Below are 56,304 nucleotides of genomic sequence, written 5' to 3'. Positions count from 1 at the left end.
GCGCGTCGCCATCGCCAGAGCACTGGCAATGGAGCCGCACGTCATGCTGTTCGATGAGCCCACGTCGGCGCTCGATCCGGAAATGGTCGGAGAAGTGCTTGACGTCATGCGCGAGCTGGCGGCCGAAGGCATGACGATGATGATCGTGACCCACGAGATGGGCTTTGCGAGAGAGGTTGCCAATCGCGTCGTCTTTGTCGACCAGGGGAAGATCCTCGAACAGGGGGCACCTGAACAGATCTTCGACTCGCCCAAGGAGGAACGCACTCGCCTGTTCCTCTCCAGGGTACTCAAGCATTGAACGAACACACCCCGCAGACGAACTCCCCAAGGGCTGAGATCGTCATCAAATGATTATGTACGTTTCAGGAATGAACCCAATGGCTGCGACAATTGTCGGCGACCAAAAGTCGACCGAACTCTGGCACATATTGACCGAGCAGGCCAAGACTTTGTCAATAGCGTGCCCGAGCCTTGCCGAGACACTGTCGGAATCTATCCTCCGGCATCCGTCCTTCGCGAGCGCCCTTGGCGCAATGCTCGCACAGTCACTCGCCAACGTTACGCCGCCGGCGCTGCGCTTGGGTCCTCTTTTCGAGCAAGTGCTCCAGTTGCATCCGGAGATCGAGGTGTCGGCTGCATTGGATCTTGAGAAGCTGGAGGCGGTGAACCCAGCTTGCCCAGATCTTCTTACGGGCTTTCTTAGCTTCCGAGGTTTCCAAGGCCTGCAGTTATACCGGCTCAACCATGCCTTGCAGGGCGATGATCAGGGTGAGTTGGCCGTTCTCCTTCAGAATTGGGGTGCCATCCACTACGCCATGGACATCCATCCGGCCGCGCGCATTGGCGATGGCGTCTTTTTTGATCATGGCATGGGTATCGTGATCGGCTCGACTGCCGTCATCGAGGACGGCGTGAACATGTGGCACGGCGTTACCCTCGGCAGTACCCTGACCCAGGGCGGGGACCGCCATCCAAAAGTCCGCCGAAACGCAGCCGTCTGCGCGGGTGCCACGGTGCTTGGCAACATCGAGATTGGCGAAGGAGCCATTGTCGCCGCCGGCAGTGTGGTGTTGAAGCCTGTTGCCCCAGGCCGCGTGGTTGCCGGTGTTCCGGCCAGGGAGGTGGGAAGGGTGCCGGAGCGGCTCGATGCGATTGACGAGACCGTGAAACGCGCAACGACTGTCCAGGAGCTTTGAGATGGCTAACGTCAGATTTGGTATCGATCATCCGGTCGTTACGGTTCGCGACTTTGATCGCGTGCGCGAGCAGTTCAAGAACCTCGGATTCACGCCCAATCCGGTCGGGTATCACCCGTGGGGCACAACGCTGTCGCTGTTGATGTTCAAGGACAACTTCATCGAGATCATCGCCGTCAACGATCCCTCGAAGTTCGGAACGAATTCGGTCAATGGCTTCTGCTATGGACGCAACGTCGGGAAATTCACCGACCGTGTCGAAGGGCTGGGGCTGGTGGCGTTGCACAGCAAGGATTCCCGTGCCGACCATGCAGCGCTTGTCGAAAGCGGCTTGCAATCGCAAGGCCTGATCGACTTCCGGCGCAACATGACAAAGCCGGACGGCACGCCGGACGTCGCCGTCGTCTCGTTAGGCCTCTTTCTGAACGAGGAGCAGCGCGACGTGTCGAATTTCATCTGCCACCAGCATCGGCCCGAGCTGATCTGGGTGCCGGCATGGCAGGACCATCCCAACGGCGTGGTTGCCGTGACGGCCGTTACCTATCTGGCTGAGCGGCCGCTGGATCTGGCCCGCCGCTACATCGCCTTCTACGGCGAGGCGCGCGTTGCCCAGTCCGAGGACATCGTCGAAGCCGACACCGGCTGCGGCCTGATCCGTATCCTGTCACCGCGCGCGGCTGCAGACTACTACGGCGCCATACCCATGCCGGATTGGAAGGGTGATACGCAACCGCATGGCATCGGCCTAACTGTCAAAAGCCAGGCCCCAGCGGTACTGGAGAGCCTTTGGCAGTCAAATGGCGTTGACGTCCTGCGAAGTGCACGCGACACCTGGCTCATATCGCCGGAACAATGCGGCAATGTGATCATGGAATTCAGCGCGTAGTGACGAGCGGCAAACCGTCTCGACCCTCAATGCCGCACCTGGCAACCGTCACCACATCTCGCAATGAGAGGGATCGGAGTGTTGTCTTGCGGTCAACGGAAATTCACTTCCGATGCCGTTGCTTGGTAACGACCGCTAGTTCATCCTTCAGACACGCTAGGTACTAATCAACGCATCGGAGAGCAATTCGTGGCAGTCAGTGTATTCGACCTTTTCAAGATCGGCATCGGGCCATCGAGTTCGCACACCGTGGGGCCCATGCGCGCCGCCCGGATGTTCGCGCAGGTCCTGGGTGGAGAGGCGGGCAGCAGCGATGTTTGCCGTATCCGCGCCGAAATGTTTGGCTCGCTCGGGGCCACCGGCAAGGGACACGGCACCGACAAGGCCGTGCTGCTGGGCCTCGCTGGCCACGAACCTGACACGATCGACGTTGAACGGATACCCGGCTATCTCGACGACATCCGTGAGAGCGAATCGATCTTCTTGGAGGGGGACATGCGTCTCACATTCAAGGAAAAAGAAGACCTGATTTTCTATCGGCGTGAGACGCTGCCATTCCACGCCAACGGCATGCGCTTTACGGCGCTGTCTGGGGCCGGGGACACAATTCTGGAGCGGATCTACTACTCTGTGGGCGGAGGCTTCATCGTTAGCGAACAGGTGGCCGTGGACGGAAGCAGGCAGAAGAGAATCGCACCGGACGTGACTGTGCTGCCGGTCCCATTCCGCTCAGGACAGGAACTGCTGGCGCAGGCGACTCACCTCGGCTGCAGTATCGCAGAGGTTATGCGGCGCAACGAGCGGCACTGGCGATCAGATGCGGAGACACGAACCAGATTGCTGCACATATGGGCTGTCATGCGCGGTTGCATCGATCGTGGTTGCCGAACCGAGGGTGTGCTTCCGGGCGGGTTCAAGGTTCGGCGACGGGCGGCGGCCCTGGCCAAGCGCCTTGAATCCGACGTTGGGCGCACCGACGATCCATTGGTGGTGATGGACTGGGTTAACATGTTCGCCTTGGCAGTGAACGAGGAGAACGCTGCTGGCGGCCGCGTTGTAACTGCGCCCACCAATGGTGCGGCCGGTATTATCCCTGCAGTGCTCAAGTACTACGCGCAGTTCGTGCCTGGCGCTTCCGACGACGGCATAGTTGACTTTCTTCTAACTGCGGCAGCGATCGGAATTCTGTATAAGGAGAATGCATCGATTTCGGGAGCTGAGGTCGGCTGCCAAGGAGAAGTGGGCGTGGCCTGTTCGATGGCGGCAGGTGCATTGTGCGCCGTGCTCGGCGGTAATCCCGAGCAGGTCGAGAATGCAGCCGAGATTGGCATGGAGCATCATCTTGGTCTGACGTGCGATCCGGTTGGTGGCCTGGTGCAGATACCGTGCATCGAGAGGAATGCCGTAGCCTCCGTTAAGGCGATCAACGCTGCCCGCATGGCGATGCACGGAGATGGCGCGCATCACGTGAGTCTGGACAAGGTCATCAAGACAATGCGCGAGACGGGCGCCGACATGCTGACCAAATACAAAGAGACTTCGCGTGGCGGCCTGGCAGTCAATATTGTCGAATGCTGACGGGCGAGATCGTTGAGGAGGTTGTTTCCGGTTCCTCGCGTTACCGGAAGATGCAAGGCTCCTTCACGGCAACTCGCCAAGTCACTGGGAAGGCGACCAGTTGTGTGGTAGCGGCAGCAGCCAGATCGTGACCCTTGTCGAACGCCAGACTCGCTACCTTATGCTGGTGAAGATTGCCAGCAAGGATAGCGAGACGGTCGTCAATGCACTCATCAAGCATGCGTGTAATTGCCGCAGGAACTCTACAAATCGCTTACCTGGGATCGGAGATCCGAGACGGCGGAGCACAAGCGTTTCACCGTGGCCACGGACATCAAGGTCTACTTCTGCGATCCTCAGCATCCGTGGCAACGCGGCTCGAACGAAAACACGAACGGCCTTCTGAGACAGTACTTCCCCAAAGGGACCGATCTCTCTGTCTATTCGCAAGCCAAGCTACGATGCCGTAGCGAGGCGGCTCGATGAGCGCCCCCGAAAAACACTAGACTTCGATACACCGGCTGAACGATTCCATCAATCCGTTGCGTTGACCGGTTGAATCCTCAGCTGAGAAGCTGCCCTTTGGAATCGCTGCGACGACCACGGGCACGCTTCGAGCACGTCGGAAACTGAACGTTCGACGATGGCGAGCGATGTAGCGCCCCATCGTTCGGGTTGGCTGCCTGCCGGCCAGAAGTTTACCCGCCGCGCACCGCAGGGTGCCAGAAGACGACACGCCGATGGATCCCACGTACGGCTTCCACGCCGATCAGGCCAGTGATCGCCAGCAGCAGCACGCCTGCGAACATTGTGGCAAGACTCATGCTGACCGACGACGACGCGATCAGGAAGCCGAGTCCCCGCTGCGCCGACAGGAATTCGCCTACTACGGCGCCGATCAGCGCCAGCGATACGCCGATCTGCAAGCCCGAGAAGATGTCGCCCAGCGCCGCCGGCAACTTGACGTGCCACAGCAGGAAGCCGCGCGACGCGCTGAAGGCACGGCACGCCTCCAGCAGTTCGGGGTCGGTGCGCCGGATCCCGTTGATAGTGTTGACGAACAGCGGAAAGAAGCAGACCAGGGCCACAAGCACGATCTTCGACGCCGCGCCAAAGCCGAACCAGACCAGCAGGATGGGCCCCAGCGCCACCTTCGGCGTGGCCTGCAGGCCCACCAGCAGCGGGTAGACAAAGCGTTCGAAGGTCTCGGATTCCGCCAGCAGCGCGCCGAGGGCCACGGCCAGCACGCTGCCCACCGCAAAGCCGGCCACCGTGTTGAGCAGCGTGGCGCCGATATGCGGCCACAGCGTGCCGGTGAGAAAGCCATCCGCGAGCGAACGGAACACCGCCTCTGGCGGCGGCAGCAGGTAGTCGGGAATCTGCAGCCATCGCACGGCCTGATCCCAGGCGAGCAGCAGCAGGCCGACGCTGATGGCCGGATAGAGCGGCGCGGGCAGGCGCCGGGCCATGGTGTCAGTGGGCATTGAAGTGTCTCCGCAAGTGCTGGGTCAGCGCGGTGAATTCGGGATGATCGAACGTGTCGACGCTGCGCGGGCGGGCCAGCGGGTTTGGCAGCGACTCCACAATGCGGCCCGGGCGCGGTGACATGACCAAAATCCGGTCGGCCAAAAACACGGCCTCGGGAATGCTGTGCGTGATGAACAGCACGGACTTGCGCTGCACGCTCCAGATGTCCTGCAAGGCGAATGTCAGGGTCTCGCGCGACAGCGCGTCCAGCGCCGCAAAGGGTTCGTCCATCAGCAACAGTGTGGGGTCTGGCAGCAGCATGCGCGCGATACCGACGCGCTGCTGCATGCCGCCAGACAGCTCGAACGGATAGTTGCCGGCAAACGCGGTCAGTCCGACCAGTTCGAGCAACCGGTCCGCCCGGGCCTTTGCGCGGGCAAGGTCCAGGCCCTGTGTGCGCGCCGGCAGCAGTACGTTTTCGCGCACGGTCTTCCAGGGCAGCAGGCTCGGCTTCTGAAACACCACGCCGGTGCTGCGGCTGGGCCCTTTAATCGGATTGCCATTCAGTGCGATGTCTCCGCGCGTCGGGGCGAGCAGGCCGGCGGCTAGGCGCAGCAGCGTGGATTTTCCGCAGCCGGAAGGGCCGAGCAGGGCGACAAACTCGCCTTCGCCGATTTCCACCGCGACGTCGGCCAGGGCCTCGGTCCGGCCGGAACGCGTGGGATAGGTCAGGCCGACGCCGCGTATCGACAGTGCGGCGCTCATGACGCGGTAGCCCCTGCGTCATGGCGGCTTGCCGACCGCTGCACGGCATCGGCCAGGAAATCGACCACACGGGCCCACGAGGCGGCGCTGGCCCTGGCGTTGGCCTGCGCAGTGCCGCCGCCATCGAGCAGCAGGCCGGCCACCGGGTGTGGCTTGGCGATCAGCGTTGCAGGCAACTGCGGCAGGCCGATTGCATGCCCGGCGCCTTCGCCGCGCAAGTGCTCGACGGGCGCCCCGTTCTTGCGCCGACGCAGCACGTCGGCCATCTGGTCGCTGTAGAGCGTGGACGGCCAGAAGCCGTCATCGGTGCCCGAGATCAGCAGCAGCGGCCCCTCGATGCTTTCCACGGGGATGCGGGCGCGTGCCACGGCCTGGGCGTTGCGCAGTGGCGTATGGAAAGCGGCCGCCTGACGTACCGGCTGTCCGGCGCCGGGCGGATGATCGAAAGCGTGCCAGTCGGCGTCGAGGTTGTCGCGCCAGACATTGGGCAGCGGCTCGCCCCGCCATGTCCAGGCAGTGGCATCGCGCGGCTTTTCCGGATGGCCCGCGCGCAGCGTGCCATGCACCACGGAGCTGGGCACGTATGCCACGACGGCCGATACCAGCGCAGGAAAGCGCGACGCCAGCAACAGCACCAGTTCACCGCCGCGCGACACGCCCGATGCCGCGACGAACCCGTGCTGTGGTGCCAGGCGATCATGCATCCAGCGCAGCGCGGTTTCGAAGTATTCGAGCGGTGTGTCGTTGATATGGTTGGGCCGGCCTGGCGCCTTGAAGTAGCCAAGGGCCAGTGCCGAGTAGCCGTGCGCCGCATATAGTGCAGCGCGTTGTTCGTGCATGCCGCCGCCCGAACCCGCCAGCACCAGTACTGCCGGGTGCGGACCGGCACCAGCCGGGGTGTACAGGGTGCCGCTGAGCCCCGACTCGCGGACCGGGCGATGCGTGACGCCGGGCGCCAGGAAACGCAATGTGTATTGCGCCCGTGCCTGTGCGCCACATTGGCCCGTGGCGGTCAGCGCGATGTCCAGCGGTGCGATGCCGTCGCTCCATGTCGGGCGCGTCGGGGTGCGCAGGCGCCGCATGGCCCAGACCGGTGCGGTGGCGTCGGCAACGATCCAGTCGCCGCTGGCGGGAGCCGTGGCGCCGACCGGAACCGTGCCGTCGGCATCCGCTGTCAGCACCGCGTGGCTTTCCCATTGGCTGCCGTCCGGATGATGCAAGGTGGCGGTCAGGGTCACGCGTTCGCCACTGTTGAATCCGCGCAGCGTGATCTCGCGCGGCACATCGACCAGCGCGTCAGTCGGCGCGATATCGATCCGTGCGTGCTGGGGCCGGGTCATTGGGCTGCCTTTGCGCGACGCACCAGCGCGGCGCGATCGAAGTCGCTGAACGCCGAGACAAATTCGTTCGAGAAGATCTTTTGCAGCGGTACATCCGCGCTGGGATACTCCCCGGCCTTGGCCATGGCTTCGATGCCGCGCTGGATGGCGGGCAGATCATATTGCCCCGGCACGCGTGGCGCGCCGGAAGGCGTGTACAGCACGCGCTTCAGACGGCGCGTCAGCAGCTCGGAGGCTTCGGCAAGTTGTTTGGCTTCGCCGCCCGCCGGCCTGGATTCGGGGTGCTGCCGCCAGAACGCCTTGATGCAGAACGCTGGATTCGCCTCGCAAACGATCTGGGCCTGGGTGTAGGCGCGGCCAAAGCGGCGCACCAGGTCGGGCTGGTCGCGCAGGGTGTCGACGTGGGCGATAAAGCCGTTGCCGGCCGTCTCCTGGAACACCGCCGGATAGGCGATGCGCCGGATCCGGGTGCCGGAGAATTCAAGCAGGTCGTCCCAACTGCTGTTGAAGTTCAGCGCATCGACGCGATGGGTACGCAGCGCCTGAAACCCGGCGCCGAGCGCCCCGACGGCCACGTACTCGACGGTCTTGCCCGGCTCCAGCCCTGCGATACGCAGCGCCGCGCGGCCGCCCGGAATCGTGCCCCATGTCAGCGCGCCCACGCCAATCTGCTTGCCCTTGAGGTCGCCCAGGGTGCGGATCGGGGAGTCGGCCAGCACGGCGAATTCCATCGTGTTGCCCGGCACCCCGTTATAAAAATAGCGCAGTGGCAGCGGATCCTTGCCCGAAAAGTAGCTCGCGATAACCGGTTCCGAAGTCGGGTAGCCGAACGTCACGCGCTTGGCCGCCACCTGGGGCAGCAGGGCACCGGCGCCCTGGAAGACGATGGTCTTGACGCTGAGGTTGGCTTCCTTGAACAGGCCCAGGGCCTCGGCGGCGGCGTAAGGCGCCCCATCGTGGACGGCGGGCGGAATGGCCAGGGCCACCGTGACTTCATCGAGCGCCTGGGCCGAGGCGGCGAACAGCGTGGTGGTGCCGAGCGCGGCGAGAATGGCGCCGGCGCTCGCCGGCTTGCGGAACAACATCATTGACTCCTGCGGATTGCAATCGGGTGGGTCTTTAGGGAACCAGCAGGCGCACGGCTTCGTCGGCCAGCGCGCGGCGATCGATCTTCTGCGTGGCGGCCAGTGGCAGCGCATCGACATACCAGATCCGGCGCGGATGCTGATAGGCGGCCAGCTGCGTCAGCGACCATTCGCGCAGCGCGTGCTCAGTGGGCGGCGCGATGCCCGGACGCAGCACTACGAAGGCCACTGGCTTGGTGCCCTTGATCTCGTCAGGCACCGGCACGACGCTGGCCTGCTGCACGGCTTCGTGCCGCTCCAGCGCTTTCTCGATCTCGCCCGGGTAGAGGTTCTCGCCGCCGCTCACGAACATGTCGTCGCGCCGGCCCACGAAGGCGTAGAAGCCCTCGGCGTCGCGGCGGAACACGTCGCCGGTGATGTAGTAGCCGTCAGCGGTGAATGGCCGCAACTCCGCGCGCCCGTGGTAGCCAAGCATCAGCCCGGGGCTGCGCAGCTCGAGCACGCCTTCGTCGGATGCCTGACCCTGCTCGTCGATCAGCCGCACCGCCACGGCGGGATGCGGATAGCCGACCGATTGCGCTGGCGTGGGCAGTCCATCCGGATGCGGGCCGAAAACGACTGGGCCGCCCTCGGTGGTGCCATAGGCGTTGATGACGCGCGCATTGGGCAACAGCTGATGGATCTGCGCCCTCAGCGCGGGGCTGACCGGAGCGGACCCCATCCGCACCGCCCGCACGCTGCTCAGGTCGGTGCGCGCCAGCAATGCATGCTCGCGAAGCATCATCGCAATCATCGGCGGTACGGCCGTCAACCACGTGCACTGGTAGCGTCCGATGGCGTCGATGTAGGCCGCGGCCTGGAACTGGGGCAGCAGCACCGATGGCGCGTGGCAGGCCAACGCCAGCAGGATCAGCGCCAGCGCGTTCATGTGGTACAGCGGCGCGGCAATCAGCACGCGCTCGTTGGCAAGCGGCGTGCTGGCCTGGCGTGCCTGCACCACCCAGAGGTGGCTGGCGTGGCTCAGGCGTACACCCTTGGGGCGCCCCGTGGAGCCGGACGTATAGAGCAGCAGCGCCAGGTCGTCATCGGCGGGCGCGTACGGCGTGAAGGGAGTGGTATCGTCATCCGGCGCACACGGGGCGTCGTGATCGGGCGACCCGAACACGATGGCCGGCACGCCGGCGGGCACCTGCGCATGGTGCGCCTTGTCGCACAGCACAAGCCTTGCGCCGCTGTCGGCGACGATATAGTCGACCAGTGCCTGTGGCAGCTTGAAGTTCACCGGCACTGCGACCAGCCCGGCGCGCATGATGCCGAGCAGCGACTCCACGTAGTCGACCGAATTCACGCCAAGCAGCGCGATGCGGTCGCCCTGCGCCAGGCCTCGCCGGAGCAGGCCCCGCGCAACGGCGTCGGCGGCGACGTCGATGTCGCCAAACGTACGCCGGGAGGCCGCGCCGTTGGCACCGATGCCGACGATGGCCAGCGCGGCGGGATCGGCGTCGCGAGCAATCACGCTGCCGAGGTTGCGGCCTAGATTGCGGTCAAAAGCCGCGTGCGCTTCAGTTGCCATGATGCTTCAGGCCTGCGCAGGGGTGGCGTAGACGCCGCGGCCGCTGGCTACCAGGCGGTCTTCGGCATCGTAGACGTTGGCCTCGGCCACGCTCACCAGGCGGCCGATCTTGATGACGGTGCCCACGACCTTCAGATCGCCGCGCGCCGGGCGATGGTAGTCAACGCGCAGGTCCACTGTCGGCACACCCTTGCCGGTGTGCGATACCAGCGCCCAGTCGGCGCCAAGGTCGACCAGCGCGGCCAGGATGCCGCCATGAATGTAGCCGCCGTCCGGGTTGACGATCCATTCGTCGCGGAACTTCGCGGTCAGCGTGATCTCGCCTTCGGCGACCGATGCGACCTGCAGGCCGAGCCATTGGTGATAGGGGCCGCGCAGCAGTCGTGCCTGCACGTCGGCGGCGGAGGGGAGGGTGGTGGTCTGTGTCATGTTCTGGTCCGGATGTCGGTGAGTAGAAGTGTGCGAGGCCCGCGTGCGGGCCGACGCCTTACGGCGTCACCACGACCTTGCCCAGCACGGCGCGGTCGCGGATCAGCGCCAGCCCCCTGGCGGCCTGGTCGAGCGGTAGCACGCTGTCGATCACCGGATCGAGCTTGCCTTCGGCAACCAGTGCCAGCAGGGCCTTGAGGTTGTCGTCGTAGAAGCTGTTCGACCCCTTGATGTTCAGCTCGAAGCTCCAGACGTAGCGCAGGTCTTCCTTGGGGTCATGGCCGGCCGTGGCGCCGCACACGAGCAGCGTGCCGCCGCGCTTCAGGCTCTTGATCGACGGCAGCCACGTATCGCCGCCGGTGAAATTGACGATGACATCCACGCCGCCCTCGAAGGTGCGTCGCTGCGGCTTGCCGTAACGCTCGATGACCCACTTTCCGAAGTCGACTTCGCGATAGTTGATGATGTGGTCAGCGCCCAGTGCCTTGAGGCGCTCGCCCTTCTCGTCGGAGCCCGCCGCGGCAATGACTTCGGCGCCTAGCATCTTTGCGAGCAGCACCGTGGCGGTTCCCACGCCGCCGCTGGCGCCAAGCACAAGCACCTTGTCGCCGGCCTTGACGGTCTGGTGGGTGATCAGCATCCGATGTGCCGTGCCATAGGCCACCGGCAGCGCGGCGGCCTGGGCGAACGTGACGTTGTCGGGCAGGGCGATCAGCTGGCGCGCGTCCACCCGCGCAAACTCGGCCATGCCACCATCGGCCATTTCGCCCATCAGGCCCACGCCGGGCTTGAGCGGGTTCACCAGCACGCGGTCGCCGACCTTCCACCCGGTGACGCCGGCGCCCAGTTCGGCGATCGTGCCGGCCAGGTCCAGGCCGATCACGACCGGAAACGGCACCTTGATGCCGGGCATGCCGTGTACGGTGAACACGTCGTGATAGTTGAAGGACGACGCTCCCACCCGGATCACGACGTGGCCTTCGTCGGCCATCGGCACGGGCTTGTTGGCGACGACGTGCAGCTGTTCTTTGATGGTGCCGTGTGCGTCGAGCACCAGCGCTTGCATGGATTGGGTCACGATGGATTCCTTGGGGGAAGGGAAACGAAAGGAAAATAGGCTGGAGATCGGGCGGGCGGGTTTACTTGAGCGCCTTGGCCTGCTCGTAGGGCTTGCGGGCAAACAGGTCGTCCTTGAGTTCGCCCTTGACCAGGCCGGACTCGACGAACACGGCATGCTGGCGGCGCAGCGTGGCGATGTCCGCCGGCTCGAAGGCCACGCGGTTCATGTCGTTCCAGTGGTTGACATAGACCTTGGCATCGTCGGCCGGCAGGTTGGCCTTTTTTTGCAGGATCTGGACGACTTCATCGCGATTGGCGTTGCCCCAGGCCAGCGTGTCGCGCAATGCGGCAATTACGCGGGCCACGATCTCGGGATGGTTGTCGACCAGGTCCGAGCGGGCGGCGCCCACGCCGATGTAGGGCACGGCGTCGGACTGGGTCAGCGTCTTCCACTCGGTGGCGAACGTGCCCAGCTTGCGCACCGGCAGTTCGTCGCCGAGCTGCTCCACGGTGACCGAGCGCAGCGCGGCCGCATCCACCTGCTTCTGCACCAGGAATTGCGCCAGGCGCGATTCGTTGCCACCGACCAGCGCGAAATCGCTGCTCTTGATCTGATAGTTGCCGGCCAGCACGGCGCCGGCAATCACCGCGACCGAGGAGCCAGCGGGCGACATGCCCACCTTCTTGCCCTTGAGTTCACGGATCGACTGGATCGGTGAATCCTTCGGCACGACGAACTGCACATCGGCGGGTTGCGTCGCGGAAAAGATGCGGATGGGGACGCCCGATGCGGCGATGCCGAACACGCCGGCTACGGGTGCGCCGAATGCGAGATCGATCGATCCGGAAGCCAACGCCCGCAGTGGCGCGTTGACGTCGGGAAAGTGAACGAACTCGGCGCGCACGCCACGCTTGGCGAGAAAATCCCTGGCTTCCAGAACCGAGCCGTAGCCAAGGCTCACACCGCTGGTCCAGTAGCCAATCTTGACGACGGGAGCCGGCTCGGCGGCACTGGCCGTGGCCGGGGTGATCGCGGCGTAGGACAGCGCAATGAATACGGAATAGGCGGAAAACGCGGCGGCGGCCGCTGACAGTAACTTGCGCACGATAAAGTCCTCAGACTTGAAAGGAAACGGAGGGGGTGGACGGTTGCCGCGCAGACGCTTTCCAGCGGAACAGCCAGCGCTCGGCGGGCTTGAGCAGGCCGCCTTCGAGCAGCAGCATCAGGCCGACCAGCAGGACGGTCCACGCGAAAACCTGATCGGTCTGCACCAGGTCGGCGGCTTGCCGCAGCCGATACCCGATGCCGCTGGACGATCCGATCGTTTCGGCCACCAGCGATACCCGCCAGCCGAAACCGAACGCCAGTCGCGCACCGGCAAAGAAATGGGGCAGGATCGTCGGCACGTAGATCTTGCGCAGCACATGCAGGCGTGACATGCGGAAGCTGCGCGCCAGGTCGACATAGTGCGGATCGACGGTCTTGGTGCCTTCCCAGACATTGGTCAGGATCAGTGGCATGGCTGTCATGAACACGACAAAGACCGTCGTGGCATCGGAAATGCCGAACCAGATGATCGCGAAGATCGCCCAGATGGCCGACGACACGGTGTTGAAGACCGTCAGTACGGGCTCGAAGAAACGGGCCAGGACGCGGCTGGCGCCGAGCGTCAGCCCCAGGCCGCTGCCAACGATGGTGGCCAGCACGAAACCCGACAGCACCCGTCGGCACGTGGCGGCCACGTCGGCGGTGAAGGTGTCGCTGTGCCACAGCGACATCAGGGCCAGGCCGACTTTCTCAGGGTCAGGCAGCACGAACGATGGCACGCGTGTGGCGCCCCACCACCAGAGCCCAAGCAGCAGGGCAACCAGCAGCAGGCGCTGCAGCACCAGCGTGGCGAAATGACGGGCGACGGTCGTGGTCACGGCGGCGCTCCTCATGCCGCGGCGCGCAGTACGCGGACCTGTTCTGCCACGACGGGCTCGGTGGGCACGCGCGGCCGGACCAGTTCCGCCAGGTTGACAACGTCGGCCACGCGCCCCGGCCAGGCTGCGAGCCGGACTACACGGTCGGCCAGCACCACGGCTTCTTCCATATCGTGCGTCACGAACACCACGGTCATGCCATTGCCCGCCTGGATGCGCAGCAGTTCCTCGTGCATCTGGCTGCGCGTCTGGGGATCGAGCTTCGAGAAGGGCTCGTCCATCAGCAGGACTTCGGGTTGGACGGCCAGGCTGCGGGCCAGCGCCACGCGGCTGCGCATGCCACCCGACAGCTCGTGTGGCCACGCATCGCCACGCGCGTGCAGGCCAACGAGTTCCAGCATGTCGTCTGCGCGACGGCGGCGATCGGCCCGCGGCAGGCCGCTGGCCTCAAGGCCGAACGCGACGTTGTCGTGCACGGTGCGCCACGGTAGCAGCCGGTCCTCCTGGAACATGTAGGCGATGCGACGCCAGTCGGATACCTGCGTCGCGGGCACGCCGTCCACCGCGAGCTGGCCGGCGTCCGGGGTCAACAGCCCGGACAGGATGTTGAGCAGCGTGCTCTTGCCGCAGCCAGACGGACCTACCAGTGCCAGTACCTCGCCGCGACGCACGGTCACGTCGATCCGGTCGAGGATCGTGGTGGTGCCAAAGCGCTTGACGATGCCCTGTGCAGACAGAACGGGCGGATTCATGCGACACCCCCCGCCACACGCATCGGCAGGTAGGTCCCAGCCTGCGACAGACTGGCGTAGACCTTCTCCATGGTTTGGGCGCGGAATGCCTCGATGTGGCGGCGCGCAATTGTTTCGGCGGCCTTTTCGTCGTGATCCTCGAACGCCTTGATCAGCGAGTTGTGGTCATGGCGGATCTCGGGACGCACGCGCTGGACGTTGAAGCCCAGCGCGACGAGCCGCGACATCTCGTCCATCAGCGACGACAGCGTGCGCGTCAGCCGCTCGTTGCCGCTGGCGTGGACGATGGCCAGGTGGAACTGCTTGTTCGCATCCATGAACTTGTCGATGCGGCGCGGCGCCGGAATCGCGTACTCATCGCGGCACGCCGCCTCCAGCCCGTGCAGCAGTGCCGTATCGACGCGGCCGATGGCCAGCCGGGCGGCCATTGGTTCCAGCTGCACGCGCAGGGCGAATACTTCCTCGACGTCCTTGAGCGTGATGGGTGCCACCTGATAGCCACGGCGTGGCCGGGCGAAGATCAGGCGGTCGTGCGCCAGCCGCGTGAGCGCGATGCGACAGCTGTTCTTGCCGAAGCCGTAGGTGGTCATCAGCTCGCCTTCGGTGACCAGCGCGCCGGGCACCAGCTTGCAGGACAGGATGTCGCGGCGCAGCGCCGCGTAGGCAGCCAGGCCCAGGCTGGTGTCCTGGGCGTCCTCTGCAATTCCGGCCTGCACGATCATCGTCCGTTGCTCCTTCTCAGTCGTCGGGCGGCATTCGTGTCCGCCTTGCAATACATGGACGTAGCTTAGGGCCGTGCCGTTGGGAAGCAAACGAACGGTTTTACGGAAGCATATGAAGACGCTGCTGTGGCTGGGCAGCCCAGCTTGGTGAGCAGCTCACAGGACCTAAGTGGTCTTCCTGTGGCGCGCACAGGGGCATGCACGAGAACGTGTGAGACATGTCAAGGCGGGGGGCGTACTGGGTGGTGCAGCGGAATGGGGAAAGGCTGCGCCCCCGTGCCGTGATCCGGACGGGGGTGAGAGAGGAGGGCTGAAGCGTGGTCAGTCCAGCAGGTCGGGCTCGGCCTCCACCAGCCCCGCATAGAGGCCTTCGAGGGCGTGCAGCGATCCTTCGTTGCCGCCCACCTGTCCGTGCGTATGGCGGGCGGTCGCTTTGTCGATAGGCTGCGGCGTACCGGTGGCCTCGGCCAGCAACTGGGTATGGGCGGCGTTTTCGAGGGCGATATGCCACCAGGCCGTGGCTTCGACGGTTGGGCCGGCGGCCAGGATGCCGTGGTTCTTCAGGATCGCGCCCTTGTGGGTCTGGCCATTGCCCTTGTCCAGCGCCTGGTCTATCCGGTGGTCTTCGGAGGTCATCCCCGTGAAATCGTCGAGCGGCACGTGGTCTTCAAGAAGCGAGCATGCGTCCTGCGGCAGCGGATCGAGCTGGCGTCCGAGCGTGGACCACGCCTTGCCGTAGTTGGAATGGGTATGCGCCGCCGCGACGATATGGGGATGCGCTTCGTGAATCGCCGCGTGGACCGAGCTGGCGCACGCGATGATGCCGGGGATGTCATCCGCGCTCGACCACGTTCGCCAGGCGGTGGGCCAGTCGGTCGCCTTCGACCCCGCCGCACCTGCCGGGCGCAGCTTTACCATCGCAGCCACCGATTACGCTGCCATCGTCCTGCTGCCGTATGTCATCAGTCGGCTGAGGCGACAGGCACCGGACATCGGTCTGCGCATCATGGCGCTGGACCGGGCGGCCATCTACGAGCAGCTCGACCAGGGCGTGGTCGATGTTGCGATTGGCGGGCACCTGTCCGCGCCGAAGCTCATGGTGCAAACGAAGCTGTACGAGGAGGACTTTGTCTGCATCGCCAGCCGTTCGCATCCACAGCTCGGCACGCGCGGCCGGCGGCGCAGCATTGACCTTGCGACCTATCTGCAACTGCCTCATGCAGCTGTTTGGCCCCGGCGACAGTGGATCGCGGCGCGGGGTCGTCGACGGCAGGCTGGACAAGCTCGGCGGGCAACGGCGTGTCGCGGCGACGTTCTCGCACATCGCGGCATTGCCGCTGGCGGTGGCGTACAGCGACCTGGTGGCGTCCGTTGCCAGGCGGGTGGCGCACCGGCTGGCCTCCCCCGACGTCCAGATCCTTGAAGTCCCGGAAGAACTGGCCGATACCGCCTTCGACATCGAACTGATTCGCAACCGGCGCACGCAGGCCGATGCCGCAGCCGTGTGGCTCAGACAGGAGATTCAGTCCGCGGTCGGCGAAATGCGTTGAGGCCGGGGTTGCCCGCGCGATACGTCTCCCGCCGCGCGTGTGTCAGGCCAGGTGGCAGCGCACCCAGTGATCGGCGCCGTGAAGCCGCAAGGCTGGCTCGGACGACCGGCAGAGGTCTGTCGCCTGGGCGCATCGGGTGTGGAAGCGGCACCCGGACGGCGGGTCGAGCGGGCTGGGCAGTTCGCCTTCCATGACAACCCTTGGCAGGCGCCGGTTTGCCGGGCGGGCCGAGGGCGCCGCCGCCATCAGCGCACGGGTATACGGATGCAGCGTGTGGTGCCAGACCGCATCGCGCGGACCCAGTTCTACGACTTGGCCGAGGTACATGACGGCGATGCGGTCCGACATATGCCGCACCACCGCCAGGTCGTGCGAGATGAACAGGTAGGCTATGCCGAGCGTTTCGCGCAGGTCCAGCAGCAGATTCAGTACCTGCGCGCGTACCGAAACGTCGAGTGCCGACACCGCCTCGTCGCAGACGATCAGCGCGGGATCCAGCATCAGCGCACGGGCGATGGCCACGCGCTGCCGCTGTCCGCCGGATAGTTCGTGGGGATGGCGGTTGGCCATATCGGGATGCAGGCCGACGCCGCGCAGCATGTTCGCGACCCTGGATTGCCGATCCCCGGCGTTGCCACGCCGATGCACGATGAGCGGAGCCTCAAGGGTCTGTCCGATGGTTGCGCGTGGATTGAGTGATGCGGCCGGATCTTGGAACACCATTTGCACGCGCGGACGTACCGCTTGCAGCGCGCGGCCGTGCGCCGTGGCGATGTCTTCGCCGTCGAGCCGAACCTCGCCTTCGTCGACGTCCGTGAGCCGCATGGCAACGCGTGCAACCGTGGATTTGCCACAGCCGCTTTCTCCCACTAGGCCCAGCGTCTCGCCGGGAGCGATGTCGAGCGAAACACGGTCGAGCGCGCGAACGACGCCGGCCTGCGTGTGATAGTGGCGAGATACCTCGTGGAGCGCCAGCAGCGGGGCGTTCATGCGACGGCCTCCTCTTGCGGTACCGGGCGGCGGACGACGTGGACCAGTGGCGCGTGGCACGCCACATGGCTGTTGCCGGCGGACCGAAGCGAGGGCGTTGCTGCACGGCAGCTATCTTGCGCGTGGGCACAGCGCGGCGCAAAGGCGCAGCCGGGCGGCATGGCCGTCAGCGGCGGCACGGTGCCCGGAATTTCGGGCAGGCGGGCGCCAGGCGGCAGTGTCTCGATGGCCAGCGAGGCCAGCAGTCCCGCCGTGTAGGGGTGTGCGGGGTGGGTCAGCAGCGCGTCGACCGGACCCTGTTCGACGATCCGGCCGGCGTACATGACCGCCGCGCGGTCTGCCGTCTCGGCGACCACGCCCAGGTCGTGGGTGATCAGCAACATGGCCATGCCCGTTTCGGCCTGCAGGCGCTTGAGCAGATTCAGGATCTGAGCCTGCGTGGTGACGTCCAGCGCCGTCGTCGGTTCATCGGCAATCAGCAGTTCGGGCTCGCCGGCCAGTGCAATGGCGATCATCGCGCGCTGGCGCATGCCGCCCGACATCTGGTGCGGATAGTCGTTGGCGCGCTCGCGTGGCGATGGCATCCGCACCTGTTCAAGCAGGGCAATTGCGCGCTGTGCGGCTTCCGCACGGCTAACGCGGCGATGCAGGCGGATGGTCTCGGCGATCTGGTCGCCGATTCGCATCACGGGATTCAGGGCCGACATCGGCTCCTGGAAGATCATGGCAATGCGGTCGCCACGGATGGCCTGCATGGCGCTGTCACCCAGCGAAAGCAGATCGGTGCCATCCAGCAACGCCTGGCCACTGGTACGCGCCACGCGACGCGGCAGCAGCCGCAGCAGCGCGCACGCGGTGACCGATTTGCCGGAGCCGCTTTCGCCAACCAGGGCCAGGGTCTCGCCACGGTTGATGGTCAGCGAGACGTCGTGCAGCGCCGCGACCGGTCCGTCAGGCGTGTCGAAGCTGGCGCGCAGGGCGCGTACATCGAGCAGCGTCATGGGTCAGCTCCGTCGTTGGCGTAGATGGGGATTCAGCGCGTCGTTCAGCCCGTCACCGATCAGGTTGAACGCGAGCACCGTCAGGACGATGGCAAAGCCGGGCAGGCCGCAGATGTACCAGGCATCGGCCACCTGCTCGCGGCCGCCGCCGATGATGGTGCCCCAGCTCATCACGTTGGGGTCGCCCAGGCCCAGAAACGCCAGCGAGGCTTCTGTCTGGATGGCGGTGGCCACGGTCAGCGTGGCCATGGCGATCACCGGCGGCAGCGCATTGGGCAGGATCTGGGTGATGATGATGCGCAGATGGCTCATGCCGATGCTTTCGGCTGCCAGTACGAACTCGCGCCCTCGCAGCGACAAGAACTCGGCGCGGACCAGCCGGGCCGTCGCGGGCCATGACACGACGCCGATAGCCACCACCACGGTGGTCACCGATGGCTTGAAGATCGCAACGAGGACCACCGCCAGTACGAACTTTGGCACGGTCTGGAAGACCTCGGTCAGGCGCATCAGCGTCGTGTCGACGCGTCCACCAAAATAGCCGCCGAGTGCGCCCACGGTGATGCCAAGCGACGCTGCCAAGACCGTGCTGACGAGCCCGATCAGCAGCGACACGCGCGCCCCCGCCGCCACGCCGGTGGCCAGGTCCCGTCCCATGAAATCGGTGCCGAGCGGATACGCGGGATCGTCGCCGGGCCACAGCATCGGCGGGCCAGCCATGTCCCACGGGTCGCCGGGAAAGACGAGGGGCCCGGCAATGGCGACGAGCGCCACCGCCAGCATCAGCAGGGCACCAAGCGTGATCGACGGATGCGCACTCGCGGCACGCCAGAGCGCGCGCGGCACGGTACGCGTGGGTATCCACCGGCGCCGAAGCGCAGCCGGCGCGTTCATGCGCGGCTCCCGGAGCCCGCTACCGAAACGCGCGGGTCGATGGCTGCGTAGAGCAGGTCCACAAGGATATTCACAACGGTAACCAGCAGCGAACTCAGCAGCAGGATGCCCAGCAGCAGGTTGAAATCGCGTGCCAGCACCGATTCGAAAGCCAGCCTGCCCAGGCCCGGCCAGCTGAACACTGACTCCACCAGCACCGCACCGCTCAGCAGCGACGCCACCTGATAGCCGGCCATCGTGACCAGCGGCAGCAAGGCGTTGCGCAGTGCATGTACCACGGTCACGCGGATTTCGCCTGCCCCCTTGGCGCGCGCCGTGCGCACGAAGTCGGCACCGTCAAGCTCCAGCATCGCGGTGCGTACCAGCCGGGTGTACACGGCCAGGTAGAACGTGGCCAGCGTGCAGGCGGGCAGGATGGCGTGCAGCGCCACGTCGCGCAGCCAGGCCAGTCCCGTGTACGCGGCGCTGACATCGGTCATGCCCCCCGACGGCAGCCAATGCAGCCGTGCCGAGAACAGGACGATGGCCATCAGGCCAAGCCAGAACGTGGGCATGGCATAGGCGACGAGCGTGCCTAGCGACACCAGCCAATCTGGCCAGCGACGCACGCGCACGGCGGACAGCACACCCAGGCCCACCCCGAGCACCAGTGCAATCGCCATGGCCATTGCCATCAGCACCAGCGTGGCCGGCAGGCGGCTCATGATCAGGTCGAACACCGGCATGTTCTGCCGGTACGAGAAGCCGAGGTCGAGGGTGGCGATCTGCCCGAGGTAGCGCACGAGCTGCAGCCACAGCGGTTGATCGAGGCCGAAGCTGGCGCGCAGCTGGGCCATGGTCTCGGGTGTCGCGGCACCGGCCTCGCCAGCCAGCACGTCGACCACATCCCCGGGTGCCAGCTGCAGGATAACGAAGTTCATCAAGGCGATGCCCACCACCACGGGCACCACCTGCAGCAGGCGCTGGCGCAGGAAGGCAAGGGCGATATGGCGGCGCATCGCTCAGGCCCGGGGTGTCAGCCATGCATCGGCATACGATGCGAACAGGCCGTCGCCCTGCGCGGTGGCCTTGCGGAAGCGGGCCGTGGAGACCGTGACCCATGTCTGCTCCACGAGATCGAGTACCGGCACGTCGTCCTGCACGATCTGCTGCCATTGCTTGATCAGCGCCTTGCGCTTGCCCTCGTCGGCCTCGCGCCCGGCGGCCTCCATGAGGCGGTCAAGCTCCGGATTCGAGTAGCCCGAGCCGTTGGTCCACGGCGCGCCCTTGATGATGTTCTTCGTCCAGAACAACCGCTGCACGCCGAGCGTGGGATCCGGCAGCCGGTGCAGGCTGGAGATCATCAGGTCGTAGTCCTGGTCGGTGAATACGCGACGCAGGTACGTGGCAGTGTCCCCAGCGCGAAGTTCCACGTCGATGCCCACGCGTGCCAGTGATTGCTTGATGAACTCCGCCGGCCGGCTAGCAGTGACCCCGCCGCCGCCATCGTAGTCCAGCGTGATGCGCAGCCGCTTGCCGTCCTTGCCTGGCTTGTAGCCGGCTTCGTCCAGCAGCGCGGCGGCCTTCTTGACGTCGAACGGATACTGGCGCGTATCGGGTGAGTAGTAGTTGACCACCGAAGACGGTACGGGCCCCGTGGCAGGCTTACCGTAGCCCAGGAACACCACCTTGAGCAGGGCGTTGCGGTCGATGGCGTAAGCCAGCGCCTGTCGCACGCGCCGGTCCGTGAAGTGCGGCTTGCGGACGTTGAACTGCGTCAGGAAGATTGTGGCCAGGTAGCGGCCGTCGTCGGTGTTGATGCGGTAGCGCTGCTTATCCTGGAAGCGGCCCAGGTTCGACAGCGGAATGCTGGAGCCGAGCGCGACATCGATCTCGCCGGCTTCGAGCGCTACAGTGCGCGCCGCGGCATCGGGGATGAACTTGAAGACCACGCCGTCCAGGTACGGCTGGTCCTTCTGCCAGTAGTTCGGATTTCGCTCCAGCCGCACGTGGCTGCCCTTGACCCACTCCTTGAACACGAACGGGCCGGTGCCCACGGGCGCATTGTTCAGCGGGTTGCTCAACACGTCCTTGCCCTCGTAGAGGTGGCGCGGCAGGATCTGCGCGCCGTACGTATTGATGTAGTTGATCAGGTAGGGTGCAGGCGACGACAGGCGAATGATGACCGTATGCGGATCGGGCGTATCGACGGCCGTGACGTTGGCAAAGGCCGCGCGGCCAAACGGGTGGAGCTTTTTCCAGACTTCCAGCAATGTGTACTGCACATCGGCGGCGGAAAAGTCCTTGCCGTCATGCCACTTGACGTTTTTGCGCAGCTGGAAAGTCGTGGTCAGGCCATCGGCGGAGGTCTTCCATGACGTTGCCAGAGCGGGCACGGGGCGCAGGTTCAGGTCGTAGGACACCAGTCCTTCCAGCACCTTGCTGGACACCTGCCCGATGTTCATCGTGGTGATGAACGCGGACGTCAGCAGCGTCGGCTCGGGTGATACCGCCACGTTGAGCACGCCGCCGCGAACCGGAGAGCCCTGGGCAGCGGCAGCGTCCGCGAGGACGTCCGCCGAGAACGGTACGCCGATGGAGAATAATGTGGAAGCAGCAAGGAAATCGCGACGGTTCATGGGGGGACGGCAGGATGGGATGATAGCGATAGCCATCGAGTTTAGGTACAGCTCGCCGCGCCGTGAACGAAGGAATTTCTCTTTGCTATCGCGTTTGCTGTGCGGTGAGGCGCATCAGGACGACGCCGTCTTTAATTGGAATCGACCTCTCGCGCCTGGAAACGGTAAGGTGGCTCAGTCTAACGAGTTCGCGCAGGGAATCCTGCTCAGTCTAGTTATTTTGGCCCCTCGTTGGCGTCGCCGGCCACGTGATATGTTTCCAACCCTTAGATTTGTAAGGACTCGCAGTCTGGTGAATTCGGTTTCCCTGCGGGGCCGTTCGGCCTGACATCCGACGTGTTGCTCGATGCGTTCGACCGAGTGATCGCCGCTGAACTGGCGCCGTGCGACTTCGCGCAGGCGCCGGCGAACCGCGCGGCGTAGCGTGGGGCTTGGCGCGGCATCCGGGACGCGAAGAGGCTAGGCGCGAAGCCGCGGGTCAAGTCCGGGTCGTCGACCGTATCGCTGCACTCAGCGTGCGGAGCGCGCCTCGGGCTTGCGTGTCCGTCGCATTCGCGTGGAGCACCACATCGCGCGTCGGCAAGGCCGGAAAGCCGAATTGAGGCCCCACGGCTGTTGTCCCTGGCGGTGCGACACGGCGACCGAGCGCGGCTACCGCGAGGCCGGCCGACACCGCCGCGCCGATCGTGATGATCCCGCCGCCGACAAAGACCTCCGTCCAAGCAACGCCGGCCTGGTCCAAGGCGTCGATGGCCATGCTGCGCACGCTGCATGGCTGCGCCTGTGTCGCCAGACGCAAGGGCTCACCAGGACAATGCGTGAAGTCCGGCGCGGCCATCCAGCCGAAGGTCTCCTCCAGGATCGTTTCGCCATCGAGGCGCCGGTTGTCATGGCGCAGGACGATGGCGGCGTCGAGCGTGCCGCGATCGAAGTCATCAAGGATTTCCCGCGACGTGCAGACTCGCATCTCGAGCACGATACCCGGCTCCGCGCTGCTCACGCGCCGCAGCAGCATCGGTAGTTCCGCACCGACGATGTGGTGGCTGATGCCGACTGCGGATTCAACCGGTCAACGTTTGACATGAGTCGCGTGTGTCAGCTTGTTTGCGACTCGCCGCTCGATGAAGAAGAAAACAGATTGCCAGCTCCGCTTTTCGGAATAGTACAGAGGTGCATGTCAGGAGGCACGAGAGCCAGAAGTGCCGCATTGTGACGAGCCCGGAGGATCTGCAAAAAGGCAGGTCTGGACGAACCAGGCAAGACGTGGGCGTGAGGAGTGGACGGTGAGGCCAATTGCGTAGGTCCCAATCCGCCCGCTAAACTCACGCGCTGCCAGTCGCAAGGCAAAGTTACTTCAGGTGAATGAGGACCGATCCCTCCGATATCTCCGGCGCGCCCACGCCCGTGCTTCCGGCGTTTTTCGCGATCCAGTCCTTCGCTTTCTGCACGCTTTCGTCAGTGCCTGCCTTGTCCTGGCAAACAGTCACCGAGAATCCGCCATCGCCGCTGCGTGCGAGGGTGTAGCCGACAAAGCCTTTGACCGAACGCATCAGTTCTTCGACCTCAGCCGTGTGCGTCTCCAGCAGATCGAACAACTCCTTTGCACCCTTTCCGGAAAATCTCCTTATAACAGTTTGCATGATTGCATCCTCCTGTTTGACCAGCGAGACGAGCACGCCGCACGAACAATGTGTGCAGCGTGTAGTACGTGGAAGTAATTGAGAGGGCCGCGCACCCGACTTCAGCGACCCATACCAAGTGTAGTAACTGTACCGTCGTAGTAAACCCGACAAGCGGTGCAAGATCCTGACGCATCAGTCAACGTCCGCAATTGGTCGAAAGTTGCTTTGAGTCGATCGCAACACCCCCGTTTCCCACACGCAACGCCCGCCGCATGGCGGCAACGTTGGAAGAGACGCAACAGCGGAAGGTACGTATTTGTACTTGATCTCGAAATGCCAGCCGCCGCGCGGGACGGCTTTCTGCTCCGACAGCAGCATGGGGGAGCGTTCGGCCAGCTTCGGCGCTGGCGCGCGCGTGGGCATGGTTCGTCCAGTGGAGCGGTGCTTCCGTTGTAGGCGCGCCGGCAGGAGGGTGCCTTAGGGCATCGTCCGACTTGCGTACATTGCGTCTATAAAAAAGCACCCGCGGCCGGGAGGGGGCGGGTGCTCAAGGGAATGCGGGGCAATCGCGTTTGCCCAGCGTCACTCTAGTGGAGTTAGGTTCGGGAGAACATAACTCTCGTGGCGGGTATGTTCGCCAGGCTACTCGGCAGCCAAGCAGCCTTCGCCCGTAGCTCGCGTGGCGCCGCGGCGGCGTTCATCAATCCGTGCGGTTAGGGGCGAAGGATCGTGGGGCGCCGTGTTAGGTTCCGGAGACGCCGGTGGTGGCCGATTATGATGCGTGGCAGGAGTGGGTTATGGGACCGGTGCTGGGTGCTGTGCTGGGTGCGCAGGGGGATTGCGCTGCGCGGCACCGGGCGACGGTGGAGGCGTGGCCGAAGTAGATGGCAGCCGCCTGAAGGCGCGAAAAAGGGGTGTAGGCGGCAGGGTGAAAGCGCCTACACCCTTGAGGACTGGCAACGGGGGTCAATCTGTAGCCGGTTTTGATTGTGGTGCATCGCAGCAATTTCAATACCCCTCGGATGAAGGGTGGCGTCGCGGAGCAAGGAAAACGGAAGGTGTATCTGGAGAATGAGGTACGCCTGCGAGCGTGGCCTACGACTCCCTGATGGCGCCATCAATCCCTGCCTAAGTAGGGATGCGCGCTGAGGCGCCCTCGATACACTGAAAACGCGCGCTGGAGATGACTGGGGTGAAGATTCGGACGGGAACAGTCATTGACCGCCGCCGAGGGCGCCTGAGGGCGCCCTTTGTTATTGAGTCTTCCTGTAGAACCGCTGCGCCGACACCGCTCCCGGCCGCTTGACCTTCACCCAGTTCCGGGAGCGCACGCCGGCCTGATAGGCGCCGCTGCAGTTCCCGGCGCTGCCGGCGGAGTTGGTGAAGCGCGAGTCGAACTTGCTCCAGAGGCTGCAGCAGTTCTCGATGCCATCGCCCGAGACGGCGACCGCGGGATCCGCGACGCCAATGCCCGCATCGACGCTTACAACGTCGTCCGCGACACGCTGAATCAGGCGCAGCAGTAATTACACGCTAGATATCAACTACCAGGTGGGAGGGGCCGACATGCTGGCTGTGCGGCGCGAGATCATCATTTACAACTGGGATCGTGCTGCTGAGCCGGCTGGCTTGTTCTAGCCACCGAACGGGCGAAATGGAAGGCCGGGGTTACGCCGGCCGTGGACGAACTACCGCTTCCGACCGATTCTGTTGAAAAACTCGGTTTGGATATCGATCGAGATAGGCGTCCGCTTCCGGTGGGGCTCGCGTTGATCTGCGGCGCCCGAGCTTCGAGGGTCTTCCGACCCGGTGCATCGCGGCTAAGCCGCTATCGCATTCATATCTTCACCGAACGGCATCAACCGCTTTGCCATTCGTCGCAGATTTTGCGCTGTTGCTGCTAGTAAGAACTCGTCCTGTGCCCCAGCTAGCCCTCGTAGCCGCAAGCGATCCAGCTTCAGGATTCGTTTTAGATGAGCAAATAGCATTTGGACCTTCTTTCGTTCCCTGCGCGACCGCTTGAACTCCGGTGTCGCCGAGAGCTTCCGTGCCACGTCACGCGCGTTCTCGTGGACGCTGCGTGCGATCTTGCGGAATGGCATGTTTGGGCAGCATTGATTCTTCATCGCGCACCCAGCACAGTCATGCTGGCTGGATCGATAGATGACGGTGTCGGCCTTCGTGATGTGAGTGCGTGGGTTCGTATATGCACGCCAATCGCTGCGCAGAGCGTTGTCACCAGGGCAGCGATACTCATTGGTTTGCTCGTCCCAACGGAAGTCCTCTCTCGGAAACGTGTCATCGTCGCGACGGGTCTTGTCCCAGACTGGAACATGAGGCGCGATCGCTTTCTCTTCGACCATCCCCCAGAGCATTGGCGCGGTCCCATAGGCGGTATCGCCGGCAAGACGCTGAGGTTTAAGAGCAAGGCGTTCTTCGACTCTGTTGATCATCGTCTTCGTTGACTCCACCTCTGCGGTCCGATGCGCGGGGGTGGCCTCGACGTCCAGGATGATTCCCGCGTGCAGGTCGATCAGGTAGTTGGTTGAGTAAGCAAAGAAGGCAGGGCCACCGGGTGCTGCGGTCCAGCGCGATGCCGGATCAGTCAACGAGATGCTTTTCGGTGGGATCGTAGGCTCTGCCTCGGGCGCTGCGTCGTCCTTGATTTGATTGACCTCATCCAGCGCAGCAAGGTATTCGCGAACGGCGCGGCTAGGGCCTTCGCCTTGGTTCCAATCGATGATCTCCGTTCCCGCCACGCCTCGGGAGCGATTTGCGTCTGCCTTGATGATGCTCGCGTCGACAGCAAAGCCTACGGGGCACATGGTCATCAAGGTTGGACGAGTAGAAGAGCCTATCCTGCGATCCAACTTGCTGACCCATCATGGCGAAACCCTCGTCGAACGATGATCTCAAGGATAGGTGCCGACGTTCCGTGATGCCGAGTTTTTCAGCAGAATCGACCCTTCTCAGCCATTGGATTGGGTAAGGCCGAACGTCGGCGTCGGCCGATGAGCGGTCGTCCGATTGCAGCCTTGCGAACGGCCGAAAGCTGAACCCTGAACGGACGGTCGCTCAGTCACCATCAATTCGGCCGCTTCTCGAGTACAGCAGTCATCCTATTCGGCAAAATCTGAACAGCCCTGAGGCCCCGAGGGGTAGGTCGGTCGTGACATCGGATCGGGCATAATGCGCTACTGGATCGATCGATTCACTAGCCGCGGAGAACTATGATTATGCTTCCGTCCCGTCTTCCCATCATTCAGGCGCCGATGGTGGGCTCGCTGAGTCCGCTGGTGATTGCCGTTAGTAAAGCAGGCGGTCTCGGTTCGCTAGCATGCGCGGCCCTCGATGCGGAGCAGCTTCGCGAGCAGATCCAGGCCATCCGTGCGGCCACTTCCGCCCCGTACAACGTCAATTTCTTTTGCCACACGCCGCCCGCGGTGGATGATGAGGGTGAGGCGCGATGGCTGTCGCGGCTGGCGACGTACTACGAGGAAGCCGGCCTGAGCCTATCCGCCGCACAGCGCGGGGCTGGCAGGGCACCGTTCAATGAGGCTATGTGCGAGGTGCTGGAAGAGATGCGACCGGCGGTGGTGAGCTTTCATTTCGGCTTGCCGAAGGAAAGCCTGCTGTCGCGGGTGCGTGCCACTGGCGCAATGATCCTGTCGTCGGCCACCACGGTCGAAGAGGCGCGCTGGCTGGAGGCGAGAGGCGTCGATGCCGTGATTGCGCAAGGCGTGGAAGCCGGCGGCCATCGTGGTATGTTCCTGACTGACGACATCAGCGCCCAGCCGGGCCTCTTCGCGCTGTTGCCGCAGGTGGTGGACTCGGTGAAGGTCCCGGTGATTGCAGCCGGTGCCATTGCCGATGGCCGCGGCATCGCGGCTGCGTTCGCGCTTGGCGCCAGCGCTGTCCAATTGGGCACGGCCTACCTCCTGACGCACCAGGCCGGCCGGTCTGAATTACATCGAGCGGCGATACGGGCAGGGCGTGACGACATGACGCGCCTTACTAACCTTTACACGGGCCGGCCGGCGCGCGGGCTGATGACGCGGTTGATGCGAGAACTGGGGCCAATGAATTCCGAGGCCCCGGCATTTCCGCGCGCGACAGGAGCGATCGATCCGGTGCGTACCGTCTTCGAGAAGGCGGGGAAGGGCGATTTGTCGCTCCTATGGTCTGGCGAAGCGGCAGCACTTGCACGCGAGGATGACGCCGGGGCACTGACGCGCGCCCTTTGGGATGAAGCCTGCCACCATGCGGGCGGATTGCTAGCGGCGCTACCTGGCCAACGCCGGTAAGCACACGGAGCGAGAAGCGCCGGTTTTGCCTCGACGCCAGGACGGGTGGTCGGCGCGCGTAGGGCAACTAGTCCGACAGGGACGGCGGCTGGGCGTGGACGCGCTCCATCCATAGACGCGGATGTGGATACTCATACTGAATCCCAAACCGAAGCCGGGCGCACGAGCGACAGATCGAGTCCTCCGGAACCGCGTACGACGCAGGGGTTGGGAGGGCGGAGCGGCCCGCCCCATCGTCCGCCGGCGCTTGGCGATTGAGTGAACGTTTGCTGGATAAGACGGTCTCCGGAATGTCCGGGCCACGAGTCCGGCGAAGGGCCCTAAATGGCCGAACTCCACCGTCGGCTCGTCGTTAGAGGATCGACGCCGGCCATTGACGATTGCCGGACCCATGAGCGTCAGTTACCTGCACGAGTTCGATGTCCGCATTAGAGCGTTGAACTACCGAGCGCGACGACAGTGGCGGAGCCGGCCTGGCTATCGAACACCGGATCCGGAGGCCGCGGGTAAGGGGCGTTGAGGTGGAGACGCTGCATAGTCGACCGTAGAGCGGCATAGCTCTTTCCTCTTGACCCTCACGTAGCGTAAGGTCTTAGCCTCCATCGTGCGCACTTTAACGGAGGCTCGCATGTTTTTGAAAGTGGGAGAACTGGCGAAACGCAGTGGACTCACGGTTCGTACGCTGCACCACTATGATGCAGTCGGTCTTCTCACGTCTTCGGCGCGCGCCGATAACGGCTACCGCCTGTATGACCGCAACGACGTTGCCCGGCTTCACCTGATCCTGGCATTGCGTAGTTTTGGTCTCTCGCTCACCGAAATCGGCGCTTGTTTGGATCAGCCGGATATCCCACTCACATCCATCGTCGAACGGCAAATAGCAACACTTGATCAGCAGATCGAGCAGGCTGCGCGTCTGCGCGATCATCTGAAGCGATTGCGAGGCACGCTGATGGACGGAGAGGAGCCGGAGCTAGCCGATTGGCTCACTACGTTGGAGTTGATGACCATGTACGAAAAATATTTCTCTCAAGATGAACTTGCCCGCCTGCCTGTGTACCGCAATGACCCGGAAGCGGAGGCGGGATGGAGCGATCTTGTTGAGCAGGTACGGGCGCTGATGGAAAGTGGGAAACCGCCGGAGCACGAAAAGACTCGCGAGTTAGCGATCCGATGGATGACGATGCTTGTACGCGACACAAGTGGCGATCCACGGTTGGCCGCAAAGCTAAACCATATGCACGACAACGAACCGTCGCTGCAGGCCCACATCGGGATCTCTTTGGCGCTGCGCGACTACGTGCTTCGGGCATTCTCGGAATCAAAAATGCTGATCTACGAAAGATACCTGTCGCCTGACGAGATTCGCTTCATGCGCGCGAATTACGGCAAGCGGGCGATGGAGTGGCTCCAATTGATGGCCGACGTTCGAGATGCGATCGATGCAGGCATCTCGCCTGATTCACCGCAAGGGGCTGAGCTTGCGCGGCGCTGGCTCGATCTCTTCAGAAGCTACGCAGGAGATGACCCAGGTACACAGCTAAAATTCCGCAAGGCGCTGGAGAATGAGCCTGATCTCATGATCGGAACCTGGGCTGATGAGGCGCTGCTTACCTTCGTTCGTCAGGCTATATCGCGCGTGGTGCAATTGAACTGATCTACGGCGCACCGATACTTCAATCCGGTGAACGTTGTGCAACAAACATCGTTCACCCCACTGCCGTCTATGCCAATTGGATCTTGTTGCTGAGAGGTCATTAGCGGATCGATACCAGTCGAAGGACGCTTGCTGGACGGCGGTGGCGACCGAACAGCGTCGCAGTAGAGCGTCACGCGGTGACGCTCAAAGTGCTGGATGATCTGACCGAAAGAGGACGCAAGCGCGCGGCGTGAGAACCAGCGTGACGATCTGGGAAGTCCGTTGCCGGCCGCGAGGCGGACGTTCGGACTGGATAAGCGAGAGTCCGAAAATGGCCGGTTTCCGTCCTCCGGAGCATAGAGGTTGGCCGATGGCTACATCGGCGGCCTGCGCCAGACAGCACGCTTAGCGAATTCCGATCTGGCCGAGCACGAGTGCTTTCAAAGCATCGATGTCGTCTGGGAGAGAAGCGTTTCCGGATGTCATGCGCCTAGTTTATGCGCACGGACAGTGTGATTCCCGCGCTGTCACAGACGTTTACAAAGCACTGCGCGGGCGGGCGGCATCAATCGGCTGACGCCAGTCGAATCCTTCTAAGAGTAGGCCGAGTTGAGCGCTTGTGAGCGCGGCGATGCCGCCGTCGGCTTGTGGCCAGGCGAAGCGGCCATGCTCCAGTCGTTTCGCGAACAGACACAGGCCGCCGTCTCGCCAATAGAGGCATTTTAGCAAGTCGCCACGCCGGCCCCTGAAGACAAACACGTGTCCCGAGAAGGGATACTTGTGAAGGATCGTTTGCACCTTTGCTGCAAGTCCGTCGAAGCCGCACCGCATGTCTGTGAACCCGGCTGCGATCCAGATACGCGTGCTTGGTGGAGGACCGATCAACGACTCAGACATTGCATGACAGTCCGAAGCGCGTCGGCGTCGACGCTACCCTGAACGCTCACCGTGCCGCGCGCCAGTTCGATGCGAATGACACCGCCAAAGCGAGCGTCGGCCACAGCATTGCTCGGCGGACTAGTCAATTCTGAAGCGGCCGGATCCGTAACGACTACCGGTACCAGCGTGGTCAGTTCCGCCGAACCAGGTATGAGACGGCCTTCCCGTAGCAACTTGCGCCACCCGAAGACGACATTCGCGTTGATCCCGTTCTCACGCGCCACTACCGCAACCGAAGCACCCGAAACGCGAGTCTGTTCGAGTACAGCGAGCTTGAAATCTAACGGGTAGGATCGTCGAGGCGCGCCCTTGCGCATCAAGGGCGCTGGATGATCAGCTTGATGAATTGGAGGGATAGTGTCCATGATCGCCTATCGCGGGCACGATCCAGTCACATGCACATCACGCGAATGGTCGGTCAACTGCGGCGATCGCGTCTACACGGTTGGCGTCGGACGCTTACCGAATGGCTACATCGCATATTGTTGCATCGACCGGTATCCGCAGCCGGGAACGGTCGCTCCCGAGTCGAGGGGCCGATAGCGGCCCGGAACGGTCACCCGGCCAGGTCATCGGAACGACCAGGTATCAGCTATCAGCGGACCTTCGAAAGCTAGACGCGCGTCGAGTCAAACCGCAAACTGAAGTCGCGTCCATGCGAGCAACCCCGTTCGCAATTGCTTCCATTCCGATAGCGCTCAGTGAGCTCACGACTAAGCGGCCGTCTCCGTTCATGAACACATCCCCTCGCGCTTGAGCCATGAACGGAACAGCACGACCAGTAAATCGCCAAACTTCTCATCCGGAACGTAAGTGCAATAGCTGCGCGACGGCAGACGAGGACCGGCGAACGGTGCGACAAGCCGGCCAACGGCGAGATCGTCGGATACCAGCGCAGTCGGCCCCATCGCGATGCCGATTCCGTCGATGGCAGCCTGCAAGGTCAGATAGAAGTGGTCGAAGGTCAAAGTGGCAGCCGGCCTCAGGGCAGGAATCTGTGCGCTCGCCAGCCAGTCAGGCCAAAGCCGCGGAAGACTCGAGGTGTGCAGCAACGTGTGCTGTCGCAAGTCGCCTGGCAATCGAAGCGGCACTCGCTGCAAAAGCGCCGGACTACAGACCGGAAGCCTCTCCTCGGACAGGAAAGACTGCATCGAGTAGCCGTAGAACGTGTCCGGCCCACCCCGGATGATGATGTCATAGTTTTCTTTCAGACTCTCCAACGGCCCGTTTGACGTCTCCACCTTGACCTCCACGTCGGGATGCTCAGCGCGGAATTTCGCCAGCCTCGGCACCAGCCAGCGCAACGTGAATGTCGCGGGCGCGTTCACTGACAGTGTCCGGGAGGCCGTTTCGGGCACACCGTATCTCGCGGTTGCCTGCGAGAGCTGTTCGAACAAGGGGCCGATTTCCTCCAGATAGGCCTTCGCCGCCGGTGTCAGCTTCACGCGCCGGTTGTGCCGTTCAAACAACGATGCGCCAAGCCACTCCTCGAGCAGGCGCACGTGCTGGCTCACCGCTCCGTGAGTCACGTGCAACTCTGCGGCGGCTTCCTTGAAGCTGCCGAGCCGGCCCGCAGCCTCGAAGGCCCGCAAGGCATTGAGGGGGGGCAATACCCGTTTCATTTGCAAGAGTTTTTCTAACGCGATTCGTCAATTTATCTGGTTTGCTGGACCGCTACAAGATAGATATCCTTCTTATTGCACCGCTGATGATATCTCCCGTTCCCCTTCCTGCCAGAAACCCCCATGCTCAGTTATACCGGCGGTGTCGTGCTCTTTGCTGCCATGCTCCACGCGAGCTGGAACGCGATGCTGCACGGCAACCGCGATCGGTTCTTGTCCATGACGTGGATGAGCATCGCCATAGCGATGGTCTCTACGCTCGTCGTCCTGTTCAATCCTTGGCCGGCCAGAGCCTCCTGGCCCTACATCGTCGCATCGGGGATCGTGCACATCTTCTACAACGTGAGCCTTGTGCGGTCGTATCGCCGCAACGACCTGGCGCTGGCATATCCGATCGCGCGCGGCTCATCGCCGCTGCTCATCACACTCGGCGCGGCGCTCTTCGCGCATGAGGCGATCAGCCCCTTCCACGCTCTCGGGATCGCGACGATATCGGGCGGCATCATCGCGATCGCGCTGCAGGGGCATCACGCGTCGCGCGCAGGTGCGCTGGCCGCGCTGACGACCGGCGCGACGATTGCGCTCTACACCGTGATCGACGGCATCGGCGTGAGGTTGTCCAACGGCCAACCGCTCACCTACACAGCGTGGATGTTCCTGTTCTATTGGCTGATGCCGGTGCTGTTCGTCGCGGTGCGTGGGCTCGCGCCGCTATGGACACCGGTACGTGCTGAGCCGCTGTCGGTCGGCTCGTCGCTCATCGGCGCCCTGGTGTCGATCGCGGCGTATGGCATCGTAATCTGGGCGCTGCAGTCGCGCGCGATGGGCGCGGTATCGGCGTTGCGCGAGACCAGCGTGGTGTTCGCGGTGCTGATCGGGCGGGTGTTTCTGCGGGAAGCGGTCAGTGGAACGCGCTGGCTCGCCTGCATGGTCGTCGCGGCCGGAGCGGTTTGTCTTGGACTTTGACATGATCTGAAGCGCATCATTCGTTTCCCGTGCGTCATCACTTGACCGAGTGGGTCGACTGAATGCGGTCAGACTCGAAATTCGGCGAGAATCCGCGGTAAGCGGCCGGACGATCTCATGCGAAGGAGGCTCCATACCCTTTACATCACACTATAGTTAGTGTTGTGTCTGTCTGTGTTGAGGTGGATCGGCCAAAGCCGCCAATGAGCCGCCAGCATTCAGTCGGTCCCAGCCCTAAATTATTTTTCCACCACCACATGAAGGTTCGCTAAATGAATAACGTCCCGCAGGCGCCGCTAATTCTGATAACAGGTGGAGGTCGTGGCATAGGCGCAGCGACTGCGCGGCTTGCTGCCGCACGAGGTTACGATATAGCGATCAGCTTCGTCTCCGACGAGTCTGCCGCCCTTGCGGTGGCGGCTGATGTAGAAGCTGTTGGGCGCCGGGCTCTACCCGTGCGCGCAGATAGCGCGGATCCAGAGCAGGTCGCTCAATTATTCGCCGCGATCGACCGGGAGTTCGGCCGGATCGATGTACTTGTTAACAACGCCGCAGTACTTGCACAGCAATCTCGACTAGAGGATCTCGAATTCGAGCGGATGCGGCGTATCTTCGCGGTCAACTCGATCGGCCCTATCCTCTGTGCACAGCAAGCAGTGAAGCGGATGTCGTATCGTCACAATGGGCGGGGCGGCGCCGTGATCAACATCTCATCGGGAGCGGCCCGGCTCGGCAGTCCAAACGAATATGTCGACTACGCTGCGTCGAAGGGCGCCGTTGAGACTTTCACTATCGGTTTTGCCAAAGAAGTCGCGCGGGATGGGATACGCGTCAACTGCGTTCGCCCTGGGCACATCTACACTGACATGCATGCTAGCGGCGGAGAGCCGGGACGGGTGGATCGCGTCAAAGACTCGATCCCCATGGGAAGAGGCGGTCAACCTGCAGAGGTTGCGCAGGCGATCCTATGGCTAGCAAGCGCCGAGGCTTCCTTCATCACCGGCACGTTCCTCGATGTCACTGGCGGCAAGTGAGCAACAGGGTGCAGCGATGGAGGCGGTGCTCCGCGGGAACGGCATTGGACGTGTCGTCTCCACCAGGCGGCCGAGCATGTGCAGGCCGGAAGTCTGACGATCGTGCTCCCGGCTACTCTCTTGAGCCGCTGCTGGTTCATATGCTGTTCCGCGGTCAGCCTTCGCGGGCTGGCACCGTTCGCGACTTCGCCGACCAAGCCGTGCCGCTCCTGCGAGGCCGTCTCGCGGAGGCTCCCGCGATCATCGAGGACTATCTCGATCGTGAACGGCGGGAGGTCTCCTGAACAACGTTACCGGACTGCGGTGTCGGCGTCCACCATCGCCATGTCGTGCCGTTCGCGCGCGGCCGGCGCGTATGCTGATCACCGCAATCGGCACGCTCGCTTCACTAGCGTTGCCCGGACGTAACCCGCGGCCGAATGGCCGGAAGCCGTGGCATTTCCGCCAGTGGTACACACCGGGCGGATGACCGTTCGTGGCCGGTAAGGGGCGTCGGGAAGCGAGGGGCGGTCGGCCGTAGTCGACACCCTTCTGAGACGTTCGCGCGGTCCCTGTCAAATGTCCGGTTCGCATTAGACATCGGCAGTCCCGCGCAGCATGGCTCCCACAGTTGACGCTCTGGCTCGTACCCACATATCATCCCAAGTTGCGGTGCAGGCCGCTTCCGGGTCCGCGGAAAGGGTTGAACCCACCTGTCATGGCGAATCAGCATGTTTCCCATCCTTTGTGCTGGCAGTGTTGCGGACCCTCGGCCATTGAATGCACGAGGAACTTATGGAAAAACTGCCTGCTCAGGCCAATCTCGATCATTTGAAAAAGCAGGCGAAAGACCTGCTGCGCCTCTATCGCACTGGCGATGCCGGAGCGATCGCACGATTCACCCAGTACCTCCCCGCAGTCGCGAATCGTACCCACACGGAAGTAAAGGTGTCTGCTCTGCACCTGCATGACGCGCAGTCCTGCCTCGCGCGCGAATATGGATTCACCTCGTGGGCGGACCTTAGTGCGTTCGTGGAAGCCAGTACCTTTGCACGTCGCGAACAGGGGGCGTTGATTCGACGCTGGCTGGGACTTGTCTATGGTCCCGATGTGACGGGCACCTACGTTGCTGCGCGGCCGCGCGTTGCGGTGAGGCTCCTGGTGGAGCATCCAGACATGCTCGACGCCGACCCGTACGTTGCTTGTGCCGCAGGGCACCGGAAAGCGGTGTCGCGCGCGATGGCAGCGGATCCTGACTGGATCCATCAGGCCGGTGGTGCGCTGAATCTACTGCCTCTTGTTGCCGTCACTCACTCAAACCTCGCACTGGTGCCCGAGTTTGCGGAGCGGCTGCGTGAATGTGCGCGTGCGCTTCTTGATTCCGGCGCCGACCCGAACCAGCACGTCGCCAATCGGCTTCCTCCCGCCTCTTTGGCGGCGCCCATTGAGACTGAACCGCTGTCGGCGCTCTATGGTGCGGCTGGCGTAGCCCGTGATCCGGTGCTCACTGAGATGCTGTTGAGCGCCGGAGCCGACCCGAACGACGGCGAGTCGCTCTACCACTCGCTCGAAAATCCGGACTGCACGAGATTGCTGTTGCGGCACGGCACTCAGGTGACCGGGACCAATGCGTTGTGGCGCGCGCTCGACATGCCGGATGCGGTTGCGCTCGAGCTGCTGCTTGCGCACGGCGGCGATGCGAACGAGTCGGCCCCCGAGGGCCTGAAAGCCTGGGGCACGCCCCTCTTGCGTGCGATCGCTCTGCGCAGGTCGCCGCGCCACATCGCAGCGCTACTTGCGGCGGGAGCGGACGCGAAGGCTAAAACCGCGGCGGGCGTGAGCGCCTATCGGCTTGCAATGCAGGTCGGCATGCCAGACGTTGCGGCGCAACTGCGTGTAGCCGGCGCCGAGGAAACGCTCACGGTCAGTGAGGACTTTGTATCCGCGTGTGCGCGCGCCGACGCGACAGAAGCACGACGCATTCAGACACAACATCCCGAACTGCCCCGATCTCTACCTGCGGACCAGCTTCGACTGCTCCCGGATGCCGTGGCGTGGGGTTCGAGCGCTGCGGCAAAAGTCATGGTCGAGCTCGGTTGGCCCCTCGACGCGCGCGGAGGAGACTGGGATGCAACCGCGCTCAATCACGCCGTGTTTCGCGGCGACGTCGATTTGACAGCGTTTTTGCTGGATCATGGATCGAACTGGCGCGAGACACATGGCTATGGCTCCGATGTGCTCGGCACGTTGGGATGGGCGTCCGGGAATGAGCCGTCTGGCGGGGGAGCGCCCCGATTGGGTCGGCTGCGCCCGCGCGTTGATGGAGCGTGGCGTTCCGAAGGCAGTGCGCGATCCTGAGCATGAGAATCGCGTGCTGATCGATGGCCGACGCATGAGTTTTTCCGAAGAGGTGACAGAGGTGCTGGTCGAAGGGGTACGCGGGAGCGTTGCAGGGGGTTGAGGGCGCTGTGGCGCGCGCCGCGTTCTCGATACGAGACCCGACGCGCGCCGCCATCCATGTCAGAAGCTGGCGCACACGACTACGTCCGTTGTGCCGGGAAATGCAGACAACCACGTAGAAGCGGTGAACGGCCCTTACTGGCCGATCTCAGCCGCCTGCTTGTGTTGAATCTACCCTGCGCCCGTCCGTCGGACCGCCATGCAAGGGCCTGTTCTTTTGCCGGCCGGGCATACATAAAAATGGAGCCTCGCGGGCTCCATTCGTTCAGCGGGTCAGTACGCCTTACAGCGCGGCGTCCTTCAGTTTCTTCAGCGGGCGGACCTTCACCTTGACGGTGGCGGGCTTTGCTGCGAACCACTGATCTTCGCCGGTGAACGGGTTCTTGCCGAAGCGCTTCTTGGTTGCCGCCACTTGCAGGGCGGTGACCTTGAGCAGGCCAGGGAGCGTAAACTCGCCCGCGCCCTTCTTGTGCACCGCGCTCAGGACGGTGTTTTCCAGGTGGGCCAGCACGGTCTTGACGGTCTTAGCGTCCAGCTCGGTCTGGGCGACCAGGTGGGCCAGCAAGCTCGCCTTGGTGAAGGTTTCCTTCAGCGGTTTCGCTACCGGTGCGGCCGCTGCGGCTTTCTTTGCCGGTGCCGCTGCCTTCTTGGCTGCCGGCTTGGCCGGGGTCTTTACGACAGCTTTCGCTTTGGTTGCCATGGATTCTTCTGTGGTTTGGTTACTCGTTGAAATGTCGCCGTGGAGGCGTTCGAGAGAATAGCAAATTTCATGCGGTGTGTGCGACTGGGTGAAACCAACAATTACAACTGCGCACCGATGGTAGCTCCGATTCGATCGCAGGTGCGCGTGCCGGCCAGCCCAAGCAGTGCGGCCGGCAAGTAGCTGACGCCGGCAGTACGTGTTGCGCAGCACCCGCGGGCTCATGTCTTCGTCTTCGAATTCGTTGGCCAAGAGCGCCGCTCGCACAATCTTGCTAAGGCTTATATCAGTGATCGGCCCGCCGCTGGCCCTCAGTGAGAAAACGAGGTCGCTAGCGACCGGCAGTGTCTGGCGGCGAACRTGCCATTCCGCTAGGATCGGCGCGTCGTTACTATGGCAGTCGCGCTTGACAGCCATGCAGATCTCCCAAGCGGTTCCGGTGGGGCGTTTTTTTATTTTCGAAAGCCTTGTGATCGATTTGCCGTATCTACCTTTTTTGACACTTTCACGTATTATTCACAGCGCAGAACAATACCGATAAAGACGGGGTCATCGTGATCGACACACTCAGCCAGCAGCGTACCAATATGGCCATGGAAAGCTTTGTCGGGGCGGCGCGGACCGCCCTGGGCGACAGCCTGCGTGCCATCGTGCTATATGGCTCCGCCGCCGAAGACGCGGTGCGCGCGCGGTCCGATATCAACGTGCTGGTGGTGCTGCACCGATTCGAGCCCGTGCGGATCGATGCGTTGCGCGATACCCTGCGCGCGCTGCATGCAGCGGTTCGGCTGGATGCGATGTTCCTGCTGGAGGATGAGATCGAGGCGGCGGCGCAGGCCTTCCCCGTCAAATTCTTCGACGTGCTGCGTCGCCATCGGGTGGCGTACGGCGACGATCCTTTCGCAGGTGTCGCGATCGGCCCGGACGTGATCGCCGGCCACCTGAAGCAGTTGCTTCTGAACATGATCCTGCGGTGGCGCAATGCCTATGCCACTCGCGCTGCGCGCGAGGAACAACTCCCGGCCTTGCTGGCGGACGCCACGGGCCCGTTGCGCGCCAGCGCCGCTGCCTTGCTGTCCCTGCGGGGTGAAGCGGTGGCGTCGCCTAAGGCAGCCCTGCAACGGGTCGTGGATGGCTGGAGCAATGCTGCCGCCAGCGCCGCGCTGACGCGCTTCTCTGGCTTGCGGGAAGGCGGGGCCCTGGCGCCGGGAGAAGGAGAAGTCCTCTTGCTCACCGTCATCGACATGGCCGGGCGCATGCGCGCGGAGCTCGGTGCATGACGCTGGCCAATCCGCTGAATCCATTTAGCTGGCCCGGCCAGGCGTTTCTTGCATTCTATGTGGTCTTTGGCCTGATGGTGGCGTTTGGCTTGCGCCGCTGGCTGCGTGCGCCCTGGCGTTACCCGGCGACGGCCCCACTCGGGCCGCTGACCGCGGATCCATATTGCGTGGCTTACCTGCGCGGCGGCGAGGGGGAGGCGAAACGGGCCGTGTTGTTTTCCCTGATCGATCGCGGCTTGCTGGAGATATCCGGCATCAAGCTCTGCACGAAAGGTGCCGTCGAACTCGCCCGGCGTCCACTCGAGCGCGCGGCGCTGACAACCTGCCGAATCCCGCAGCCGACGCGGCAGCTGCTTGAGAACAAGCCGTGGCCGCGCCAGGCCACGGTGGATTACCAGTCGGCGCTGCGCAAGGCTGGACTGCTGACACCGGATGACGACAGCAAGCCCGCGGCCTACTGGTGCGCACTGGCTTTGCTGCTGGGCGTGGCAGGCTTCAAGGTGGTCCACGCGCTGTTGCATGGTCACTATAACGTGTGGCTGCTGATCATTCTCGCGGGCGTCTTCTGGGTGTTCCTAATGCCAGATCCGCAACGTCTCACACCGGCCGGCGAGCGCTTCCTGGCGGACCAGCGTGTGCTGTTCGGCAGCCTGCGTTCGCGTAGGCTCAGGCCTGGCGGCCAGGACCCCGATGCCACCTGGCTGGCGGCGGTGTTTGGCCTCGAGGCGCTGCCGCTGGCCGTTTTCCCATACGTGCGCACGTTGTTTCCCCTCGGGCCGCTGTCTGTCAAGGACGAGAATCAACCGGACAACAGCGGTGGCTGCAGCAGCGCTTGCAGCAGTAGCAGTGACAGTGGTGATAGCGGCGGGGGTAGCGGCTGCGGGGGCTGCGGAGGCGGCGGTGGCGACTGACGGCGCCATGCCGGCGGACCGCGTCGGGCTGGGCTGGCGACCGGAACTGGTGGCTGGCATCCAGCACCATCTTGACCGCATCGACGTGCTGGAGGTGATCGCGGATGGCTGGTTCGACCGTCCGCCCGCACAATGGCGTGCGCTTGCCACTCTGGCGCGCCAGGTGCCGGTGCTGCTTCACGGGGTGGGCATGGGCCTGGCCTCGGCGTGGCCAGTGCAGCCGGTGCGGTTGCAGGCCATGGCGCGGCTGGTGGACAAGGTACGGCCGCTGGGGTGGTCGGAGCACCTGGCATTCGTGCGCGCGGGGGGTATCGAGATCGGCCACCTGGCGGCGCCGCCTCGCACTGCCGCCACGGTTGAAGGTACTTTGCGCAACCTGCGGGAAGCGCGCCGCGTGGTGGGCAGCCTGCCCATGCTCGAGAACATCGCCACGCTGATCGATCCGCCGGTCTCCACGCTGGACGAAAGCGGCTGGCTCGGCGCGATTGCCGAAGCGGCGGACGCCACGCTCTTGCTGGATTTGCACAACCTCCACGCCAACGCGCTCAACTTCGGGCAGGACCCGCTTGCCCGGCTGCGCACGCTGCCGCTGGCCCGTGTGCGCTGCGTGCACCTGGCTGGCGGGCGCTGGATCGGCAATCCGGCGGCGACTGGCCGGCGCTTGCTGGACGATCATCTGCACGATCCGCCGGAGGCAGTCTTTGGCTTGCTGGCCGAACTCGCGGCTCGCGTGCCACACGCGCTGACGGTGGTGGTCGAGCGCGATGGCGCTTATCCACCTATTGCTGAATTGCTGCGGCAGCTCGATCTGGCACGCGCTGCGCTGGCGGCCGGGCGTGCGCGGCGCCGCGTGCCGCAGGGGAGCAATGCGCTGCCAGGGCAAGTGGCCCCGCATGGCGCGGACCTAGAGCGCGGGCGCCGCGTCGAGCGCCTGCTGGCCAGCGTGTACGCCGACGCCGCCGCGCGTGGCGCATTCCTGGTCGACCCGCATGGAACGGCGCTGCGCGCCGGCTGTGCCGAGCAGGACGCGATGGCGCTGGCGTCGCTGGACCGGGACGGTCTGGCGTTCGCGGCCGCCAGCTTCGCGCATAAGCGCGGGGCGGTGGCCTTGCCGATGAATCATTGAGCGGTGACAGCGGGGCGCATTGCTTTTCCCGGCGGGTCACCGATTCCATGGCCTCCGCGACAAGGCCCACTTCACAAAGTAATGGCGGAGTAGGCCATCAACAACAACGGGCGCGCTATTGATTGTGCGGCGGATGCGCGAGCGTCGTCGAAGAGGTTGAGTCGGGGGAGTGGGCCCGTATCGGAAGCACCTGGGTCATGAACGCGCATCCAATCTACCCGGGCGGGGATGAAGTCAAGGTCGGCTCGTCGCAGCCCGTCAGATGTCCCGTCCGGTGCGCTTGGTGTTGCGCGCCCCGACAAGCGAGGCCTCGCTGCGCATTGCCAACTCAGGGATTGGCACTTGCATCATGTTGCGTGCGGCCTCGCGTATCGCGCTGGTGAGGCACTCACGTTTTCCAGCCAGGTCAAGATTTCCATGCTCCCGGATCAAGCGGGTCGCGTTGAAGCGCCAGGCGGGAAGCCGTGCGGTGGCTCCGACCTTGAGTGCCGCGCTGATGCCGACGGTGGCGTGGCACACGTGGTCCATTCCGGGGTCGTCTCAGAATTCGGAAAAAAAGTAGCGCGTTAAGTCTCGCTGCGTGGCGACGTACAAACAATTTTTTGCCATGTAACGTGCAATACAAGATAGCTTGTTATAAGCTATACCGTACTTGAACATAGAGTAAGCAGGCCATGGCCGATCACATCTCAACTCAGCTGAAGAAAGGCGTACTTGACCTCTGCGTCCTCGCCTTGCTCGCCAAGGGTGATAGCTACGCCTATGACCTTGCGCGGAATCTTGCGCAGGCAGTCGACATGGGCGAAGGAACGATCTACCCGCTAATGCGCAGGCTTCAGACCGACGGGTTGGTCAAAACCTACCAGCAGGAGTCGGCTAGCGGGCCTTCGCGAAAATACTACTGCCTTACGGAAGCAGGTTTGTCGTCTCTACTTTCTCAGAAACAGGAGTGGCAGCACTTCATTGCCTCAGTCAATTCCATCCTCGGAGTCACCAATGAATAAGGAAGAGTTCTTGCGGAAAATCCGCAGCACCTTGCAAGGCCTTACGCCAGCTGAGATCGACGAAATCCTTGCCGACTATCGCAACCATTTCGACGAATCCGCTGCGAATAGCCGCAGTGAGGAGGCCACGGCGGCAGCGCTGGGCGATCCCGTATGGCTGGGGCAAGAGCACGTTGCCGATCTGCGCCACGAGGAAGGTGGATTACTGGGTGCAGCAAAGCGCCTCTTGGCGGATGTAGGACAGCGCCGACAAAGCGGCGACGAGACGACCGAGCGTGAACTCACATGGGTTCCAAGTTCGCGCATGGCCATCAGCCTGCCCGTTGACGTGTGCTGGCGGCCGGCCGAAAAGGTGCGAGCGGTATTGCATGGCCCCGCGTGGCTGATCGAACATGTGCGCCTTGACAGCCAAGAATTGCGCGGTCGCTTCAAGTGGCGCTTGTTCCACAACAACCACCTTCGTCTCGATTTAGAAGGCCCAGCAATCGAAACGTGGTCAGTTTTTGGCAGCGCCGACTTACGTCTGCTCAATTTATCTCAACCCTCACTGTGCCTGGAGCTCGACGGTAGCGGAGACATCAAGGCCGCAGGACGTGTACAACATGTGACTGCGAGCACCATGGGTTCAGGCGACATCGACCTCAGTCTGCTTGAGCACCCGCGTGCAACAGCTAAGGTCATCGGCTCAGGAGACGTAACGCTTGGGCCGAGTGAGGAAGCAAACCTGTCGGTCGAAGGTAGTGGCGATATCACCCTGTTGAGCAGCCCACCGAATATCAGAACCAATATCTCGGGTAGTGGTGATATCCGAATGCCGGATGGCATTCGTTTGTCAAAATGAGCTTTGAGCAGCAGCGCTACCGGGCCAGTGGCCTCAACCTGGACGACGGTCTGGATGATCTTGCAGCGATCATCGGCGGTTGACGACCCCAAGGGCCCATAGTCGGGCAGCGCACGCATGCGTCGGGGAGGATCGTGGCACACTTGGTCGTTCTACGCTCGCTCGTCGTATCGCAACTGGAATACACCGCAGACTCGTTATCCGTTGGTTGGCATTCGCCTAGTACGCGAAGTCGACGCAAACGAACACTAGATGCCAAGCCTAGCGGGATCATGAATGCTCGTTTCCTGTGAAATCGCCATGCGACAGTTCGATGGGGGTGCCGTGAGGCGTGCGATGCGCGGCGTGGTGCCAGGCTTCGTGGTAGCGCGCCTGCGTCTCTACGCTCGCGACGCCTTTGCTTGCCATCAGGTGCTCTAGCGTGGCGAGCCAGTGCAGGTAGTAGGTCTCGCCGGTATCTGGATCGCCGGCAAGCTGCGCGCGCCTGATCTCTTCTGCAAGCGTTGCTGCCCATTCGCGCCACGTGTAGAGGCCCTGCTGGTGCAAGACCAGGGCCAGAGCAAAAGCCTGTGCCTCCCACGGCTCGCGGAACACCGGGCCTTCCTGGTCACGGGGAACGCCCGGTACGGCCTCGGCGGCATCACGCGCTGCGGCTGGATCGACCTTCATCTCACGCCAATTCGAGGTAGGGCTCGAATGCCTCGATCGAAACGGTGAGCGTGGCGTCGGTGTCCGCTCCCCAGAGTTCGCGGCCTTCGAAGACGACTGTGTAGAGCCACTGCGGGTCTTCACCCGCGCCTGTCACGACGGAGTCCGGAAAGACATGGCAACCCCGGATCGCCTCGATCGTTCCTTCGCGGCCGCGTGCGTATCGTGGCAAGCGCGTGTGCGTGGGCGGGTTGATGTTCTTCGTGCGCACTCGCTCGCCCGGTTTGAACCTGGCCGGCTTCTTGGGCAGGCGAGCGAAAGAGCCTCGAGTGAATGCGTGTTCGATGTCGTTTGTCGTCATGACCCGTTCGACGGGCTTGCCCGGATGCAGGGCATGTCCTGCGGCGATTTCATCGGCGCCGATCAGCCCTCGTTCGAGGGCGTTGCGCTCGATTCCCAATGCCCATCTTTCGTAGTAGGACACTGAGAGGTACACCTCGGCAGGCAGTCGCTCTTGCGCGTCGCGAGACATGTCGATGTTCCAGGCGCGCGTGAAACGCATGGCTCGCTGCATCGCCAGCACGCGCTCCTCCCACTGCGCGTGGAATGGGGGTTCGTCAGCCTCGGGATGGACCGCGCCGAATCCGTGCATGCCCCCCATGTCATGAACTCCGTTCATGGCGATATCTCCTCGGGACGCCGGGGCAAGCCGGTGCCGATCATGCTGTCACGGGTGACGAGCCGCGCAAGGCGCTCCTCGGGCCAGCCTTCGGTGCCGGCGGGGCGGGGTGGCACCACAAGGAAGCGGGTTTCCGCGGTCGAGTCCCAGACTCGGATCTGCGCGTCTTCTGGCAGGACGACACCGAAGTCGGCCAGCACGCCGCGCGGATCTGACACGGCACGCGAGCGATAAGCGGCCGACTTGTACCAGACCGGTGGCAGCCCGAGCACGTCCCATGGGTAGCACGAGCACAGCGTGCAGACGACCATGTTGTGATGCCCGGGCGTGTTCTCCACCGCGATCAGATGATCGCCCACATGACTGACGACTCCGAGCGCAGCGATCGCCTTTGTCGCGTCTGTCAGAAGCGCCGCCTTGAACTCAGGATCAACCCACGCCCGGGCGATTACTCTAGCCCCGATGTGATGGCCGATCTTGGTCTGATATCGCTCGACGATAAGGTCGAGGACGGCACGGTCGACGTAACCCTTCTCGGTCAGAATTGTCTCGAGCGCGCGCACCCGCAGTTGGATTGGCGACAGCTCGGAGTGGTTGTGCTCGTCGGGACTCATAGATGTACTCGGACCAGACCGACTATGGCAGTGTAGGCAAATTGGTTCGGGATCGCGAGCCTTGAGCTTCCTTCTCCGACTAAACGGCAACTGGAATGGTGACTAGCGCGCGGAAGGGCGCCGCGCGTAATGGCAGCTTCAGCAGAGCGTGAGCCACTTGAGTGCGCTGCAATGAACCGCGCAGCACTTCAACTGGGCTTCTGAGAGTGGGCATTCGTGGACGGCGCCCTTTGCGACTGCAGATCGGCCATTGCGGTCAACGGCGCTTGTGCGAGCTCAGCGATGTTCTGCGCCGGGATGGCCTTGACGAGAAAACGCCAATCACCACCCAGCGCACAGGGCAGTTCACGGGAGAAGTCAGCCAGATTGACGGCCTTGCGTCGCCCCCCTCGGTGCGAGCCGGTCGTGACGGCGCTACCCTGCTTGCGTTCGATCCGCTGTATTTGCGCGCCCTGATAATCGGATCGGCGGAGGTCGGTGAGATCGTCATGCGCGCGCTGATCTTGCGCCGTGTCAGGCTGATCGAACACGGCGGCTCGGGCACGATCCTGATTGGCGCGCCAGATGATGCGCATCTTCTGCGCCTCCAAGGCTTCCTGACCCGCAGCGGCTATCCCAACCACGGCATGGATCCCAAAGTCGATGGTGGGGGTCGCTGCTTCATTGAGCGGATGGCGCTTCTCCCCAGTGACCTGCCGCTGGTGGTCTGCCCTAGCGGCAACATCCCACGGTTCGTCTGACGGCGCGCTAATCGGGTCTGTATGAACGCGTAGGGTCTAGCAGAGGCGCGGTCGTATCCCCCACCGTACTCAGGGGGTGTCCGTTTGGCGGGCTTGTATGTTCAAAAGATTTGAATAATTTGTCCGTGAATCGATCACTTTTAGCAAAACTATCACCGCTATAGTTCCGTACATGGCAGCGCAACAGCAAATTTACGCCGCTAAACAACATCAACCAAATTGAATCAACTCGAATAGAGAGAACGCCATGTCCAACGCCAAGCTCGAAGTCCTGACCCCGTACAACAGCCAGATCATCTTCATCGACCATCAGCCCCAGATGGCCTTCGGCGTGCAGTCGATGGACCGCCAGACCATGAAGAACAACGTGGTCGGCCTGGCCAAGGCGGCCAAGATCTTCGACATCCCGACCACCATCACCACGGTCGAGTCTGACTCGTTCTCGGGCTATACCTACCCCGAACTGCTCGACGTGTTCCCGGGCAAGCAGACGCTCGAACGCACCTCGATGAACTCTTGGGACGATCAGAAGGTGCGCGACGCACTGGCCGCCAATGGCCGCAAGAAGGTGATCGTCGCCGGCCTGTGGACCGAGGTCTGCAACACCACGTTCGCGCTGTGCGCGATGCTCGAAGGCGACTACGAGATCTACATGGTGGCCGACGCCTCGGGCGGCACTACCAAGGAAGCGCACGACTACGCGATGCAGCGCATGGTGCAGGCCGGCGTGGTGCCGGTGACCTGGCAGCAGGTGCTGCTTGAATGGCAGCGCGACTGGAAGAACCGTGACACGTACGACGCGGTAATGAAGGTGGCCAAGGAACACTCGGGTGCTTACGGCATGGGCGTGGACTACGCCTACACGATGGTCCACAAGGCCGAGCAGCGCACCGCCACGAAGCACGAGTCGCTGGCGCCGGTCCATGCACAGGTGATCGAGCGCTAATACTGCATGCGCGGGCTGGACGTTCCAAGGGACGTCCAGTCATTTCAGAGACCGGGCCAACCAGCCGCTGGCATTTGGTGGATGTATAAGACATGACAGCCATCAGCAATTCGCAGCCCCAGGACAACTCAGCCATCAGCTTGTGGGCGCAATGCCGCACGGCAGTGCTGCTCACCATCGTTGGGGGGGCCATCGACACCATAGGCTTCATCGCTTTGCTCGGCTTTTTCACGGCCCATGTGACCGGTAACCTGGTACTGGCCGGCGCGGCCTTCGTGAAGGGAGGGGCGGGCCTGTGGATCAAACTCGGGGCCATTCCGCTATTCATCGCCACGGTCATGTTTGCCAAAATGTGGATAGACCGCTGCAAGCAGTCCCACAAGACACTGGGCTGGCTGTTCGTGGCGGAGGCCGTGTTCCTGTCGGGCTTCATGCTGGTGGGCCTGTACTTCGATTCGTTCCGCGACCCCGATGCAGGCGCACTAGCGCTGACTGGCGGTCTGGGCCTAATGGCCTTGGCAATCCGCAATACGGCGAGCAAGACGTTGATCAAACACATCAGCCCCAGCACCATGATGACTGGCAATACCACTCAGTTCGGTATCGATCTGTACAGTTTCGTATGCACGCTCAGCCGCGAGCATGGGGTGGCCTTGCTGAAAAGTGGGAGCATCGTTGCTGGTTTTGTCCTGGGCGCGTTTCTTGGGGCAGTGCTTTACATGCGTGTTGGATTCTGGAGTGTGCTGCCCTTCACGCTGGTAATTTTATATCTGGCCAGTCTTTCCTTTCGTAAACAATTCATCTGAGGGAGGCCATGACCATAAACAAAAGCCGGCTGGAATCTTTCAGTGATGGTGTMATTTCTGTGAGCCTGACCCTGATGCTCTATCAAATTCAGCTTCCTGCCGAATTCAACTGGAATGGAGTGAGAGCGGAGGCCCATCATTTCTTCGGGTATGTGCTCAGCTTTATTTATGTCGGAATTTACTGGAATAATCATCATCACTTGTTCAAAATGGTGAGCGGCATTAATGGAATGGTTATGTGGGCCAATCTCAATCTGTTGTTTTGGTTGACGATGATACCAATAACCACCACTTGGACTGGAAAATCAGACTTCTCGGAAGTACCAACTGCGTTGTATGCCTTTGTGTTGTTCATGTGTGCCATATCCTATTGGTTATTGCAGCGTGTCATCATGGCATTGGAGGGAAAGGGCTCCTCGCTCGCGGGTGCGATTGGAAAAGATCTGAAGGGGAGATTATCTCTCGTTGTGTACGCGCTGGCGATCGTGGTAAGTTTTTACAGTAGTGTTGCAGCAATATTTATTTTGGTTGCAATGGCTATATTTTGGTTTTTCCCGGATTCGAGAATCGAAAGGTATCTCTTGAGGCAAGATGGAAAGAAGCCATAACCTAGCGTTTCGTAATCGTTCCCGGTCCTTTCCCCCGGATCTCTTCTAAGGAAGTGCTGATTAAATCAGTGCGCAAGTCATCGAGGCATTGGGTGAGTGCGTTGTCATCAGCGTGTTCATAGTTCAGGTCCGGTGATGAAGCGACAGATCAGTTTTGCGGAAGCGGAAAGCCACGTGACTGGCCCTCGGCGGCTCTCGTGCGTAGCAACTCGCTGACTTCCGCCTGACCACTGCCGGCGAGCAACTGGCCGCGGCAGTAAGTGTTGCGTGGCACCCGCGGATGCATCTCTTGGTCGGGTTGTCTCCGCGCCCCCCCGTGGTCACCAAATGTTGACACTGGATCGAGCAGATGTGGTTAGCGCCGCACCCTGGCGCACCGACACTCTCCCCCACGACGTCGTTGCCCCAAACCCCAACACATCTACGACTTGGGCTCACGCGTGGCGACTATCGCTATTGGGTAATGCCAGACGTCCCTGGTGTCTACGTGGACACGCTTTGGCTCACCGATCCGGCACTTCCGTACGCTGACCGGCAGGGTCGATAGGCCGCCGGCGCAGACCGGAGGCCCTTCGCCGCACGCTCGATCATCCAGCACCGGGCCATGTTTGCGCACTTCCGGCGTCATCTGCCAATCAGCTTGATCGTGTCCACCTCCGGTGCGGACCATATCGGTCCGGCAGTTTCAGGTAGCGCATGCGGGTGGCGAGGGCACGGTTGCCAAATCTAGCAAATTTGGTGTCTTATATGAATTAAGCCACCAAATTTAAGCGACTCGGGAGGGGTAATACGACACCTGAAACCGGATAGTTTCGCGTTTTCAGACAACCTCGACCAACTCCGGACATTGGTGACCAAGTCCCAAAGCAGCTAGACGATCGCATTGAAATTTCATTGTCTGTTCCAAATCCGCTGCGAACTTGGTCGCGCACCTCATCCCCCAGCGCGCCGGTGTGCAACTGGGTGCTCTCGCCGGCGCAACAGGTTCGCTGCTGTCAGGCATCCCAACGCCTTGGGTTGGACTACGCTAAAAGCGCATCGGAGCGTTTCGCATCAGCAATTTGCAACTCAAGGAGCCAATATGATTGATGCGCGTACCGGTAGAACTCTTACTACTGACCGTCCAGAAGCTGTAGAACGGTATCAGCTCGCTGTTGATCGCATCCTCGGTTCTGAGGCGGGCGCCGCGGAAGCCCTCGATCAGGCTTTGGCGCTGGACGGCAATCTCGCCCTGGCCCTGGCTGCGCGCCATATGCTTGCTAAAGATTCGAAGGCTGCGGACGCCGATCTCTTCAAAGAGCGTGCGCTACTGGCAGCACGAGCTGCGCTGCCCTGGGAGCGTGCGCATATCTCCGCGCTCTTTGGCCTGCTTGAAGACCCTTACACCAACCTTGCAGCTACTGAGGCCTACATCGCTGCCAATCCCAGTGACCTGCTAGTCATCTCGCAACTTTGCGGTTATCTGATCTTCTATGGCGGTGCGCGCAAGCATGAGCGCGTTCTCAATATCATGGAATCGGTCGATCCCAGTTTGCGTGATGATTGGGCTTGGCTCGCACGCCTGGGGTTCGCAGCCAGTGAGGCCGGTGATCAGAACCGTGGTCGTGCACTTGTCGAACGCGCACTGCAGCAGCGCCCACAGGCTCTCTACGTTATCCATAGCTATGCGCATGTGCTACACGACCAGGGTGAACCTGGAGAGTCATTGGAATTGCTGGGTATCTGGCTAAATGAGCACCGCTCGTCAGCGGAGGGCGGCGCTATGTATGGTCATGTGCAGTGGCACCTGGCACTGGCAGAGTGGCAGTTGGGGTTAACCGAGCAGGCATGGCAGCGCTATGAGCGTTACTGTGCACCAGAGACCACTCGCTGTGGTCCGGTGTTGACTCTGGCCGATTGCGGCGGTTTTTTGTTGCGTGAATACCTGCGCACAGGAGCTACGCGTCCGATTTCAGCCGCGGTTTCCGCCCTGTCCGAGCGCTTCAACTCTATGCTGTCGCATCCGTTTATAGCGCTGCATCTTGCTGGAATTCAGGCATCGGCGGGCGATATTGCTGCGCTTGAGCAAAGCAAGGCGGTTATCACGGCCAAGGAACCCAGCGACCAGACGCAGCTCTCGCTCAGGCTGGTTGATGCTGTCAGTCAGTTTGCTAGAGGGCAGTACGCTGAGGCAGCCGATACATTGAAACTGATATCTGCAGATCAACGCGTTGGCGTCGGTGGAAGTCGTGTTGAGCGCATACTAATCGATTTGCTTGAAACAAGAGCAGTTGAGCTCGCCGCCTAGCGGATACGCTTCGGCGGACATCAAGTCGGCAGGGTAGAGCTGGAGGAACGATCGCGTTTCATCCGCCCTTGCGCCGGACAGCCAATTCACGTCAAGCCACCTTCTAAAGCCCGACGCCTTACAAGGCTTGCAGGTGCCTACGTGCCGCCGATGCCGACTTTGCCGCGCCCGACCTTTCGATGCGGCACACAGGGGCGCAGCCTCTTCCTGGAGCCAGCCGTCAACGTGACGTGCTCCGCAGGGTAGCGGGTCGTCCTGTGCAGCGCGGCCTGATAGGCGGAATGGCCCGGATCGATGCGTTTGATAGCTGACATGACTGACACCTCCTCAGAGGATTCTAGCCCGAAACGGCACGGCGCTTATGCCGCCCCGTCGCTAGCAGTCCATGGGCGCTGATCTCGGGGCGCTCACCAGTGAGGGGCCCACGACCGCAACATGCCAGACAGGCGCGGCAAACGTCTCCATCAAGGCAATCGAGGACGCGATCAACACGTGGTGCAACCGACAGCCGACCCCGTCAACGGGCGACCGCGTAGCCGCTAAACGAGGGGCAATGCCTTACTAAGCAACGGTTTGAGCGATGCGAAAGTCTTTCATGGTCCGGATCGGGCTGAAGTCCTTTTCAAGCATTCATGGCTGTTAGTACATTCGAGCACGAATGACCGCTTCTGGAAGTTCCGACGGGCCGTTGTGGGGCGGGAAGAGCCGTCCGCTACCGTGGCGGCCAACGGCGGCTTATCGGCCTTTGCGGACGGTCGCGCCTCGGTTCAGCTCGCAATCGAATGACTGATTTTCAGCTCCATGAGCCAACTGCAGCTCTCGGCCAGCTACGGTCGTAGCCCATTGCGCCCAATAGCGGCCATTGCTTGGTACTTATCGAGTGGCTGCGGTCGTCACGCGGGCGCGCTTGCACCCGTGTCGGTCGTTCGAGCAGGGAGCAATTGACCCTCCATCTTCCCTTGCGTACATTCTCTATTTGTCGTTAGTGGCCGCTTCGCTCACTCTCAATAGGAGGAGTTTCATGAAACACTTCCACATCGTCACCACCGTTCTGCGATTAGTGCTTCCGGGACTCACGCTGCAATCGGGCGTTGCGTTGGGCCAAGTGCCACTGGACCAGCAACTAACCGGCGCATGGACGTATGTCTCGGTCGACACCGTCCGCCCGGATGGCAGCCGCACGCCAATGTACGGACCTAATCCCCACGGTCTTGTGATCTTTGACGGTCATGGCCACTACGCGCTGGTGAACTCGCGCGGCGACTTGCCCAAGTACGTATCCAAGGATCGAATGGCGGGCAGTGCGGAGGAATATCGCGCCGTGGTGCAAGGTTCGATCGCGCACTTTGGCACATACGTAGTAAACGAAGCAGACAAAACCATCACCTTTCGCATAGAGACGAGCACATTCCCGAACTGGAATGGGGTTGAGCAGCGCAGGCCGTTTGTCCTCTCGGGAGATGAGCTCAGGTGGACCACTCCTGCAGCCTCCGGAGGCGGCTCGGGAGAGGTCGTGCTAAAGCGAGCCAAATGAATTTGGCGCACACAGGCCGGGTGCTTGCCGCCGCCCCCCTCGGGATGGCCGACTCCAGCGGAACGGACCCGCTTCGCGATCTCGATCCGTACCTGAAAGCCAAGTGACTGGTCGGGAAAGCTAGGTACCAAGTTGACGTAACCTGGCGTTCGACCGAGCGCCCGGCTAACAACTACTTCCAACGTCCGGTTTCCGTAGGGCTCAATGACGGCAGTGGGTCGGGAAGAGCCGACCAACGAGCGACTGGGGAATGTGGTGTTACAGACGGCTTCGGCCGCTGGCCGGTTTTTCCCCGCGGACATTCTCCGCCGACACTGACATGAGCATGGCTTCGACGCCTGCGGGGCAGACCATGGTCGCCCGAATTGTGCGACGCATCGTGCGGGAGGTGTGATGGATGATACCGCGGACGTCATCGTGGTCGGGTCCGGAGGGTTGGGGGCGGCCACGGCCTACTTTCTCGCCAAACGCGGAGCAGGGCGCATCGCACTACTGGATCGTCACGATATTGGCTCGCAGACTTCGCCGCGCGCGGCAGGCATGGTGAGCACGCTGCGAAAGAGCGATCTGATGATCGGCCTGATTCGGCAGGCAGCGGCCAAAATCCGTAGCTTCACCGAAGACACCGGCCAGCCGCTCGACTGGGTGCACTCAGGTAGCCTCAAGGTGGCGCGTCGGCCGGAGGACGGTGAAGTCCTGGAGGATGACCTCGTCCGTGGCAAGCGTTACGGCCTGGACGTCGCACTCATTGCGCCCGAGGACGCAAAGGGGCTTAACCGTTCCTGCAGGTCCGGGACGTCGTGGCGATACTGCGCATCGGTGATGACCTGTACTTCAACCCGGCGCAACTGGCGGTAGGATTCGCCCGCGCGGCCCAAAGCTGTGGGGTGGAACTGCTGCCAAATATGACGGCCAACCGTGTACTGATCGAGGCGGGCCGCGTGACCGGTGGCGAGACCCCGCGAGGAGTGATCCATGCGCCTGTCGTCGTCGACGCCGCGGGTGCCTGGACGCGGCAGGTTGCGGAGGCCAGTGGCATCCGGGTTCCGCTCGTGCCAACCGCGCAGCAACCGTTCGTGACCGAACCCTTGTCTGGCGCGTTGGCGACGTTGCCAATGGTACGCATCATGGATGCCGCGGTTTATATGCGACCCTGTGATGGCGGGTTTCTATGGGGCGTGTATGAAGAGGATCCCAAGCTCTTCGACATGACGGATCTTAGCGAGGACTTTGACGTCAAGGACCTGCCACTCGATGCCGGGGTTCTGTGGCAGTATGCACGCGACGTACAGGCGCAGCTCCCGATTCTTCTTAAGGCACCGGTTCGAAAGCATCGTGGCGGGCTGCCGACGATGACTGCCGACGGACAACACATCGTGGGGCCGGCGCCGCATGTTCGGGGTTTCTACTTCGCCAGCGGGTGCAATGTCGCAGGCCTTTCCATCTCGCCAGCACTAGGCGACGTCTTGGCGTCGTGGATACTCGACTGCGCGCCGCCGATTGATCTCACACCTCTTACAATCAGCCGGTTTGGCGAGGGCCCCTGGCCGGAAGATGAACTCAGGAAGCAAGCTGCCTGGCAATACAGGCATTTCTATGGCGCCAGGTAGGGCTGTGGGCCTGGAATATGTCCATCGGCCCCTCCTCATCGACGATCACGTGGATCAGTTCTAGGCAAGAATGGCCAAAGCCTGGGTAGCTCGTTGCCGGGATTGCGGTCCCAGCATCCGCTTCTGGGCCGTCACAACCGTCTGCCATGACACGACGGAATGATCCAAAAGAATCGGTAACAGACCGGCTAGAGACTGGCGGAGGTCGCTTGCCGGCCATCTTCGGCTATCCAGCAAATCGAAAAATTCCGCGCCCGAACGACAGGTAACTAGTTGGGAACCGGCCACTCGACGAGTAAGTCGTCAGCACACATTCAGCGTCAAAGGAAGCGGCCATTGTGGAACGACCGCGTCCGGATGCCGATGGGCGGTAAGGTCGCTATGCGACCCATGCATTCCGTGGTCATGCAGTATTGTTGCCGTATAAGGGCATGTTCGAATCTAACGTTTGTGGTGGTGGGGGAGGGTCGCTGTGTTTGAAGAGCCCCACAAAGGCGAACCACCCGCCGCGCACCTCTGCCATGGTGCTGCCATCCAATTCTTCAACACAGGACAGATCCTTGATTACGAGAGTAGTCATTGCGGTTCTCCTTGAGGGTGGCTGTGAGCATTGACGGGCTCACTAGAGCCTTCGCATATCGTGTGCCAGCAGGGCTCAAACGACCTGACTCGGTACCTAACTCGCGGAACAATAAGAGCATTGTCGAAACTCTACTCGCCATTTAGTGTCTGGACGCGGCCAACCTGTCTGCTGTGGGCCAACAGGTTGGAGGCGGGCTGTTCACAGGGGCACAACACTCGCCAGGCGTGTCTCCCCATACATCAAATGTGCGAGCCGACACCCTGATTAGCGCACGGGATGCTGAGTATCAGGCGCCAGCGGAAGCTTGCTGGAAGCGTCTTCCTAGCTCTTTAACCGCTTTCGGGAGACGGTTGTACCCACTGTGGTCCCGGAGGTCCAGATCCACACCTTACTTCGAACAGATTGGCACACGCGAGAACATCCGCGTTCTTGCTGAACGTGATCCCCAAGCGGCACGCACTGTCGCTGCCGTGGTCGCCGACAGAGCAGCTATGCCAATGGATCATGTCTCGGAGGCTGCTCTAGCAAACCAAAAGCAAGAACGACGGCCAGTTAACTCCAGCGCTATAAACGTAAGCAAAGGGGTGGATCCGGCCATCGCCACCGTTGGGTCGGATGGCGCTTTCGCGGCTGACTCGGCCCTTCGGCGCTGCGCGATCGAATGGCTCAGAAGGGTCGAGAGCGGCAGTTCGGCGTTCTTCAAAGCGGACACTCCTGATGAACTCAGAAGGCCAACCGCCCGCCGGCGGCTTTAGCCGAGGGAGAGACGGCCGCTGCCCTGGGCTCGGATGACCGCTCGTTGCCGCATACCGGCCGTTCGGCAGGCCGAGGCAGGACGCTTATTTGCTGTATCGGCCCAACACCCCAAATTCTGGCAAACGTGTTTCGCGCTCGTCGGCCGGTTGGGGGTTGCCCCCCCAACCTAAGCGCGAGAAGAGACATCAGTTCACCACTCCGTTGAGGCTGCTCTTGAAGCGTGCGGCTACTGCATCGGCGCCACGCGAGAGAATCATCATATCCACGGCCACGGCGACAAACATTGCGCCGAGCGCCAAGCACTCGTGCGCGCGGTTCTCGTCTACCATCAGAATCCCTGGCGCCTTGCCACAGGCCTTGATGCGCCGGATTGCGTTATCGATTGCGGCGCGCACGGCAGGGTGCGTCGGATTGCCAGGGTAGCCCAGGCTGGCGGCCAGGTCGGCCGGCCCGATGAATACGCCATCCACGCCTTCGACGCTGGCAATCGCTTCCAGGTTCTCCAGGGCTTCGCCGGTTTCGACCTGCACGAGCAGACACAACTCGTCATTGCACCGCTGCATATAGTCTGTGGTGCGGCCGAAGCGTGTCGCGCGTACCGTAGCGCCGCCCACGCCGCGAACGCCGAAAGGCGGGTATCGCAGTGCGGCTACCGCGGCGATGGCCTCGGCTTCGGTCTGGACATAGGGCAGCAGCAGCGTCTGGGCGCCGATATCCAGGAATCGCTTGATAAGGACCTTGTCATTCCACGCGGGCCGGACCACCGCCGATGTCATGCGATCCGGGTCGGCGGCAACTGCTTGAAGCTGCTGGAGAACCATGGAGACTTCGTTAGGCGCATGTTCGGTGTCGAGCATGATCCAATCGAAGCCGGCGCCTGCCATGATTTCCGCGGTGTAGTGGCTGGCTAGCGCGGACCAGATACCGATCTGCGGCCGGCGCTCGAGCAAGCCTCGCTTGAAACGATTGACAGCGACAGCCATGTCTTTGCTCCTTGTTTCTATTCTCTCGACGTCCGGGGGTCAACCGAAATGGCAGGAGACGGTCCCGAAGTCGCCATAGTCTGCAATCACGGTGTCGCCTTTCGCCACGTCCAACGGGCGAATGAACGAACCGGCCAGAATAACCTCTCCTGCCTGCAGGGTGACACCGTACCGATGCAGCCGATTGGCAAGCCATACCACGCCATAGGCGGGATGGTTAAGTACGCCGGCCGCCAGGCCGGTCTCCTCGACCTCGCCATTCTTGCTGACGATGGCCCCGATGCGGCGAAGGTCGGTATCCACTAATCTGGGACGGAAAGGCCGCCCTCCTAGTACTAGCGCAGCATTGGCGGCGTTGTCCGATATCGTGTCGAGCACGGTGCGTGTGCGTCCGCTACCCGGGTCGATCCGCTGGATTCGTGCATCCAGGACCTCCAGCGCCGGCGTGATATAGGCCGTGGCGTCCAGGACGTCGAACAACGTGCACTCTGGTCCGGATAGTGGCTTGTCGAGAACGAAGGCCAGCTCCGCCTCGATTCGGAGTTGCATGAAGCGATCGGTTGGAATGGTTGTGCCATCGCGATAGAACATATCGTCAAGGAGCACGCCGAAATCTGGCTCGCCGATATTCACTGCACGCTGCATGGCCTTGGAAGTCAGGCCTATCTTGTGGCCCTTGATGGTACGGCCATTCTCCTGCTTGAGCGCAATCCAGGCGTGCTGGATCGCATAGGCATCGTCAATCCGCATTTCCGGATAGTCAAGCGAGAACTGCCGACACGGAGTGCGTGTCCTCTCGGCCTGCTCCAGGCGCAGCGCGGCTTCCTTCAATTGATCCGGGGTCATGCTTAGGCTTCCTCCGCGCGAACGGTATTTGACAGGATGCCCACACCCTGTACCTCGACCTCCACGACATCACCTGGCGTCAAGAAGCGCGGAGGGTCGAAGCGGATACCTGCACCAATTGGCGTACCGGTGGCGATCACGTCGCCGGGATTGAGCGTGGCGAACTGCGACAGATATGACACCAGGYAGTCGAATGGAAACATCAGATTCGCCGTACTGTCGTCTTGGCGAACCTCGCCGTTGACGCGCGTCGTGACTCGAACATCGTTGTAGCTCTCGAACTCGTCTGATGTGACCAGCCAAGGGCCGATTGCCCCGGAGGCGTCGAAATTCTTCCCCTGCGTGACGTTGAATTTTCCGTGATGAAGCCAGTCGCGAATGGTGCCTTCGTTGATGCAGGTCAGCCCTGCGATATGGACGGCGG

Annotated in this window: 53 protein-coding genes and 6 pseudogenes (2 of these 59 only partly in view); 26 read left to right on the top strand and 33 right to left on the bottom strand. The window is 62.7% G+C overall.

The window, feature by feature from the left end; genetic code table 11:
- From AB4061_RS09745 to AB4061_RS09725, 5 genes and pseudogenes are all read left to right on the top strand, one after another.
- Positions 1-301, top strand: the 3' portion of a protein-coding gene (locus tag AB4061_RS09745; RefSeq protein ID WP_441633150.1) for an amino acid ABC transporter ATP-binding protein. It extends 458 nt beyond the left edge of the window; the window shows 301 of its 759 coding nt (coding positions 459-759); the start codon falls outside the window, past its left edge; it ends in the stop codon at positions 299-301.
- A 49-nt stretch (positions 302-350) separates the two neighbouring features.
- Positions 351-1,199 carry a serine O-acetyltransferase gene (locus AB4061_RS09740; protein ID WP_441633148.1) on the top strand — a complete coding sequence of 283 codons (849 nt, stop codon included), beginning with the start codon at positions 351-353 and terminating at the stop codon, positions 1,197-1,199.
- 1 nt (position 1,200) lies between these two features.
- Complete coding sequence (locus tag AB4061_RS09735; protein WP_441633146.1) at positions 1,201-2,085, top strand: VOC family protein; 885 nt, start codon at positions 1,201-1,203, stop codon at positions 2,083-2,085.
- 189 nt (positions 2,086-2,274) lie between these two features.
- The gene (locus tag AB4061_RS09730) at positions 2,275-3,663 is read left to right on the top strand and encodes an L-serine ammonia-lyase (RefSeq protein ID WP_441633144.1); all 1,389 of its coding nucleotides are present in this window, start codon (positions 2,275-2,277) and stop codon (positions 3,661-3,663) included.
- A 76-nt stretch (positions 3,664-3,739) separates the two neighbouring features.
- Positions 3,740-4,201: pseudogene (locus tag AB4061_RS09725) on the top strand (IS30 family transposase); the annotation flags it as partial.
- 139 nt (positions 4,202-4,340) lie between these two features.
- Here the strand turns inward: AB4061_RS09725 and AB4061_RS09720 are convergent.
- The 12 genes and pseudogenes from AB4061_RS09720 to AB4061_RS09665 form a co-directional block, all read right to left on the bottom strand.
- Positions 4,341-5,126, bottom strand: coding sequence for an ABC transporter permease (locus AB4061_RS09720; RefSeq protein ID WP_441633142.1), 786 nt, complete (start codon positions 5,124-5,126; stop codon positions 4,341-4,343).
- Positions 5,116-5,874 carry an ABC transporter ATP-binding protein gene (locus AB4061_RS09715; RefSeq protein WP_441633140.1) on the bottom strand — a complete coding sequence of 253 codons (759 nt, stop codon included), beginning with the start codon at positions 5,872-5,874 and terminating at the stop codon, positions 5,116-5,118. Before AB4061_RS09715 ends, AB4061_RS09720 begins: the two co-directional genes overlap by 11 nt.
- Entirely contained in the window at positions 5,871-7,214 is a 1,344-nt protein-coding gene (locus AB4061_RS09710) for an acyl-CoA thioester hydrolase/BAAT C-terminal domain-containing protein (RefSeq protein WP_441633138.1), read from the bottom strand. Before AB4061_RS09710 ends, AB4061_RS09715 begins: the two co-directional genes overlap by 4 nt.
- On the bottom strand, positions 7,211-8,302 hold the full coding sequence (locus AB4061_RS09705) for an ABC transporter substrate-binding protein (RefSeq protein ID WP_441633136.1): 1,092 nt from the start codon (positions 8,300-8,302) through the stop codon (positions 7,211-7,213). Before AB4061_RS09705 ends, AB4061_RS09710 begins: the two co-directional genes overlap by 4 nt.
- Before the next feature lie 31 nt (positions 8,303-8,333).
- Positions 8,334-9,872 carry a class I adenylate-forming enzyme family protein gene (locus tag AB4061_RS09700; protein WP_441633135.1) on the bottom strand — a complete coding sequence of 513 codons (1,539 nt, stop codon included), beginning with the start codon at positions 9,870-9,872 and terminating at the stop codon, positions 8,334-8,336.
- 6 nt (positions 9,873-9,878) lie between these two features.
- Positions 9,879-10,301 (bottom strand): PaaI family thioesterase, encoded by a 423-nt coding sequence (locus tag AB4061_RS09695; protein WP_441633133.1) that lies wholly within the window; start codon positions 10,299-10,301, stop codon positions 9,879-9,881.
- Between the two features lie 58 nt (positions 10,302-10,359).
- Positions 10,360-11,367: a zinc-binding dehydrogenase gene (locus tag AB4061_RS09690; protein WP_441633194.1), complete on the bottom strand. Its 1,008-nt coding sequence runs from the start codon at positions 11,365-11,367 to the stop codon at positions 10,360-10,362.
- Between the two features lie 73 nt (positions 11,368-11,440).
- Positions 11,441-12,466, bottom strand: a complete 1,026-nt coding sequence (locus tag AB4061_RS09685) for an ABC transporter substrate-binding protein (RefSeq protein WP_441633131.1) — start codon at positions 12,464-12,466, stop codon at positions 11,441-11,443.
- Positions 12,467-12,476: 10 nt separating this feature from the next.
- Positions 12,477-13,286, bottom strand: a complete 810-nt coding sequence (locus tag AB4061_RS09680; RefSeq protein WP_441633129.1) for an ABC transporter permease — start codon at positions 13,284-13,286, stop codon at positions 12,477-12,479.
- Between the two features lie 11 nt (positions 13,287-13,297).
- Complete coding sequence (locus tag AB4061_RS09675; RefSeq protein ID WP_441633127.1) at positions 13,298-14,038, bottom strand: ABC transporter ATP-binding protein; 741 nt, start codon at positions 14,036-14,038, stop codon at positions 13,298-13,300.
- Entirely contained in the window at positions 14,035-14,760 is a 726-nt protein-coding gene (locus AB4061_RS09670) for a GntR family transcriptional regulator (protein ID WP_441633125.1), read from the bottom strand. The genes AB4061_RS09675 and AB4061_RS09670 overlap by 4 nt, the downstream gene beginning before the upstream one ends.
- A gap of 321 nt (positions 14,761-15,081) precedes the next feature.
- Positions 15,082-15,570 (bottom strand): annotated as a pseudogene (locus AB4061_RS09665) (class II aldolase/adducin family protein); the annotation flags it as partial.
- 7 nt (positions 15,571-15,577) lie between these two features.
- On the opposite strand from AB4061_RS09665, the gene AB4061_RS09660 reads away from it, so the two are divergent.
- Both AB4061_RS09660 and AB4061_RS09655 read left to right on the top strand, forming a co-directional pair.
- Positions 15,578-16,183 carry a LysR substrate-binding domain-containing protein gene (locus AB4061_RS09660; protein ID WP_441633123.1) on the top strand — a complete coding sequence of 202 codons (606 nt, stop codon included), beginning with the start codon at positions 15,578-15,580 and terminating at the stop codon, positions 16,181-16,183.
- Positions 16,104-16,310, top strand: coding sequence for a hypothetical protein (locus AB4061_RS09655; protein WP_441633121.1), 207 nt, complete (start codon positions 16,104-16,106; stop codon positions 16,308-16,310). The genes AB4061_RS09660 and AB4061_RS09655 overlap by 80 nt, the downstream gene beginning before the upstream one ends.
- A gap of 42 nt (positions 16,311-16,352) precedes the next feature.
- Here the strand turns inward: AB4061_RS09655 and AB4061_RS09650 are convergent, their stop codons facing one another.
- The 8 genes and pseudogenes from AB4061_RS09650 to AB4061_RS09615 form a co-directional block, all read right to left on the bottom strand.
- Positions 16,353-17,300 (bottom strand): ABC transporter ATP-binding protein, encoded by a 948-nt coding sequence (locus tag AB4061_RS09650; protein ID WP_441633119.1) that lies wholly within the window; start codon positions 17,298-17,300, stop codon positions 16,353-16,355.
- The gene (locus AB4061_RS09645; RefSeq protein ID WP_441633117.1) at positions 17,297-18,301 is read right to left on the bottom strand and encodes an ABC transporter ATP-binding protein; all 1,005 of its coding nucleotides are present in this window, start codon (positions 18,299-18,301) and stop codon (positions 17,297-17,299) included. The genes AB4061_RS09650 and AB4061_RS09645 overlap by 4 nt, the downstream gene beginning before the upstream one ends.
- A 3-nt stretch (positions 18,302-18,304) precedes the next feature.
- Positions 18,305-19,195 (bottom strand): ABC transporter permease, encoded by an 891-nt coding sequence (locus tag AB4061_RS09640; protein ID WP_441633115.1) that lies wholly within the window; start codon positions 19,193-19,195, stop codon positions 18,305-18,307.
- The gene (locus tag AB4061_RS09635; RefSeq protein WP_441633113.1) at positions 19,192-20,193 is read right to left on the bottom strand and encodes an ABC transporter permease; all 1,002 of its coding nucleotides are present in this window, start codon (positions 20,191-20,193) and stop codon (positions 19,192-19,194) included. The genes AB4061_RS09640 and AB4061_RS09635 overlap by 4 nt, the downstream gene beginning before the upstream one ends.
- 3 nt (positions 20,194-20,196) lie before the next feature.
- Positions 20,197-21,813, bottom strand: a complete 1,617-nt coding sequence (locus AB4061_RS09630; RefSeq protein WP_441633111.1) for an ABC transporter substrate-binding protein — start codon at positions 21,811-21,813, stop codon at positions 20,197-20,199.
- 478 nt (positions 21,814-22,291) lie between these two features.
- Positions 22,292-22,867: pseudogene (locus AB4061_RS09625) on the bottom strand (LysR substrate-binding domain-containing protein); the annotation flags it as partial.
- Between the two features lie 295 nt (positions 22,868-23,162).
- Entirely contained in the window at positions 23,163-23,453 is a 291-nt protein-coding gene (locus AB4061_RS09620; RefSeq protein ID WP_441633109.1) for a hypothetical protein, read from the bottom strand.
- A gap of 1,802 nt (positions 23,454-25,255) precedes the next feature.
- Positions 25,256-26,248, bottom strand: a pseudogene (locus tag AB4061_RS09615) (transposase); the annotation flags it as partial.
- A 417-nt stretch (positions 26,249-26,665) separates the two neighbouring features.
- On the opposite strand from AB4061_RS09615, the gene AB4061_RS09610 reads away from it, so the two are divergent.
- Positions 26,666-27,739 (top strand): NAD(P)H-dependent flavin oxidoreductase, encoded by a 1,074-nt coding sequence (locus AB4061_RS09610; RefSeq protein WP_441633107.1) that lies wholly within the window; start codon positions 26,666-26,668, stop codon positions 27,737-27,739.
- Positions 27,740-28,367: 628 nt separating this feature from the next.
- Positions 28,368-29,396: a MerR family transcriptional regulator gene (locus AB4061_RS09605; protein WP_441633105.1), complete on the top strand. Its 1,029-nt coding sequence runs from the start codon at positions 28,368-28,370 to the stop codon at positions 29,394-29,396.
- 519 nt (positions 29,397-29,915) lie between these two features.
- On the opposite strand, the gene tnpB is transcribed toward AB4061_RS09605, so the two are convergent.
- From tnpB to gcvA, 3 genes are all read right to left on the bottom strand, one after another.
- A complete protein-coding gene (gene tnpB, locus AB4061_RS09600; RefSeq protein ID WP_441633103.1) occupies positions 29,916-30,275 on the bottom strand; it encodes an IS66 family insertion sequence element accessory protein TnpB in 360 nt (119 codons plus the stop codon).
- Entirely contained in the window at positions 30,260-30,682 is a 423-nt protein-coding gene (gene tnpA, locus AB4061_RS09595; protein ID WP_441633101.1) for an IS66-like element accessory protein TnpA, read from the bottom strand. Before tnpA ends, tnpB begins: the two co-directional genes overlap by 16 nt.
- Positions 30,683-31,048: 366 nt before the next feature.
- Positions 31,049-31,939, bottom strand: coding sequence for a transcriptional regulator GcvA (gene gcvA, locus AB4061_RS09590; RefSeq protein ID WP_441633100.1), 891 nt, complete (start codon positions 31,937-31,939; stop codon positions 31,049-31,051).
- A gap of 123 nt (positions 31,940-32,062) precedes the next feature.
- On the opposite strand from gcvA, the gene AB4061_RS09585 reads away from it, so the two are divergent.
- The 3 genes and pseudogenes from AB4061_RS09585 to AB4061_RS09575 all read left to right on the top strand — a co-directional run bounded on the left by AB4061_RS09585 (position 32,063) and on the right by AB4061_RS09575 (position 36,379).
- Positions 32,063-32,905, top strand: coding sequence for an EamA family transporter (locus AB4061_RS09585; protein ID WP_441633098.1), 843 nt, complete (start codon positions 32,063-32,065; stop codon positions 32,903-32,905).
- Positions 32,906-33,177: 272 nt separating this feature from the next.
- Positions 33,178-33,939 carry an SDR family oxidoreductase gene (locus tag AB4061_RS09580; protein ID WP_441633096.1) on the top strand — a complete coding sequence of 254 codons (762 nt, stop codon included), beginning with the start codon at positions 33,178-33,180 and terminating at the stop codon, positions 33,937-33,939.
- Positions 33,940-34,713: 774 nt separating this feature from the next.
- A pseudogene (locus AB4061_RS09575) lies at positions 34,714-36,379 on the top strand (hypothetical protein).
- A 282-nt stretch (positions 36,380-36,661) separates the two neighbouring features.
- On the opposite strand, the gene AB4061_RS09570 reads toward AB4061_RS09575, so the two are convergent.
- Positions 36,662-37,078, bottom strand: coding sequence for an HU family DNA-binding protein (locus tag AB4061_RS09570; RefSeq protein ID WP_441633192.1), 417 nt, complete (start codon positions 37,076-37,078; stop codon positions 36,662-36,664).
- 554 nt (positions 37,079-37,632) lie between these two features.
- On the opposite strand from AB4061_RS09570, the gene AB4061_RS09565 reads away from it, so the two are divergent.
- The 3 genes from AB4061_RS09565 to AB4061_RS09555 are packed head-to-tail and all read left to right on the top strand — an operon-like array spanning position 37,633 to position 40,395.
- Entirely contained in the window at positions 37,633-38,358 is a 726-nt protein-coding gene (locus tag AB4061_RS09565; protein WP_441633094.1) for a hypothetical protein, read from the top strand.
- Entirely contained in the window at positions 38,355-39,269 is a 915-nt protein-coding gene (locus AB4061_RS09560; protein ID WP_441633092.1) for a TIGR04222 domain-containing membrane protein, read from the top strand. The genes AB4061_RS09565 and AB4061_RS09560 overlap by 4 nt, the downstream gene beginning before the upstream one ends.
- Positions 39,205-40,395, top strand: coding sequence for a DUF692 domain-containing protein (locus AB4061_RS09555; protein WP_441633090.1), 1,191 nt, complete (start codon positions 39,205-39,207; stop codon positions 40,393-40,395). The genes AB4061_RS09560 and AB4061_RS09555 overlap by 65 nt, the downstream gene beginning before the upstream one ends.
- A gap of 258 nt (positions 40,396-40,653) precedes the next feature.
- Here AB4061_RS09555 and AB4061_RS09550 read toward each other — a convergent pair whose 3' ends face one another.
- Positions 40,654-40,923 (bottom strand): hypothetical protein, encoded by a 270-nt coding sequence (locus AB4061_RS09550; RefSeq protein ID WP_441633088.1) that lies wholly within the window; start codon positions 40,921-40,923, stop codon positions 40,654-40,656.
- Between the two features lie 158 nt (positions 40,924-41,081).
- Here AB4061_RS09550 and AB4061_RS09545 point away from each other — a divergent pair, with 158 nt between their 5' ends.
- The 3 genes and pseudogenes from AB4061_RS09545 to AB4061_RS09535 form a co-directional block, all read left to right on the top strand.
- Complete coding sequence (locus AB4061_RS09545; RefSeq protein WP_441633190.1) at positions 41,082-41,399, top strand: PadR family transcriptional regulator; 318 nt, start codon at positions 41,082-41,084, stop codon at positions 41,397-41,399.
- On the top strand, positions 41,392-42,240 hold the full coding sequence (locus tag AB4061_RS09540) for a GIN domain-containing protein (RefSeq protein WP_441633086.1): 849 nt from the start codon (positions 41,392-41,394) through the stop codon (positions 42,238-42,240). Before AB4061_RS09545 ends, AB4061_RS09540 begins: the two co-directional genes overlap by 8 nt.
- Before the next feature lie 78 nt (positions 42,241-42,318).
- Positions 42,319-42,492 (top strand): annotated as a pseudogene (locus AB4061_RS09535) (formylglycine-generating enzyme family protein); the annotation flags it as partial.
- A gap of 18 nt (positions 42,493-42,510) precedes the next feature.
- On the opposite strand, the gene AB4061_RS09530 reads toward AB4061_RS09535, so the two are convergent.
- Genes AB4061_RS09530 through nthA form a run of 3 tightly spaced genes read right to left on the bottom strand, consistent with a single transcriptional unit; the run spans position 42,511 to position 44,181 of the window.
- Positions 42,511-42,909 carry a nitrile hydratase accessory protein gene (locus tag AB4061_RS09530; RefSeq protein ID WP_441633084.1) on the bottom strand — a complete coding sequence of 133 codons (399 nt, stop codon included), beginning with the start codon at positions 42,907-42,909 and terminating at the stop codon, positions 42,511-42,513.
- Between the two features lies 1 nt (position 42,910).
- Complete coding sequence (nthB, locus tag AB4061_RS09525; protein WP_441633082.1) at positions 42,911-43,567, bottom strand: nitrile hydratase subunit beta; 657 nt, start codon at positions 43,565-43,567, stop codon at positions 42,911-42,913.
- Positions 43,564-44,181 (bottom strand): nitrile hydratase subunit alpha, encoded by a 618-nt coding sequence (gene nthA / locus AB4061_RS09520; RefSeq protein ID WP_441633080.1) that lies wholly within the window; start codon positions 44,179-44,181, stop codon positions 43,564-43,566. Before nthA ends, nthB begins: the two co-directional genes overlap by 4 nt.
- Positions 44,182-44,411: 230 nt before the next feature.
- Between nthA and AB4061_RS09515 the strand changes: the two genes are divergently transcribed.
- The 5 genes from AB4061_RS09515 (at position 44,412) to AB4061_RS09495 (ending at position 49,568) form a co-directional block, all read left to right on the top strand.
- Positions 44,412-44,921, top strand: coding sequence for a hypothetical protein (locus AB4061_RS09515; RefSeq protein WP_441633078.1), 510 nt, complete (start codon positions 44,412-44,414; stop codon positions 44,919-44,921).
- Positions 44,922-45,168: 247 nt separating this feature from the next.
- Complete coding sequence (locus AB4061_RS09510) at positions 45,169-45,867, top strand: hydrolase (protein ID WP_441633076.1); 699 nt, start codon at positions 45,169-45,171, stop codon at positions 45,865-45,867.
- A gap of 92 nt (positions 45,868-45,959) precedes the next feature.
- On the top strand, positions 45,960-46,673 hold the full coding sequence (locus AB4061_RS09505) for a YoaK family protein (protein ID WP_441633074.1): 714 nt from the start codon (positions 45,960-45,962) through the stop codon (positions 46,671-46,673).
- Positions 46,674-46,681: 8 nt separating this feature from the next.
- Entirely contained in the window at positions 46,682-47,281 is a 600-nt protein-coding gene (locus AB4061_RS09500) for a TMEM175 family protein (protein ID WP_441633072.1), read from the top strand.
- A gap of 1,081 nt (positions 47,282-48,362) precedes the next feature.
- Positions 48,363-49,568, top strand: coding sequence for a hypothetical protein (locus AB4061_RS09495; protein ID WP_441633070.1), 1,206 nt, complete (start codon positions 48,363-48,365; stop codon positions 49,566-49,568).
- Between the two features lie 137 nt (positions 49,569-49,705).
- Here the strand turns inward: AB4061_RS09495 and AB4061_RS09490 are convergent, their stop codons facing one another.
- Entirely contained in the window at positions 49,706-49,882 is a 177-nt protein-coding gene (locus AB4061_RS09490; protein WP_441633068.1) for a hypothetical protein, read from the bottom strand.
- A gap of 707 nt (positions 49,883-50,589) precedes the next feature.
- Between AB4061_RS09490 and AB4061_RS09485 the strand changes: the two genes are divergently transcribed.
- The 3 genes from AB4061_RS09485 (at position 50,590) to AB4061_RS09475 (ending at position 52,712) form a co-directional block, all read left to right on the top strand.
- Complete coding sequence (locus AB4061_RS09485) at positions 50,590-51,102, top strand: lipocalin-like domain-containing protein (RefSeq protein ID WP_441633066.1); 513 nt, start codon at positions 50,590-50,592, stop codon at positions 51,100-51,102.
- A 393-nt stretch (positions 51,103-51,495) separates the two neighbouring features.
- Positions 51,496-51,960, top strand: a complete 465-nt coding sequence (locus AB4061_RS09480) for an NAD(P)/FAD-dependent oxidoreductase (RefSeq protein ID WP_441633064.1) — start codon at positions 51,496-51,498, stop codon at positions 51,958-51,960.
- Positions 51,903-52,712: an NAD(P)/FAD-dependent oxidoreductase gene (locus tag AB4061_RS09475; RefSeq protein ID WP_441633062.1), complete on the top strand. Its 810-nt coding sequence runs from the start codon at positions 51,903-51,905 to the stop codon at positions 52,710-52,712. Before AB4061_RS09480 ends, AB4061_RS09475 begins: the two co-directional genes overlap by 58 nt.
- 403 nt (positions 52,713-53,115) lie before the next feature.
- Here AB4061_RS09475 and AB4061_RS09470 read toward each other — a convergent pair whose 3' ends face one another.
- From AB4061_RS09470 to AB4061_RS09455, 4 genes are all read right to left on the bottom strand, one after another.
- Positions 53,116-53,292: a hypothetical protein gene (locus AB4061_RS09470; RefSeq protein ID WP_193752543.1), complete on the bottom strand. Its 177-nt coding sequence runs from the start codon at positions 53,290-53,292 to the stop codon at positions 53,116-53,118.
- Positions 53,293-54,236: 944 nt separating this feature from the next.
- The gene (locus tag AB4061_RS09465) at positions 54,237-55,034 is read right to left on the bottom strand and encodes an aldolase/citrate lyase family protein (RefSeq protein WP_441633059.1); all 798 of its coding nucleotides are present in this window, start codon (positions 55,032-55,034) and stop codon (positions 54,237-54,239) included.
- Positions 55,035-55,073: 39 nt separating this feature from the next.
- Complete coding sequence (hpaH, locus tag AB4061_RS09460; RefSeq protein ID WP_441633057.1) at positions 55,074-55,880, bottom strand: 2-oxo-hept-4-ene-1,7-dioate hydratase; 807 nt, start codon at positions 55,878-55,880, stop codon at positions 55,074-55,076.
- Positions 55,881-55,882: 2 nt separating this feature from the next.
- Positions 55,883-56,304: the 3' end of a fumarylacetoacetate hydrolase family protein gene (locus AB4061_RS09455; RefSeq protein WP_441633055.1), read on the bottom strand. It continues 457 nt past the right edge of the window; 422 of the gene's 879 nt are visible here — the last part of the coding sequence; its start codon lies beyond the right edge, outside the window — the gene reads right to left on this strand; its stop codon occupies positions 55,883-55,885.

The sequence above is a fragment of the Cupriavidus sp. YAF13 genome (assembly GCF_052113425.1).
Taxonomy (GTDB): Bacteria; Pseudomonadota; Gammaproteobacteria; order Burkholderiales; family Burkholderiaceae; genus Cupriavidus.
This window is presented reverse-complemented; position numbering and strand designations above follow the sequence as displayed.

Bases quoted from the DNA above. Each gene is read 5' to 3' on its own strand.
- AB4061_RS09650 (WP_441633119.1), bottom strand. From the start codon at position 17,300: ATGAACGCCCCGCTGCTGGCGCTCCACGAGGTATCTCGCCACTATCAC.
- AB4061_RS09705 (WP_441633136.1), bottom strand. From the start codon at position 8,302: ATGATGTTGTTCCGCAAGCCGGCGAGCGCCGGCGCCATTCTCGCCGCG.
- AB4061_RS09540 (WP_441633086.1), top strand. From the start codon at position 41,392: ATGAATAAGGAAGAGTTCTTGCGGAAAATCCGCAGCACCTTGCAAGGC.
- AB4061_RS09550 (WP_441633088.1), bottom strand. From the start codon at position 40,923: ATGGACCACGTGTGCCACGCCACCGTCGGCATCAGCGCGGCACTCAAG.
- AB4061_RS09560 (WP_441633092.1), top strand. From the start codon at position 38,355: ATGACGCTGGCCAATCCGCTGAATCCATTTAGCTGGCCCGGCCAGGCG.
- AB4061_RS09635 (WP_441633113.1), bottom strand. From the start codon at position 20,193: ATGCGCCGCCATATCGCCCTTGCCTTCCTGCGCCAGCGCCTGCTGCAG.
- AB4061_RS09465 (WP_441633059.1), bottom strand. From the start codon at position 55,034: ATGGCTGTCGCTGTCAATCGTTTCAAGCGAGGCTTGCTCGAGCGCCGG.
- hpaH (WP_441633057.1), bottom strand. From the start codon at position 55,880: ATGACCCCGGATCAATTGAAGGAAGCCGCGCTGCGCCTGGAGCAGGCC.
- AB4061_RS09530 (WP_441633084.1), bottom strand. From the start codon at position 42,909: ATGAAGGTCGATCCAGCCGCAGCGCGTGATGCCGCCGAGGCCGTACCG.
- AB4061_RS09690 (WP_441633194.1), bottom strand. From the start codon at position 11,367: ATGCAAGCGCTGGTGCTCGACGCACACGGCACCATCAAAGAACAGCTG.
- AB4061_RS09670 (WP_441633125.1), bottom strand. From the start codon at position 14,760: ATGATCGTGCAGGCCGGAATTGCAGAGGACGCCCAGGACACCAGCCTG.
- tnpB (WP_441633103.1), bottom strand. From the start codon at position 30,275: ATGTCTGAGTCGTTGATCGGTCCTCCACCAAGCACGCGTATCTGGATC.
- nthB (WP_441633082.1), bottom strand. From the start codon at position 43,567: ATGAACGGAGTTCATGACATGGGGGGCATGCACGGATTCGGCGCGGTC.
- AB4061_RS09510 (WP_441633076.1), top strand. From the start codon at position 45,169: ATGTCCAACGCCAAGCTCGAAGTCCTGACCCCGTACAACAGCCAGATC.
- AB4061_RS09480 (WP_441633064.1), top strand. From the start codon at position 51,496: ATGGATGATACCGCGGACGTCATCGTGGTCGGGTCCGGAGGGTTGGGG.
- tnpA (WP_441633101.1), bottom strand. From the start codon at position 30,682: ATGGACACTATCCCTCCAATTCATCAAGCTGATCATCCAGCGCCCTTG.
- AB4061_RS09495 (WP_441633070.1), top strand. From the start codon at position 48,363: ATGATTGATGCGCGTACCGGTAGAACTCTTACTACTGACCGTCCAGAA.
- AB4061_RS09505 (WP_441633074.1), top strand. From the start codon at position 45,960: ATGACAGCCATCAGCAATTCGCAGCCCCAGGACAACTCAGCCATCAGC.
- AB4061_RS09470 (WP_193752543.1), bottom strand. From the start codon at position 53,292: ATGACTACTCTCGTAATCAAGGATCTGTCCTGTGTTGAAGAATTGGAT.
- AB4061_RS09695 (WP_441633133.1), bottom strand. From the start codon at position 10,301: ATGACACAGACCACCACCCTCCCCTCCGCCGCCGACGTGCAGGCACGA.
- AB4061_RS09580 (WP_441633096.1), top strand. From the start codon at position 33,178: ATGAATAACGTCCCGCAGGCGCCGCTAATTCTGATAACAGGTGGAGGT.
- AB4061_RS09710 (WP_441633138.1), bottom strand. From the start codon at position 7,214: ATGACCCGGCCCCAGCACGCACGGATCGATATCGCGCCGACTGACGCG.
- AB4061_RS09735 (WP_441633146.1), top strand. From the start codon at position 1,201: ATGGCTAACGTCAGATTTGGTATCGATCATCCGGTCGTTACGGTTCGC.
- AB4061_RS09640 (WP_441633115.1), bottom strand. From the start codon at position 19,195: ATGAACGCGCCGGCTGCGCTTCGGCGCCGGTGGATACCCACGCGTACC.
- AB4061_RS09645 (WP_441633117.1), bottom strand. From the start codon at position 18,301: ATGACGCTGCTCGATGTACGCGCCCTGCGCGCCAGCTTCGACACGCCT.
- AB4061_RS09740 (WP_441633148.1), top strand. From the start codon at position 351: ATGATTATGTACGTTTCAGGAATGAACCCAATGGCTGCGACAATTGTC.
- AB4061_RS09570 (WP_441633192.1), bottom strand. From the start codon at position 37,078: ATGGCAACCAAAGCGAAAGCTGTCGTAAAGACCCCGGCCAAGCCGGCA.
- nthA (WP_441633080.1), bottom strand. From the start codon at position 44,181: ATGAGTCCCGACGAGCACAACCACTCCGAGCTGTCGCCAATCCAACTG.
- AB4061_RS09720 (WP_441633142.1), bottom strand. From the start codon at position 5,126: ATGCCCACTGACACCATGGCCCGGCGCCTGCCCGCGCCGCTCTATCCG.
- AB4061_RS09610 (WP_441633107.1), top strand. From the start codon at position 26,666: ATGATTATGCTTCCGTCCCGTCTTCCCATCATTCAGGCGCCGATGGTG.
- AB4061_RS09585 (WP_441633098.1), top strand. From the start codon at position 32,063: ATGCTCAGTTATACCGGCGGTGTCGTGCTCTTTGCTGCCATGCTCCAC.
- AB4061_RS09660 (WP_441633123.1), top strand. From the start codon at position 15,578: ATGATGCCGGGGATGTCATCCGCGCTCGACCACGTTCGCCAGGCGGTG.
- AB4061_RS09630 (WP_441633111.1), bottom strand. From the start codon at position 21,813: ATGAACCGTCGCGATTTCCTTGCTGCTTCCACATTATTCTCCATCGGC.
- AB4061_RS09620 (WP_441633109.1), bottom strand. From the start codon at position 23,453: ATGCAAACTGTTATAAGGAGATTTTCCGGAAAGGGTGCAAAGGAGTTG.
- AB4061_RS09485 (WP_441633066.1), top strand. From the start codon at position 50,590: ATGAAACACTTCCACATCGTCACCACCGTTCTGCGATTAGTGCTTCCG.
- AB4061_RS09715 (WP_441633140.1), bottom strand. From the start codon at position 5,874: ATGAGCGCCGCACTGTCGATACGCGGCGTCGGCCTGACCTATCCCACG.
- AB4061_RS09605 (WP_441633105.1), top strand. From the start codon at position 28,368: ATGTTTTTGAAAGTGGGAGAACTGGCGAAACGCAGTGGACTCACGGTT.
- AB4061_RS09675 (WP_441633127.1), bottom strand. From the start codon at position 14,038: ATGAATCCGCCCGTTCTGTCTGCACAGGGCATCGTCAAGCGCTTTGGC.
- AB4061_RS09490 (WP_441633068.1), bottom strand. From the start codon at position 49,882: ATGTCAGCTATCAAACGCATCGATCCGGGCCATTCCGCCTATCAGGCC.
- gcvA (WP_441633100.1), bottom strand. From the start codon at position 31,939: ATGAAACGGGTATTGCCCCCCCTCAATGCCTTGCGGGCCTTCGAGGCT.
- AB4061_RS09700 (WP_441633135.1), bottom strand. From the start codon at position 9,872: ATGGCAACTGAAGCGCACGCGGCTTTTGACCGCAATCTAGGCCGCAAC.